At 64.6% G+C, this 56997-nt stretch carries 48 protein-coding genes, 2 tRNA genes and 1 riboswitch (1 of these 51 only partly in view); of the genes, 30 read left to right on the top strand and 20 right to left on the bottom strand.

Going from position 1 to position 56997, the window contains the following annotated elements; translation table 11 throughout:
- Positions 1 to 187 precede the first annotated feature (187 nt).
- On the top strand, positions 188 to 823 hold the full coding sequence (locus I6F36_RS21245; RefSeq protein WP_225172074.1) for a hypothetical protein: 636 nt from the start codon (positions 188 to 190) through the stop codon (positions 821 to 823).
- 13 nt (positions 824 to 836) lie between these two features.
- Here the strand turns inward: I6F36_RS21245 and I6F36_RS21240 are convergent, their stop codons facing one another.
- The 6 genes from I6F36_RS21240 to I6F36_RS21215 all read right to left on the bottom strand — a co-directional run bounded on the left by I6F36_RS21240 (position 837) and on the right by I6F36_RS21215 (position 8548).
- Positions 837 to 3188: a hypothetical protein gene (locus tag I6F36_RS21240; protein ID WP_225172073.1), complete on the bottom strand. Its 2352-nt coding sequence runs from the start codon at positions 3186 to 3188 to the stop codon at positions 837 to 839.
- A gap of 122 nt (positions 3189 to 3310) precedes the next feature.
- Positions 3311 to 3976 (bottom strand): hypothetical protein, encoded by a 666-nt coding sequence (locus I6F36_RS21235; protein ID WP_225172072.1) that lies wholly within the window; start codon positions 3974 to 3976, stop codon positions 3311 to 3313.
- Positions 3977 to 4506: 530 nt separating this feature from the next.
- Positions 4507 to 4582: transfer RNA gene (locus tag I6F36_RS21230), tRNA-Thr, on the bottom strand.
- Between the two features lie 99 nt (positions 4583 to 4681).
- A complete protein-coding gene (locus I6F36_RS21225; protein ID WP_225142330.1) occupies positions 4682 to 6481 on the bottom strand; it encodes a heme biosynthesis protein HemY in 1800 nt (599 codons plus the stop codon).
- Positions 6482 to 6516: 35 nt separating this feature from the next.
- Complete coding sequence (locus I6F36_RS21220) at positions 6517 to 7737, bottom strand: COG4223 family protein (protein WP_225142328.1); 1221 nt, start codon at positions 7735 to 7737, stop codon at positions 6517 to 6519.
- 64 nt (positions 7738 to 7801) lie between these two features.
- Positions 7802 to 8548, bottom strand: coding sequence for a uroporphyrinogen-III synthase (locus I6F36_RS21215; protein ID WP_225142327.1), 747 nt, complete (start codon positions 8546 to 8548; stop codon positions 7802 to 7804).
- Positions 8549 to 8705: 157 nt separating this feature from the next.
- On the opposite strand from I6F36_RS21215, the gene tsaD reads away from it, so the two are divergent.
- The 3 genes from tsaD to I6F36_RS21200 are packed head-to-tail and all read left to right on the top strand — an operon-like array spanning position 8706 to position 11172.
- Entirely contained in the window at positions 8706 to 9773 is a 1068-nt protein-coding gene (gene tsaD / locus I6F36_RS21210) for a tRNA (adenosine(37)-N6)-threonylcarbamoyltransferase complex transferase subunit TsaD (protein ID WP_225142360.1), read from the top strand.
- 2 nt (positions 9774 to 9775) lie between these two features.
- Positions 9776 to 10756: an NAD(P)H-dependent glycerol-3-phosphate dehydrogenase gene (locus I6F36_RS21205; RefSeq protein WP_109141995.1), complete on the top strand. Its 981-nt coding sequence runs from the start codon at positions 9776 to 9778 to the stop codon at positions 10754 to 10756.
- Between the two features lie 2 nt (positions 10757 to 10758).
- Complete coding sequence (locus I6F36_RS21200) at positions 10759 to 11172, top strand: EVE domain-containing protein (protein WP_036002930.1); 414 nt, start codon at positions 10759 to 10761, stop codon at positions 11170 to 11172.
- A gap of 92 nt (positions 11173 to 11264) precedes the next feature.
- On the opposite strand, the gene I6F36_RS21195 is transcribed toward I6F36_RS21200, so the two are convergent.
- A complete protein-coding gene (locus I6F36_RS21195) occupies positions 11265 to 12359 on the bottom strand; it encodes an adenylate/guanylate cyclase domain-containing protein (protein ID WP_192893382.1) in 1095 nt (364 codons plus the stop codon).
- A 102-nt stretch (positions 12360 to 12461) separates the two neighbouring features.
- On the opposite strand from I6F36_RS21195, the gene I6F36_RS21190 reads away from it, so the two are divergent.
- Positions 12462 to 12917 carry an SRPBCC domain-containing protein gene (locus I6F36_RS21190; RefSeq protein ID WP_036024228.1) on the top strand — a complete coding sequence of 152 codons (456 nt, stop codon included), beginning with the start codon at positions 12462 to 12464 and terminating at the stop codon, positions 12915 to 12917.
- 108 nt (positions 12918 to 13025) lie between these two features.
- Here I6F36_RS21190 and I6F36_RS21185 read toward each other — a convergent pair whose 3' ends face one another.
- The gene (locus tag I6F36_RS21185; protein WP_036024230.1) at positions 13026 to 14195 is read right to left on the bottom strand and encodes a DNA topoisomerase IB; all 1170 of its coding nucleotides are present in this window, start codon (positions 14193 to 14195) and stop codon (positions 13026 to 13028) included.
- Positions 14196 to 14587: 392 nt separating this feature from the next.
- Here I6F36_RS21185 and acs point away from each other — a divergent pair, with 392 nt between their 5' ends.
- The gene (gene acs / locus I6F36_RS21180) at positions 14588 to 16534 is read left to right on the top strand and encodes an acetate--CoA ligase (RefSeq protein ID WP_225172071.1); all 1947 of its coding nucleotides are present in this window, start codon (positions 14588 to 14590) and stop codon (positions 16532 to 16534) included.
- Positions 16535 to 16976: 442 nt separating this feature from the next.
- Positions 16977 to 17492 (top strand): L,D-transpeptidase, encoded by a 516-nt coding sequence (locus I6F36_RS21175; RefSeq protein WP_036024233.1) that lies wholly within the window; start codon positions 16977 to 16979, stop codon positions 17490 to 17492.
- A gap of 53 nt (positions 17493 to 17545) precedes the next feature.
- On the opposite strand, the gene I6F36_RS21170 is transcribed toward I6F36_RS21175, so the two are convergent.
- A complete protein-coding gene (locus I6F36_RS21170; RefSeq protein ID WP_225127930.1) occupies positions 17546 to 18130 on the bottom strand; it encodes a thermonuclease family protein in 585 nt (194 codons plus the stop codon).
- 202 nt (positions 18131 to 18332) lie between these two features.
- On the opposite strand from I6F36_RS21170, the gene I6F36_RS21165 reads away from it, so the two are divergent.
- From I6F36_RS21165 to cysN, 4 genes are all read left to right on the top strand, one after another.
- Positions 18333 to 20051, top strand: coding sequence for a methyl-accepting chemotaxis protein (locus I6F36_RS21165; RefSeq protein ID WP_225127931.1), 1719 nt, complete (start codon positions 18333 to 18335; stop codon positions 20049 to 20051).
- Between the two features lie 155 nt (positions 20052 to 20206).
- Positions 20207 to 21226 (top strand): sulfotransferase family protein, encoded by a 1020-nt coding sequence (locus tag I6F36_RS21160; protein ID WP_225127454.1) that lies wholly within the window; start codon positions 20207 to 20209, stop codon positions 21224 to 21226.
- 5 nt (positions 21227 to 21231) lie between these two features.
- Positions 21232 to 22194: a sulfate adenylyltransferase subunit CysD gene (gene cysD / locus I6F36_RS21155; RefSeq protein WP_036024260.1), complete on the top strand. Its 963-nt coding sequence runs from the start codon at positions 21232 to 21234 to the stop codon at positions 22192 to 22194.
- On the top strand, positions 22194 to 24089 hold the full coding sequence (gene cysN / locus I6F36_RS21150; protein WP_225127932.1) for a sulfate adenylyltransferase subunit CysN: 1896 nt from the start codon (positions 22194 to 22196) through the stop codon (positions 24087 to 24089). The genes cysD and cysN overlap by 1 nt, the downstream gene beginning before the upstream one ends.
- A 49-nt stretch (positions 24090 to 24138) precedes the next feature.
- On the opposite strand, the gene I6F36_RS21145 is transcribed toward cysN, so the two are convergent.
- The gene (locus I6F36_RS21145; protein WP_225172070.1) at positions 24139 to 24348 is read right to left on the bottom strand and encodes a DUF1674 domain-containing protein; all 210 of its coding nucleotides are present in this window, start codon (positions 24346 to 24348) and stop codon (positions 24139 to 24141) included.
- A gap of 188 nt (positions 24349 to 24536) precedes the next feature.
- Between I6F36_RS21145 and I6F36_RS21140 the strand changes: the two genes are divergently transcribed.
- The 3 genes from I6F36_RS21140 (at position 24537) to purH (ending at position 29517) form a co-directional block, all read left to right on the top strand.
- On the top strand, positions 24537 to 25883 hold the full coding sequence (locus tag I6F36_RS21140; RefSeq protein WP_225172069.1) for an RsmB/NOP family class I SAM-dependent RNA methyltransferase: 1347 nt from the start codon (positions 24537 to 24539) through the stop codon (positions 25881 to 25883).
- A 157-nt stretch (positions 25884 to 26040) separates the two neighbouring features.
- Positions 26041 to 27759 (top strand): heparinase II/III family protein, encoded by a 1719-nt coding sequence (locus tag I6F36_RS21135; RefSeq protein ID WP_036002964.1) that lies wholly within the window; start codon positions 26041 to 26043, stop codon positions 27757 to 27759.
- Positions 27760 to 27818: 59 nt separating this feature from the next.
- Positions 27819 to 27900: riboswitch (ZMP/ZTP riboswitch) on the top strand.
- Positions 27901 to 27924: 24 nt separating this feature from the next.
- Complete coding sequence (purH, locus tag I6F36_RS21130; protein ID WP_225172068.1) at positions 27925 to 29517, top strand: bifunctional phosphoribosylaminoimidazolecarboxamide formyltransferase/IMP cyclohydrolase; 1593 nt, start codon at positions 27925 to 27927, stop codon at positions 29515 to 29517.
- Between the two features lie 121 nt (positions 29518 to 29638).
- Here purH and I6F36_RS21125 read toward each other — a convergent pair whose 3' ends face one another.
- Positions 29639 to 31024, bottom strand: coding sequence for an MFS transporter (locus I6F36_RS21125; protein ID WP_225172067.1), 1386 nt, complete (start codon positions 31022 to 31024; stop codon positions 29639 to 29641).
- A gap of 100 nt (positions 31025 to 31124) precedes the next feature.
- Between I6F36_RS21125 and ggt the strand changes: the two genes are divergently transcribed.
- Positions 31125 to 32876, top strand: a complete 1752-nt coding sequence (gene ggt / locus I6F36_RS21120; RefSeq protein ID WP_225172066.1) for a gamma-glutamyltransferase — start codon at positions 31125 to 31127, stop codon at positions 32874 to 32876.
- Between the two features lie 30 nt (positions 32877 to 32906).
- On the opposite strand, the gene I6F36_RS21115 is transcribed toward ggt, so the two are convergent.
- Positions 32907 to 33572, bottom strand: coding sequence for a glutathione S-transferase family protein (locus I6F36_RS21115; RefSeq protein ID WP_036038860.1), 666 nt, complete (start codon positions 33570 to 33572; stop codon positions 32907 to 32909).
- A gap of 149 nt (positions 33573 to 33721) precedes the next feature.
- On the opposite strand from I6F36_RS21115, the gene I6F36_RS21110 reads away from it, so the two are divergent.
- From I6F36_RS21110 to panE, 4 genes are all read left to right on the top strand, one after another.
- Positions 33722 to 34315, top strand: coding sequence for a DUF2239 family protein (locus I6F36_RS21110; protein ID WP_225157715.1), 594 nt, complete (start codon positions 33722 to 33724; stop codon positions 34313 to 34315).
- An 88-nt stretch (positions 34316 to 34403) separates the two neighbouring features.
- On the top strand, positions 34404 to 35753 hold the full coding sequence (locus I6F36_RS21105) for an MATE family efflux transporter (protein WP_225172065.1): 1350 nt from the start codon (positions 34404 to 34406) through the stop codon (positions 35751 to 35753).
- Between the two features lie 101 nt (positions 35754 to 35854).
- The gene (locus tag I6F36_RS21100; RefSeq protein WP_193374950.1) at positions 35855 to 36463 is read left to right on the top strand and encodes a 2-hydroxychromene-2-carboxylate isomerase; all 609 of its coding nucleotides are present in this window, start codon (positions 35855 to 35857) and stop codon (positions 36461 to 36463) included.
- A gap of 99 nt (positions 36464 to 36562) precedes the next feature.
- Positions 36563 to 37486, top strand: a complete 924-nt coding sequence (gene panE, locus I6F36_RS21095; protein WP_225172064.1) for a 2-dehydropantoate 2-reductase — start codon at positions 36563 to 36565, stop codon at positions 37484 to 37486.
- Positions 37487 to 37576: 90 nt separating this feature from the next.
- On the opposite strand, the gene I6F36_RS21090 is transcribed toward panE, so the two are convergent.
- The 3 genes from I6F36_RS21090 to I6F36_RS21080 all read right to left on the bottom strand — a co-directional run bounded on the left by I6F36_RS21090 (position 37577) and on the right by I6F36_RS21080 (position 41009).
- Positions 37577 to 38170: a cytochrome c gene (locus I6F36_RS21090; RefSeq protein ID WP_036003005.1), complete on the bottom strand. Its 594-nt coding sequence runs from the start codon at positions 38168 to 38170 to the stop codon at positions 37577 to 37579.
- Between the two features lie 196 nt (positions 38171 to 38366).
- On the bottom strand, positions 38367 to 39641 hold the full coding sequence (locus I6F36_RS21085; RefSeq protein WP_225144184.1) for a sorbosone dehydrogenase family protein: 1275 nt from the start codon (positions 39639 to 39641) through the stop codon (positions 38367 to 38369).
- A 381-nt stretch (positions 39642 to 40022) separates the two neighbouring features.
- Complete coding sequence (locus I6F36_RS21080) at positions 40023 to 41009, bottom strand: NAD(P)-dependent oxidoreductase (RefSeq protein WP_225172063.1); 987 nt, start codon at positions 41007 to 41009, stop codon at positions 40023 to 40025.
- Positions 41010 to 41197: 188 nt separating this feature from the next.
- Here I6F36_RS21080 and I6F36_RS21075 point away from each other — a divergent pair, with 188 nt between their 5' ends.
- Positions 41198 to 41770 (top strand): hypothetical protein, encoded by a 573-nt coding sequence (locus tag I6F36_RS21075; RefSeq protein WP_225172062.1) that lies wholly within the window; start codon positions 41198 to 41200, stop codon positions 41768 to 41770.
- 472 nt (positions 41771 to 42242) lie between these two features.
- Here the strand turns inward: I6F36_RS21075 and I6F36_RS21070 are convergent.
- Positions 42243 to 42317, bottom strand: a tRNA-Gly gene (locus I6F36_RS21070).
- Positions 42318 to 42588: 271 nt separating this feature from the next.
- On the opposite strand from I6F36_RS21070, the gene trxA reads away from it, so the two are divergent.
- Positions 42589 to 43512 carry a thioredoxin gene (gene trxA / locus I6F36_RS21065; protein WP_225172061.1) on the top strand — a complete coding sequence of 308 codons (924 nt, stop codon included), beginning with the start codon at positions 42589 to 42591 and terminating at the stop codon, positions 43510 to 43512.
- Between the two features lie 105 nt (positions 43513 to 43617).
- The gene (locus I6F36_RS21060; RefSeq protein ID WP_036003016.1) at positions 43618 to 44295 is read left to right on the top strand and encodes an LON peptidase substrate-binding domain-containing protein; all 678 of its coding nucleotides are present in this window, start codon (positions 43618 to 43620) and stop codon (positions 44293 to 44295) included.
- Between the two features lie 136 nt (positions 44296 to 44431).
- Here the strand turns inward: I6F36_RS21060 and I6F36_RS21055 are convergent, their stop codons facing one another.
- Positions 44432 to 46933 carry an EAL domain-containing protein gene (locus I6F36_RS21055; RefSeq protein ID WP_225172060.1) on the bottom strand — a complete coding sequence of 834 codons (2502 nt, stop codon included), beginning with the start codon at positions 46931 to 46933 and terminating at the stop codon, positions 44432 to 44434.
- Between the two features lie 353 nt (positions 46934 to 47286).
- Positions 47287 to 47637, bottom strand: a complete 351-nt coding sequence (locus tag I6F36_RS21050) for a hypothetical protein (RefSeq protein WP_225172059.1) — start codon at positions 47635 to 47637, stop codon at positions 47287 to 47289.
- Positions 47638 to 47727: 90 nt separating this feature from the next.
- Between I6F36_RS21050 and I6F36_RS21045 the strand changes: the two genes are divergently transcribed.
- Complete coding sequence (locus I6F36_RS21045; RefSeq protein ID WP_225127953.1) at positions 47728 to 48258, top strand: TetR/AcrR family transcriptional regulator; 531 nt, start codon at positions 47728 to 47730, stop codon at positions 48256 to 48258.
- Between the two features lie 57 nt (positions 48259 to 48315).
- Positions 48316 to 48513 carry a Trm112 family protein gene (locus tag I6F36_RS21040; RefSeq protein WP_036003042.1) on the top strand — a complete coding sequence of 66 codons (198 nt, stop codon included), beginning with the start codon at positions 48316 to 48318 and terminating at the stop codon, positions 48511 to 48513.
- Positions 48514 to 48580: 67 nt separating this feature from the next.
- Here I6F36_RS21040 and I6F36_RS21035 read toward each other — a convergent pair whose 3' ends face one another.
- A complete protein-coding gene (locus I6F36_RS21035) occupies positions 48581 to 49801 on the bottom strand; it encodes a ubiquinone biosynthesis hydroxylase (RefSeq protein WP_036024268.1) in 1221 nt (406 codons plus the stop codon).
- 205 nt (positions 49802 to 50006) lie between these two features.
- On the opposite strand from I6F36_RS21035, the gene tesB reads away from it, so the two are divergent.
- Complete coding sequence (gene tesB, locus I6F36_RS21030) at positions 50007 to 50870, top strand: acyl-CoA thioesterase II (RefSeq protein WP_036003028.1); 864 nt, start codon at positions 50007 to 50009, stop codon at positions 50868 to 50870.
- Between the two features lie 30 nt (positions 50871 to 50900).
- Here the strand turns inward: tesB and I6F36_RS21025 are convergent, their stop codons facing one another.
- Positions 50901 to 51779, bottom strand: coding sequence for a DUF4339 domain-containing protein (locus tag I6F36_RS21025; protein ID WP_036038878.1), 879 nt, complete (start codon positions 51777 to 51779; stop codon positions 50901 to 50903).
- 260 nt (positions 51780 to 52039) lie between these two features.
- Here I6F36_RS21025 and I6F36_RS21020 point away from each other — a divergent pair, with 260 nt between their 5' ends.
- The 5 genes from I6F36_RS21020 to I6F36_RS21000 all read left to right on the top strand — a co-directional run.
- Positions 52040 to 52378 (top strand): P-II family nitrogen regulator, encoded by a 339-nt coding sequence (locus I6F36_RS21020; protein WP_008142802.1) that lies wholly within the window; start codon positions 52040 to 52042, stop codon positions 52376 to 52378.
- 135 nt (positions 52379 to 52513) lie between these two features.
- Positions 52514 to 53815, top strand: a complete 1302-nt coding sequence (locus I6F36_RS21015; RefSeq protein ID WP_225172058.1) for an ammonium transporter — start codon at positions 52514 to 52516, stop codon at positions 53813 to 53815.
- Positions 53816 to 54124: 309 nt separating this feature from the next.
- Positions 54125 to 54463: a P-II family nitrogen regulator gene (locus tag I6F36_RS21010; protein WP_008142813.1), complete on the top strand. Its 339-nt coding sequence runs from the start codon at positions 54125 to 54127 to the stop codon at positions 54461 to 54463.
- 37 nt (positions 54464 to 54500) lie between these two features.
- Positions 54501 to 55949: an ammonium transporter gene (locus tag I6F36_RS21005; RefSeq protein ID WP_036003055.1), complete on the top strand. Its 1449-nt coding sequence runs from the start codon at positions 54501 to 54503 to the stop codon at positions 55947 to 55949.
- Between the two features lie 324 nt (positions 55950 to 56273).
- Positions 56274 to 56997, top strand: partial view of an aminotransferase class I/II-fold pyridoxal phosphate-dependent enzyme gene (locus I6F36_RS21000; RefSeq protein WP_036038885.1) — the 5' portion only. It continues 491 nt past the right edge of the window; the window shows 724 of its 1215 coding nt (coding positions 1-724); the start codon lies at positions 56274 to 56276; the stop codon falls past the right edge of the window.

Raw genomic sequence — 56997 nt, 5'->3', positions numbered from 1 at the left:
TGGAGGATTGCCCGCGCCGACTTAGGCTCGCGCGATTCATGGACAGGTTGGAAGGTGGCCATGTTTTCTATCAAAGGCCGCACCGCCCAACGTGGCTCAGCCCGCCGCGCGCGGGACGTTAATAAAGGACCTTGGCGTCGAACGAGCCCGTGAGAGAATGTTGCACGATTCGAGAACGGAGAATTTGATGAGTGATCCTTGGGCATTCGGCTGGACTCAGCTATTGGCTATTGTCGGACTCGGCATGTCCGGCATCATTTCGTTTCTAGGCTTGCGCACCTTTGATAAGTGGCAGCGGGAGAAAGTGCATGAGCGAAAGCTTGAAGTCGCGTTCGAAGCTCTTACTCTCGCTTACGAGTCGACTATGGTCTTCGACGACATACGGCGGCGGCTTGTTCGTGAATACGAATGGGCGGATATGCCGACAGACGGGATGAGCAAAGAGCAAATCGACCGCTCTCGAACATCGTATGCCTTGATAAATCGGTTCGGTCGCCACAATGATTTCTTCGACCGCGTCTTAAAGTTACAGCCGAAGATCATGGCAGTCTTTGGACCCGAAACAGAGGCGACGATGAACAAGCTACATCGAGCGCGTCACCTTATCCAGTTGGCCTGCGAAATGCTGATCGATATCCCTGACCCAAAGGCGGGTACCGAGGAGTGGGATTTAGTCCTGCAAGCACGGTCCGACATTTGGGACCATAAAAGTTCGGGGGTTAAAGAACCCGAACGTGTCACAACGCTGCTCCGTGCGTTCCGTTCAGAGATCGAAGCGAAATGCGGACCGTTCGTGAATCAAGACTTCCAAACTCACGGCTAGCGCCAGCGCCAGCCTATTTGCTCGCCGTCGTGAGCGTGGCCGATTGTGTAGCTTTACGCTTGTCGGCTAGCCGCTTAATCCGAGCATCCCAATATTTCTGTCTGGTCTCATGAAAACCGGGCATACCAAGGTAGATGCGCTGGGTCGCGTCCGCCAAATCGAACAAGGTGCGCATGTTCTGATAGTCGGCGAACTTTGCATGTTCCCCGCCAAGAGCTTTCCACGTTGAGGATAACCAATGATCCACCGTCAATTCGTGAGAAGTTAGCAGGAGCACTGGATTTGTTGGTTCGCCAAAGGGATTCACACGCCGCCCCCACGTGACAAATTTTTCTAGTAGCGCCTGCTCAGTATGCGTGAAATGGTCGCGCAACACCGCTATGACAATAACTGCCTCGGGCAATTTCGCTGCGATCTCCTTAAGTTTGTTTAGTTCTGCGGATGTAATTAGGTCACCCTTGCCGGTGGATTTGGCTTCTCCGATGATAAATTGTGGCGGGCGACGTAAATCGTTTGCTCGCTCATCCGTGTACCATGCGACGAAGTCGGCCTCTCGTTTCACGCCGTCAAACTCAAGATCCATGGCAGTCGCGAACGTCAGGCGATCCGAGCTTGGTCTGATGGTGCTGAGCACGCGCAGGGCGAGCAGAGCACTGTAAGACCCTCGCCCGAAGTCGGGCACAGAGAAGGGACCGACCACACGATAGGCCCAGTTTCGATTGTGCGCTTTGATGTTTGCCTGCGGAAAATCATATGGCTTCAGGCAGCGCTCACACACGATCCGATAATCAACTCCCGTTAGACCGCTCCAGTTCTTCGCTTTGCAATGGAAGCACTCGGTCTCAAGCCCTAGTCGAATCACGTTGTGCTTTGTAAAAGTCTCCAAGTCTGCCGCGTAGGGATGCTTCATTCTCCGCCGCGATATCAGGTCCGTCCAGTCTTTGATTGGCGCATTGCGTCGGTGACCACCCGCCATTCTATTGAGCAGCGCCAACGTCTCGACATCGGCCAGAATGCCAACTCCCCAAAGGCCCCCCAAGTGTTCAAGCATTTGTTTCGCAATATGGCCGGGTTCGGAAAGCTTGGCTTCAATTCCATTCTGCTTGAACCATCCGACAATCGCCTCATCGGGTCGCAGAAGCGAAACTGATTGACTCAGATTTTTGAACTGCTGCGTAAATGCCCAACCCTCGCCGCCAATGGAGACGTGGTCGGTCCCCATGCCAAGGCGAGGCCATGAGCGATCAAACGTATTAAAAGGCAGAGCCCAAGCGATGTTCGCATTCCCGTAGCTTGAAAGGCGCAGTACATTCACCCATCGATGATGGTGTCCGCCATAGCGCTCAGCAAATTCCGGCTCTAGCGGTTCGAATGTTGTTCGAAGTTGGTCTCGGTCCTCCTTTACCACCAAGTCGGCACGCCGCTCCTTCGCGACAACCTTCAATCGGCTATCGCGATAGATTCGGTCATCGCGGTGCTCGACCCACACCGGATTGCGCCAGTATTTCACGGAGACGGCTCCGGGAGGGAGCCCCGGCTTAAGCTTCTTTAGTGTAGCCTCAGCATCTGGCTTCTCGATGGAGCGCCCAAATTCGATGGTGGCGCGATGCATGACACCATTGGGATTCCCTACGACAGGTCGGTGCTCTAACTTCAGCAGGTCATAAACATCATCTGTCAGCCTATCGAACCAATCGAGGGGTATCGGAACAACAGGATGAGGCTCCAATCTCATGTTCCACAAATCGATACAGTCCGTTGCGCGAGCAGGATTGAAGATGAACACCACCACATCGTGATGCCAATAGCGGGTGGTCTGAAGACTATGGCGGGTTGCCCACAGGGGAGTCTGTGCACCCTTTCGGTATACGCGACGCCATGTATCAGGCGAGGCGTCAACGCTTTCCGGTTGGTACACATCCATGAAAGCTCGTCGGATATAATCAAGGTCGGGACTGGCGGGGTAGACACCGAACATGGATTCGGACAGCGCATTCCCACGCTGTGGTTTCACTAAGAAACTCTCTTGTTGTTCGCGAAGGAGAAATTTCTGCTCAGTTCGGTATATGTGGAACAGTACTTCGCGAATGTTCAAGCCAACAAGCAGCTCTGACCAATCCCGTCCGTCTCTCTTTTCCTGCAGTTCATCAAGGGTGATTACTAGAGGCGAAAATGTTGCGTGTTCTTGCCGCAGTGTGGCAAGATTTGCCTTTTCAATAAGGCCCGGTTCAGCTTCAACATAGACATCTGGTTCGAAGAAACGGGCATAGCCTTTCGCTATCGCGGGACCTTTCGAGCGATCATGAATTTCGCGCTTCCATTCCTTCGGCGGCCGATCGAACACAGGGATGATGGGATTGTACATGCCACCCCATAGACATGCTGAGATTCGCATTATCTTTCTAACCGACGCTAAGTCGGTTGGCCGCACGAGGAAGCCAATGCGCGTGGGTCGAAGTTGTATCTCCGCTGATATTTCCGCCATGGCTAGCGCTCGACTCCGCGGTGCAAGATTGATGGCTTAGAACAAACGATGAAGTCGCAATTGCTGGTATTCAGACTGACGGTAAGTTCGTCGGCTATCCCCCGGTCGCCATAGGCCCGAATCTTCGCGGTGTAGATGCCATAAGGTAGCTTGAGTTCTCGACCATCGGCGTTGATTACGCCCAACGTCTCATCATCACTCGACTGGTTTATATCGAAGAGCGGAATTTCTTTCTCCGCCCCTTGATCAAGGTTGAAGCGCCCTTGGACCGCTTTTCCCGCCTGATTCTTGGTGCGCAGTCCGATGTGCGTCTCGACCAGTTCGCCTTCGTGATCCCTCAACTCGACTATCTCGCACCGGCAGTTGAGGAGCTTTTCTGTCGGACTCGTGTTTCTGACCACGAGGCAGGCCTGATAGAAGCCATCCTCGCCAGCCGGCCGGTGCAATTTGCGATCGAAGACAAGATAAGCGGCTTCGAATTCTTTTTTGATGTACCAGTACAAGACCACGATGATAGCAGCGGCAACGCCAAAGGCGGGCGCCAGCTCAATGAACCCGCTCATTACTGTAGCGGCTTCGGTGCCGTACCCCCACTGCGTGAGACGGCTCAGTATCCAGGCCTTCACGGCGTCTTCGTAGACGGATTTGCCCAAGCCGGCGAGGCTCATGAGTCCGCCAAAGAGAACTAAGGGAAAGATATCGCTGTGCCGGCGCATGCGGCCCCCACTGCCTGAATCACCGAGCAGCCTTCGTACAACTTCTGATGTTTGCGGGCGAGCGCTTAGCAGACTGCGGAGATGACACGGGGATCGAATCAGGCTCTACTGATCCGGCTCACAAACTGATGGGGGCTCCACGCACAAAATGTTGGAATCCCATGATACTCAACAGACGATCCGTCAGGATCGTCATTCGTGTGAACGTGGCGGCATGTTTGTTTGGCATCGCTGCGATTATTAAAGCGCTTTCCTAGAGCGCTGAGGGGCCGCCCAGCGATGGGCGGCCCCTTCGCTTTTGAGTCGAAGCCGCATGCGAAGAATCCGTACCGCACCCTGCTCTGCGGCGAAGCGAATGCAGATTGAAGGCTTACCCGCATTCTCACGGGACAACATTCGACCTGCCAAACCAAATGGAGATCGCTGCTTACCCCGAACTTACCCGAGGCAGTTAACGAAGGCAGAAAAAAGCTGCTAAGTGCTGGTGCCGCAAGAGGGATTCGAACCCCCGACCCCGTCATTACGAATGACGTGCTCTACCGACTGAGCTATTGCGGCGAACCTGCCGGGACCAAAGCAATGCCGGCCCCGATACGCGCGCCCCTGATATCGGGCATGGCCCGAATTGGCAAGGACAAGCGGGAGGCGAAATACCGCTCACGCGCCCCAGCGGGACCAGAATCCGCGCCAGCCGCCCGCTTGGGCTTTGGGCGTGCCGATTTGTTCCGTAAATTCGTCGCTTGGGCCGTCGTCGTCGATCCCGGGATCGTCCGGTGCGCGGACGATCGGGATGACGGTCTGAGTCGGCGCCGAGGCGGGCTTGCTGAGGTCGGCGCGGGTCCGGAAGACCGGCGTCGGCGCCGGCGGCGATGATTCGGCGGGCGCCGGAGCCGGATTCGCCGGCTCGGCGGGCGTGACGACCGGCTCGTCGACCTTCGCAGTTTGCTCCCCAGTCTCCTTGGCCACTTCCTTGGTAGCCTCCTTCGCGGCGTCCTTGGCCTGAGGGGGTGAATTGTCCTGCGCGGCCGGTGCCGGCAGCGGGGCCACCTCCGGCGGTTCCACCGCGGCTTCGCTGGGAGCGGCGGTCACCCGCTTCGGCGGCGGAGCGGCCAGCATGGCTTCCTCGAAGGCCGAGGATTCGAGCGTGGGGCCCTTGTCCGAGGGCAGGCTCGCGACCGGCGCCTGCCACTGGAACGCATCGAGGCGGCCGGTGACCGGGGAGACCGGACGCCAGCGGTCGCTGACATAGCCGTCCGCGGTCCAGGCGGGATCGAGCCGGGCGCGCACCGCGCGCAAGGTCCAGGCGCGGGCGCGGCCGCCGTCACCATGCTCTGTGCGCTCGATCTCGGCCATCAGCAGCGCGACGCGCTGGGTCGGATCCTTGAGATAAGGCGCGAGCACCTCGCGCGCGCGGGCGAACTCGGAGGCCTCGATCGCAGCACGCGCGATCGCGAGCTGCCCTTCGACATAACCGGGCTTGTCGGCGGGGGTCTTCGCGGCGAGAGTTTCTACCCGCTGCAAGCGGTGCCATGCGGAATCGCCGAGCTTCACATGCGCATAGGCGTCCGCGAGATCGGGATGCGGATTGGAGAGCCAGGCGGCTTCCACCAGCTTCATGGCGCGGCGCACCTGATGCGCCTCGCTCTCGAATTTTGCCGCGAGCACGGCCGCCGGCACCAGGGTCGGCGCGAGCTTGACCGCCTCCAGCACGCTCTCGCGCGCGACGTCGCGGTCCATCGTTTCCAGCTCCAGCGCACGCGCGGCGAGCAGCACACCGCGCTGCCGGCGATAGGTCTGCTTGTCGATCAGGCCCGCGGACAGATTCGAATCGAGGATCGCGAGCGCGCCGCTCCAGTCGCCGCGCGCGCAGCGGAAGCCGAGCACCGCGTGCGAGGCCCAGGTCGCGGACGGCGACAGCTTGATCGCTTCCTCCGCAATCATCACGGCGCCGACCGCATCATCGGCGCGCTGCGCCTCGATGAAGAGACCGCGCAGGCCGAGCAGCCGCGTGTCCTCGCGTTCGGCCATGGCGCGGAAGACGCGTTGCGCCTCGTCGCGATTGCCTTCGAGCTGCGCCGACTGCGCGTGCAAAAGCAGTGCGAGCGGATCGTTCGGTGCATGCCGCCGCGCCGTCTCGGCGTGCCGGCGCGCGAGCGCGGAATCGCCGTGGCCGATCGCGAGCAGGCCATGGGTGATGGCATGACGGCCGCGGGCATGGCGCTTGTCATGACGGCGTCGGCGCAAGCGCCCCGGCATGCGCCAGATCGTCGTCAGGATACTCCAGACCAGCACGACGGAAGCGGCGAAAAGGCCGAGCAAGAACACGAACCTCGGCAGCGTCGTCGAGATGCGGAAGCTGCCCGCGGTCAGGACGAGGTCGCCGGACTGGTCGGCGACCCAGGCCGCGCCGGCCGCCGCCAGTGCGATCAAGACGAGAAAGAGGACGATGCGAAGCATGGCGATCCCTATACGCGCCGATTGTTGCGCGAATCTTATTGAGTAGATTTGGCGAGATCCGCCATGGCATCGTCGGCGAATTTGCGGGACGCGGCGAGCGCGGCGTCGCGGGCGTCGGCTTTGTCGAGCCAGGCCTGCGCCGGAGCACGATCAGCCTCGGGCAGCGTCTTCAGCTCGCGCCGCGCTTCGGCGAAATCGCTACGGAGCGCCGCCGCCGTGACGCGCGTCACGATGGCGCCGCGATCGTTGCCGACGCCATCGGTGCGCTCGATCCGCACGAGCTTTGACGCGCCGGCCTGGAGCCGCTCGACAATGCCGGCCTCGCTCGACGGAGCTTCAGCCGGCGGCGACAGCTTCGGCACGATATTGAGGAGCTCGCGGCTCAGCGCCGCCGATGTCGGGATGCCGGACGATGCAAACGCCTCGAGCGGCTTGAGCATATCGGGCTTGGTCGCCAGCGACCGCGCCGCCGCCAATTGCGATTGATAGGGATCGCCGTGGCGAACGGCAACGTCGAGCAGGGACGCCGCCACCACATAGCGGAGCGGCTTGTCGTCCATCGTCTTGGCCTCGGCGATCTTCTCGCCCTGCTGCGCAAGCTCGGCCCGCTCGGTCTTGCTGGCGCGCTCGAGCTGAGCGATGCGGTCGATGAGCGCGGCAAGATCGGGCGCGGCACTCGGCGACGCGGATTTCGCGTCGTTCAGCGCGCTCGCCGTCTTATCGAACTGTGCGCGCAAATTGGCGATGTCGCCGCGCAGTGCGCTCGCCGCTTTCTCCAACGCGTCGATCCGCGCGACTTGGGCCGGATCGGCCGCCGGCCTCGCGGCCCTGGCTTCGACCGCGGCAACGCGTCCGCTCAGCGCATCGACGGTCGCACTGGTGACCTGCGGCGCGGCCGGCGGGGCCTGCACCGCGGGCCAGCCCAGCATCCAGCCGACTGCGATCACGACCGCAGCCGCGGCAACGCCGGAGAACGGCGCGACGACCCAGGGCGAAATCGGCGCCGATACAGGCGCCGCCGCGGACGTCTGCTGCTCTGCCGATTCGGACTGAGGCTCGGCCTTGACCTGTTCCGAGCCGGGCTCTTCCACCCTGACCTGCTCCTGCGCGACATGCTCGGATGCCTCGGGCTCGCCCGCGACCTGCTGCGGCTGGGTCGAGACTTCCGTCGCCTCGAGGTCGATGGTGGGCGGGGTGCGCTTGGCACGACCCGGATCGGGCGCCAATCCAGCGTCTTCAGGCTTGTCGTCGGCCATCGTGACGGTTCCTCACACTTCCATACCAGGGATGGATTAGATTGCGTCGGATTCGGCCCGACCTTTACGCCAAACGGGTCCGCAACGCACGCTCCAAGGTGTCGAATAAGGCAGTTTCGTCCGGCGTTGCGGCCACCAGAACCTGTGACGCGCCGGCATCGCGCAGCACGCCCGCAACGGTCTCGGACAGGCAGCAATGCGGGATCGCCAGCGCCGAAATTTCGACACCTTCGTCCCGCGCCGCATCGAGGAACGCACGTGCGCTGCGCCGGGAGTAGTGCAGCACCGCCTCGATCCCGTGGGCGGCAAAGCCCTCGCACACCTCGCGCGGCAGATGCTTCACCGGCGCCATGCGGTAGGTCGTCTGCGTCACCACGCGGAAACCTCCCGCGCCGAGCTCGCCGCCAAGATCGCGCGACAGATCCGCGCCCGCCAGATACAGCAGCGTGCTGTTTTTCTTCAACACCTTGTCGCACGCGCTCTGCATCACCTTGTCGCGCAAGGACGCGGCGTCGCCCCCGGCGACGATCACCTCGGCAAAACCAGCCTCTCGCGCCGCTGCAGCCGTATGTTCGCCGACCGCGAACAATGGCAGCACCAGCAGACCGAGGTCCGGCAATTGCGGCGCTATGGCGCGAATCGCGTTGGCCGAGGTGACGAGAACGGCATCATAAGAAACTTCGCTCTCGCCTTGGAAGGCGACCGGCTCGAGCTTGAGCGCCGGCGCAAGCAGTACCGTATGCCCGCGCGTACGCAGATTGTCCGCCGTCGCCGCATTGTCGGGATGCGGCCGTGTGACAAGAATGGACATCGCTGCTGTTCCCGGACCATGTGGCGGTGACGCATTGACCAGAACCGCTGCGCGTGACGATTGCGCAAGCCGACCCCGGGATGCTACCGGACGTACCAGAACTCTGCTTTATGGATGAGCGCAAGGGCGCAAATTGGATAACAATTCGCCAATGCTGGTGCTGGGCATCGAAACCACCTGCGACGAGACCGCCGCGGCCGTGATCGAACACGCGGCCGACGGCAAGGGCAAGATCCTGTCCAACATCGTGCGGTCGCAGATCGAGGAGCATGCCCGCTTCGGCGGCGTGGTGCCGGAGATCGCCGCGCGCGCGCATGTCGACGTGCTCGATGGGATCATCGACCGCGCCATGAACGAGGCCGGCATCGATTATGCTCAGCTCGACGGCGTCGCGGCGGCCGCGGGGCCCGGGCTGATCGGCGGCGTCATCGTTGGGCTCACCACCGCGAAGGCGATCGCGATGGTGCACGACACGCCGCTGGTCGCGGTGAACCATCTCGAAGCGCATGCGTTGACGCCGCGTCTCACCGACGGCATCGAATTTCCCTATTGCCTCTTCCTCGCCTCCGGCGGCCATACCCAGATCGTCGCGGTCACCGGTGTCGGCCAATATGTGCGGCTTGGCACCACGGTTGACGACGCCATCGGCGAGGCCTTCGACAAGGTCGCGAAGATGCTGGCCCTGCCCTATCCCGGCGGCCCGCAGGTCGAGCGCGCGGCGGCAGGTGGCGATGCCACGCGCTTTGCGTTTCCCCGGCCGATGCAGGGGCGCCCCGATGCCAATTTCTCGCTGTCGGGACTGAAGACGGCGGTGCGCACCGAAGCGAGCCGGCTGGCCGAGCTCACGCCGCAGGACATCAGCGATCTCTGCGCGAGCTTCCAGGCCGCCGTGCTCGATTCAACGGCCGACCGGCTGAGCGTCGGCCTGAAGCTTTTCCGCGAGCAGTTCGGCGCACCGCGCGCGCTGGTCGCCGCCGGCGGCGTTGCCGCCAATCAGGCGATCCGCGGCGCGCTTGACGATGTCGCGAAGCAGGCCGGGACGCAGCTGATCATGCCACCGCCCGCGCTGTGCACCGACAACGGCGCCATGATCGCCTGGGCCGGCGCCGAGCGCCTGGCGCTTGGCCTGACCGACACGATGGACGCGCAGCCGCGCGCACGCTGGCTGCTCGATGCCAACGCGACCGCGCCCGCGGGCTACGGCAAGACTCGGGCGGGATTCTAGGGATGACCGCTCTCCAATCCGTCGCAGTGATCGGCGCGGGCGCCTGGGGTACGGCGCTGGCGACGGTGGCGGCGCGAGCAGGGCGAAACGTGACGCTGTGGGCACGCAATGCCGAGCACGCCGCGCGGATCGCATCGACGCGCGACAATCCGCGGCTGCCCGGGATTCGGATCGTGCCTGAGCTCGTCGTGACGAGCGATCTGGCGCTCGCCGCGCGTGCGGACATGCTGCTGATCGCAACGCCGGCGCAACATTTGCGCGGCGCGGTCAACATGCTGGCCTCGCACATCAAGAAGGCGGTGCCGATCGTCGCCTGCGCCAAGGGTATCGAGCACGGCACCCATAAGTTCATGACCGACGTGATCGCCGAGGCCGCGCCGCACGCGCAGCCGGCGATCCTGTCGGGGCCGAGCTTTGCCGACGATGTCGCACGCGGCCTGCCGACGGCAGTGACCCTGGCGGCAGGCGATGAGGCGCTCGCCAGCAGCCTGGTACAGGCGCTGGGCTCGCCGACATTCCGCCCCTATCACTCCACCGACATTCGCGGCGTCGAGATCGGTGGCGCCGCCAAGAATGTGCTGGCGATCGCGGTCGGCATTGCGGTCGGGCGCGAGCTTGGCGCCTCCGCGCAGGCGGCGCTCACGACCCGCGGCTTTGCCGAGCTGACGCGCCTCGGCCGTGCGCTCGGCGCACGCAGCGAGACGCTCACCGGCCTGTCGGGCCTCGGTGATCTCATTCTGACCTGCTCGAGCCCGCAATCGCGCAACTTCGCGCTCGGCCTCGCGCTCGGCCGCGGCGAGCAGCCTCCCGCCGGCAAGCTCGCCGAGGGCGAGTTCACCGCCCCCGTGCTGATCGAGCTCGCCGCTTCGCAAAACATCGAGTTGCCGGTATCTGAGGCGGTCGCATCGATCCTGAGCGGCAAAAGCACGATCGATGCCGCGATCTCGGCGCTGATGACGCGCCCCTTCAAGGCAGAGGAATAAGCATGGCGTACTGGCTCGTGAAATCCGAACCGTCGGTGTGGTCCTGGGACCAGCAGGTTGCGAAGGGCGCCAAGGGCGAGGCCTGGACCGGCGTGCGCAATTTCACCGCCCGTCAGAACCTCGTGAGCATGAAGAAGGGCGACAAGGCGTTCTTCTATCATTCCAACGAGGGCAAGGAGATCGTCGGCATCGCCGAGATCATCAAGGAGGCCTATCCCGATCCAACCGACAAGACCGGCAAATTCGTCTGCGTCGACATCAAGGCCGACAAGCCCCTGAAGACGCCGGTGACGATGGCCGCGATCAAGGCGGAGAAGAAGCTCGCGGATATGGCGCTGGTGAAATATTCGCGCCTCTCCGTGCAGCCGGTGACGGCAGAGGAGTGGAAGCTCGTCTGCAAGATGGGCGGGATGTAGTTACGTCGTTTCGTAGCCCGGATGGAGCGCAGCGCAATCCGGGAAAGTCTCGATTGAAGCCCGATCCCGGATTACGCTTCGCTCCATCCGGGCTACGATATCCGGGCTTGCGACTCCGCCAGCGCAAACACCTCGCACGGCGCGGCAATGCCGCGCAGCGAGTGCGACCCGAGCGCGACCAGCGGCATCTCCGTCTCGGCGGCGAGCGCGCCCGACACCAGCACCGTTCGGCCCAGCGGCTTGCACAATCCCTCCAGACGGCTGGCGAGGTTGACGGCGGGACCGATCGCGGTGAAGTCGAGCCGGTTCGCGGCGCCGATATTGCCCCAGAGCATCTCGCCGAGATGGAGCGCGGCGCCAAACGACAAAGGCGGCAGCCCTTGCGCGCGGCGCTCCTTGTTGAGGTACGCCATCCCGGCTTCGGCTGCGCTTGCCGCGCGCAAAGCAGCGTCACAGGCGCGGCGCGGGGACGCCTCGAGCACCGGAAAGATCGCGAGCACGCCGTCGCCAATGAATTTCAGCACCTCGCCGCCGAAGGCGTGAACCGCGCCGGCGATGCGATCGAACCAGGCATCGAGCGCCGCAATGACATCGGCCGGCGGTGTCGTCTCCGATAGGGTCGTGAAATTGCGCAAATCCGCATAGAGCAGTGCGGCCTGGATGGTCTCGCCGAGATCGCGGCGCAGAGGCGCCGCCAGTACCCGCTCCGCGCTGCGCGTGCCAAGGTATGCATCGAGCGTTGCCCGCAAGGTGGCGCGCGCGGCGAGCACGGCCAGCGGCGTTGCGGCGAAACGCGCGGCCTGACGCAATTGCTCGATCTCATCCGCCGTGAACGGACGCGGCCCGATCCAGCCGAGCAGCGGGCCATCGGGCCGTCCGGCGACATCTTCATGCACATCGCCGCCGGCGATATCGCGCAGCCAACGGCGGCCGGCGTCGTCGGGTGGATCGGGCGCGAGGCCGCCCGGCGCGAAGCCGAGCGCTTCGATCACCTGGCCGCTGTCGGCACGCCACAGCCAGGTCCGCTTCGCGATCAGCGGATGCGGCACCTCCAGCGTCAGGGCGCCTGCCGCGAGCGGCACGCCATCGGCGGCCAGATGCGCGCCGAGCTCCGCGAGCAGGTGGTCGGCCCCGCGACAATCCGAGGCCGCGTCGAGGAGCCAGGCGAGGGTCGGGGAGAGCTGCATGAGGCGATCATGGCGAAACAGGGCCGTCTTTGCCACGGGCAATCCTTGACGGAGCGGCAGGGCCGCCGCCATGTCCCATCGTCAGACCAGGGATGATTGCCGATGCCCGAACCCTTCATAGTGCGACGCGAGACCCAGATCGCGGCCCCGCGCGCCACTGTCTTCGCCTACCTCACCGACCCCGAAAAGATCCTGAGCTGGATGGGCTCCGACGCAACCACGGAGCCTTATCCCGGCGGGCTCTACCTGCTCAAGGGCGTCAGCCCGGACGGCGCCGCCGCCCGCGGCGCGTTCCGCGAGGTCGTGCCGGTGCATCGTCTGGCCTATACGTTCGGCTGGGAGGGTGGTCAGGAAGTGCCGCCCGGCTCGAGCCTGATCGAGATCGACCTGATCGAGCAGGACGGCGGCACGCTGCTGCGCATGACCCATAGCGGCCTGCCGAACGAAGCGCAGGCGGCCGCTCATGCAACGGGTTGGGCGCACTACCTTAAGCGGCTCACGATCGCAGCCGCAGGCGGCGATCCCGGTCCTGACATAGGTGTGTCAGATAATAAGTAGCTCTCGTAGGTTGGGCAAAGGCGCTCTTCGCGCCGTGCCCACCACCCGTCACCATGGGCAAATGGTGGGCACGCTTCGCTTTGCCCACCTTACGAGAGCGGCGCTTCATTACACTGCTGCCGTCGCCACCACCTGCGCCAGCAACTGCTCGCGCCTGGCCTGCGAGCGCTGACCCGTCATGGTCGCGGCGAAGCGCTCGAGGATGCCCTCCTCGAAGGCGGTGACGATGGTGTCGTGGACGTAGCTCTTGCGGCAGATCGCCGGCGTGTTGGAGAGCTGGTCGGCGGCGGCGCGGATCGCATCCAGCACCTGCTTCTTGCGGCCGCGCTGGCTGCTCGCCGGCGTGATCCGCGACAGCGATTCCACCACGACGGCGGACGCCATCAGCGTGCGGAAATCCTTCAGGGAAATCTTGATGCCGGCGATCTCGCGCAGAAACGCGTTCACCTGGGTGGTGCTGACCGCGCGCACGATGCCGGAGGCATCGCGATACTGGAACATGCGCTTGCCGGGAACGCTCTGCAAAATGCCGATGGCGCGCACCAGCTTGGCGGCGTCGCACTCCTTGCGCACCGCCTTACCGCCCTTGGCCTTGAAGGTCAGCACGAAACAATCGTCTTCCAGCGTGACGTTGGACTTCAGCAGCGTGGTCGCGCCGCGGGTGCCGTTGAGGCGGGCGTAGGATTCATTGCCGGGGCGGATCGCGGTGCGCGCGATCAGCTCGATCACGGCCGAGAGCGCGAACTCGCGCGTCGGCTCGTCCCCTGACAGGAACGCCGAGACCTTGCGCCGGATTTTCGGCAGCGCGCCGACGAGCTTTGCCAGGCGATGCGCCTTGCGCTGCTCGCGGACCTTCTCCCAGTCGGCGTGATAGCGGTATTGCAGCCGGCCCGCGGCATCGCGGCCGACGGCCTGCAGATGCGAGTTCGGGTCGGCGGAGTAGCGCACCTCGCGATAGGCCGGCGGCACCGCCATGGAATGCAGCCGCCGGATGGTGCGGGCGTCGCGGATATGCGCACCGTTGGGGCGGACGAAGGAATAGCCCTTGCCGCGCCTGATACGACGGATGGTCAGCTCGTTCTGGTCGCCGAGCCGCAAGCCGAGCTCCTTGGCGAGGGCCTCGACCGTCGCCGCAGGCGCCGCGTCGTAGGTCTTCTTGGGGCTCGGGCGCCTGAAACCGGTCGGTTTCGGCCATTGTCCGAGGGCCTTGGCTAGGGCAATGGCTGCAGGATCGGCTGAAGCGGGCCGTATCGTCCCGAGATTCTGCTGATCCATCATGGTCTTACGCCTTAGCCCTGTCCTGTTGTCGATCAATGCCGCTGTTGTGATTTTTGTTCCAAGGGGTCTCTTTGGACCCGGGTTGGCCATTTAGGGTGTTCCGAACACGATTGCGAGTCCCGAATCAGTGAGAAGAGGTTACTAAATACCTCTCCTCGCCGCATGGGGGCTCTGCGGTCTCTGTTCTGGCGGTTTGGGTGAAGAGCCGGAAAGTGCTCGTCGGCCCTGTTTCAGATTTGCGACAGCGGGCCTTCCGGAGCTTGATTCTCCGCATGGCCGGCTGCCCGTCGAAGGTCCAGCTTGTGCTCCTTGTCGGGTCCGGTTAGCCCGACGCATAATCCATCAAATGATGATGTCGGCATTGCCTGAGCTTGCCGCATGTGGAGGGAAGCATGTCCGAGAAGATCTACGATATCCCCGCGGAGTGGGCGAAGCGCGCCTGGGTCGACCAAGCCAAGTACAAGGAGATGTACGCCCGTTCGATCTCGGACCCGAACGGTTTCTGGGCGGAGCAGGCCAAGCGCATCGACTGGATGAAGGCGCCGACGAAAATCGAGAACGTCTCGTTCGCGCCGGGCAACATCTCGATCAAATGGTTCGAGGACGGCATCCTGAACGTCGCCTACAATTGCATCGACCGGCATCTCGCCAAACGCGCCAACCAGACCGCGATCATCTGGGAGGGCGACGATCCCTCGCAGTCCAAGCACATCACCTACAAGGAGCTGCATGACGAGGTCTGCCGGATGGCCAACATCCTGCGCACCCGCAACGTCGGGAAGGGCGACCGCGTCACCATCTACCTGCCGATGATTCCCGAGGCCGCCTTTGCAATGCTGGCCTGCGCGCGAATCGGCGCGATCCACTCCGTGGTGTTCGCGGGCTTCTCACCTGACAGCCTCGCCCAACGCATCAACGACTGCCAATCCAAGGTGATCATCACCGCGGACGAAGGCCTACGCGGCGGCAAGAAGGTGCCGCTGAAGGCCAATGTCGATGCGGCGCTTAGCAAGGCCGACGGCGTCGACTGGGTCGTCGTGGTCAAGCGCACCGGCGCCAAGGTCGACATGAACCCCACGCGCGACCTCTGGTACCACGAGGCCGCGGCGATGGTGACCACGGAATGCCCGGTCGAGCACATGCACGCCGAGGATCCGCTGTTCATCCTTTACACGTCGGGCTCGACCGGCCAGCCCAAGGGCGTGCTGCACACCTCCGGCGGCTATCTCGTGTTCGCCTCGATGACGCATCAATACGTCTTCGACTATCACGACGGCGACATCTACTGGTGCACCGCCGACGTCGGCTGGGTCACCGGCCACAGCTACATCCTCTATGGGCCGCTCGCCAACGGCGCGACCACGCTGATGTTCGAGGGCGTGCCCAATTATCCGGATAATTCGCGGTTCTGGAACGTCATCGACAAGCACAAAGTCAACATCTTCTACACCGCGCCGACCGCAATCCGCGCGCTGATGCAGTCCGGCGACGAACCGGTGAAGAAGACCTCGCGCGCCTCGCTCCGCCTGCTCGGCTCGGTTGGCGAGCCCATCAATCCCGAAGCCTGGGAGTGGTATCACCGCGTCGTCGGCGACGACCGCTGCCCGATCGTCGACACCTGGTGGCAGACCGAGACCGGCGGCATCCTGATCACGCCGCTGCCGGGCGCGACCAAGCTGAAGCCCGGCTCGGCGACGCAACCGTTCTTCGGCGTGGTGCCTGAGATCGTCGATGCCGACGGCAAGGTGCTGGAAGGCGAGACATCAGGCAATCTCTGCCTGACGCGGTCCTGGCCCGGCCAGATGCGCACGGTCTACGGCGACCACGCCCGCTTCGAACAAACTTACTTCTCGACCTACAAGGGCAAATACTTCACCGGCGACGGCTGCCGCCGCGACGCCGACGGCTATTACTGGATCACCGGCCGCGTCGACGACGTCATCAACGTCTCCGGCCACCGCATGGGCACCGCCGAAGTCGAGAGCGCGCTGGTCGCGCATGAGAAGGTGTCGGAAGCCGCCGTCGTCGGCTTCCCGCACGACATCAAGGGTCAGGGCATCTACGCCTATGTCACCCTGATGGCCGGCGTGCAGCCGAGCGACGAGCTGCGCAAGGAGCTCGTCACGTGGGTGCGCAAGGAGATCGGCCCGATCGCCTCGCCCGACCAGATCCAGTTCGCCCCGGGCCTGCCCAAGACCCGCTCCGGCAAGATCATGCGCCGCATCCTGCGCAAGATCGCCGAGGACGAGCCGGGCAGCCTCGGCGACACCTCGACGCTCGCCGATCCCGCCGTTGTCGATGATCTCGTCAAGAACCGGCAGAACAAGAAGTCGGCGTAAGGCGAGTTCGTGCCCCGAACGCAGCGCAGCGCTCCTTCAGCGGTGCGCTGCTGAGCCGGGGCCCATCTAAACGTCAGAACGTGTAGCTTCCTGGATCCCGGCTCTGCGCAGCAGCGTTTCCTGCTGCAGCGCATCCGGGACACGCGATTAGTTTTCGCGTCAGCGCGCCCTCTCAACCAACGGCCATTCACACCCTCACGCTGTTGTCAGCGGGCGCGGCAGCGCGCCTGCATCTTTCCCGCCGAGTGTTGTTTTCAGGTCATTTACTTTATTTCGAACATTTTCTTTGTTCCCCCTGCTGGCCGGCCCTCGGCAGCCGCGGCTGGAAACCATTGGGTTAACGGGCGCGGTTAAGAATGAGCATCGACGAGGGCTTGGTGCGGCGACGATTGCCGGTTCTGCGTCATTTTGGACGATCCGTTTTGGGCAAGGGGAAGCATCGATGTCGATGAGGATTGCGGTGGCGCTGGCCGCCACCATCGCGGCTGGGGCCTTGACGTCGACGGCGGCGCAGGCGCGGCCGGAAATGGTGGGGGCACACCTGGCTGACTATTCGCCGGGCACCATCGTGGTCAAAACCAGCGAGCGGCGGCTTTATCTCATCCTCGGGAACGGCCAGGCCGTGCGCTATCCGGTCGGCGTCGGCAAAGCCGGCAAGCAGTGGGCCGGCACCACGAAGATCGACGGCAAATATCTCAATCCGGCCTGGGCGCCGCCCGCCGAGGTGAAGCGCGACAAGCCTGGTATCCCCGACGTCATTCCGGGCGGCTCGCCGCGCAACCCGATGGGCGTTGCGGCGATGACGCTCGCCGGCGGCGAATATGCGATCCACGGCACCAACGTGCCGGGCTCGATCGGCGGCTTCGTCTCCTATGGCTGCATCCGCATGCTCAACGACGACATCACTGATCTCTACGGCCGCGTCTCCGTCGGCACGACGGTGGTCGTGACGCGCTGATCGCCTGAATCAGCCGAGATGAAATGAAAGGCCGCGTCCTCGACGCGGCCTTTTTATTGCCAGAACCGCCAGCCGCGCGCGCACCAGCCGTCGCGATGGCCGCCATTGTAGCTGCGCACGAAGCCGCCGGCGAGCAGTGCCGCCGAGACGTTCACAGTCCGCCGGGTCGCGACGTCGGCGAGGACTCGGCCGTATTTGTCGGGAGCGAGATTGGTGATGGTCACGCCGCCCTGGCCGAGCAGATCGCGCAAGGCACGGGCCGCAGCTTCGGCCTTGTCCAGCTCCTCCTGGCAGGATGCTTTCAGTTCGGGTGCATCGATGCCGCGCAGCCGAATGCGGACCACGGGATCGCGTCCCTCGTGCAGGCGAACACGCGCGAGAAAAGTGTCGCCATCGATGGCGCGAATGAATTCGACGGGACGCACATCCGCGTGGCCGGTCTGCTGAAGAACGATCTCGGCATCTCCAGTGCGATCGGTATCGGGAACAAGCCAGTGCGTTCCATGGCGGAATGTGAGCACGACGGCCAGCGCGATGCCCACCACGAACATCCAGGGCAATAGCCCGGAGAAGCGGCGGCCGAACGGCGAGCCGCTGAACTGCGGCCGGTAGGAATTGGGGCGATCCTGGAAACGCATCAACTCACGCTATGTCTGAGTCGGGGGAACTCACAAGCACGAGCGCGTCCATAAACGACGCCGAATGCGCCGGAGGCCATGCACGAAAGTTCCGTTTGTCAAAGAGGTTAGCCGTAGTTCTACTGGGGATCCGCGAATATTTTCCAAATCTCAATCATTGGTTGCGAATAGCTGTTATACGACAAACCGAGGGGAGATTGCCGTGAGGTCATTCAGGTTTCGCATTGGAACAAAGCTCGGCATCGTGACGGGCGTGAGCGTCGTGCTGGTCGGCGGCATGCTGACCAATCAGATGCTTGGCAACCGCTCCATTGCCGAATCCAATCGCCTCGTCACGATCAACTATCTCAACAAGGGCAATGCGCAGGCGGCTCAGACGGCGATGGCACGCGCGCAGCTCGCCGCTCTCGAACTCGGCTCGGCACCGTCAGCCGGAGAGGTCGACAGGCTCCTCGAGCTTCTCCGTACCCGGGCCGGCGAAGCCGGCACCGAAATCGATGCCGCGAGAGAGCGGGCGACCCGCAAGGTCACACAGGACGCTTACCGCGAGGCCAAGAAGTTCGTCGATGCGTATCTGGCCAGCGGCGTCGAGCTCGCCGCGGCGCAAAAGGCGGTCATCGCCGCCCCCGCGGGTGGCGCCAAGCTTGCAGCAGAGTCGGCCAAGGCAAGTATTCTCGCAGAGCATATGCGTCCGGCAGCGCAGGAAGTCAGCAAGCGCATCGACGATCTCGTCGGCGTCGCCAACGAATTCGCCGCGCGCCGCAAGGGCGAGATGCTGGCCGAGTTGGACCGCGTCGCCAATTTCGCTTTGATCGTCGGCCTATTCGTCGTCCTGACGTTGGTCGGCTCCGCAGTCTTTTCCGTCTTGAACGTCGCCCGTCCGATCCGTCGCATCGGCGATGTGCTCCTGCAGCTCGCCGGAGGCAACAAGGCGATCGAAATTCCCTACACCCGCCGTGGCGACGAGGTCGGCGACAACGCCCGCGCGGCACAGACCTTCAAGGACAATCTGATCCGCATCGAGCAGATGGAAGCCGAGCAGAAGAACCATCAAGCCGCTGCGGCCGCTCAGCGCAAGCAGGAGATGACGCGGCTTGCCAACGCGTTCGAAACTGCGGTCGGCGGCATCATCAACTCGGTGTCAACCGCATCCCAGGAGCTCGAATCCGCGGCCGGCACGTTGTCGGGTACGGCCGAACAAACCCAGCAGCTCTCCGGAATGGTCGCCGCCGCCTCGGAGGAAGCCTCGACCAATGTCGGGGCCGTGGCGTCCGCGGCCGAGGAAATGAGCACGTCGGTCGTCGAGATCGGCCGTCAGGTGCACGATTCCAGCCGTATCGCCGGCGATGCGGTCAAGCAGGCCGAGCGCACCGATGCCCGGATCAACGAGCTGCTCAAGGCGGCGGGCCGCATCGGCGACGTCGTCAAATTGATCACGGCGATCGCCGAACAGACCAACCTCCTGGCGCTAAACGCAACGATCGAGGCGGCGCGCGCCGGCGAGTCAGGCCGCGGCTTTGCGGTCGTGGCGAGCGAGGTCAAGGCGCTCGCGGCGCAAACCGCGCGAGCGACCGAGGAAATCAGCGCGCAGATCGCCGGCATGCAATCGGCAACGCAGGACTCCGTCGGAGCGATCAAGGAAATCGGAACGACCATCGGCCGCATCTCCGATATTTCCACGACCATTGCCGCGACGATCGAACAGCAGGGCGCAGCGACGGCCGAGATTGCGCGAAACGTCAGCGAAGCCGCCAAGGGAACGGTCGAAGTCGCAGACAAGATCGCCCAGGTCAGCCATGGCGCGAGCGCGACCGGCGCGGCGTCGGGACAGGTGTTGGCGTCGGCGCGTTCGCTGTCGAGCGAAAGCAGCCTCCTGAAGACCGAGGTCGAGAAGTTCCTCAGCACCGTGCGCGCCGCGTAATGCGCAACGGAGCGGCGAGCACGATTGCCGTGCTCGCCGGACATTCATGAAGCCCCCGGGATTTCCCGGGTTTGACCGGGGTCGTAATCAACACTAGGTTGAACATTGAGCCGTAAGCAACTCGCTTGCGGAACCTGTTCAGCGAGTCCCCCGCCATGAATATCGATGCGTCGTCCCCCGATTCGCTCGAGCGAATCGCCGAACTCGTTCGTCAGCAAGATAGTTCTCTCGACACCACGCTGCTTCCGCCGGTGGAGGGGTTCCAAACCAGGACCGTCGCGCTCGAAACACTGATGCGCGAGGTGACGGAGTGCCTGGCGGACGGCTTCCGGCATCGCTCGCCGCAAGACTTTCCCATGCTCTATTTTGCATGCGGCAAGGCGCGCGTCGGATCGACGGCCCTGAGCAATCTGTTCGGCATGACCGGGATGCCTTCCTACTATCAGCCTTTGAAGGCCATGCTGCGCGATGCGCTCGTCGGCAAGAGGCCGGCGCCGTGGGCCGTGCCGTCGGCAGACGACGAGCCGCACATCTTCAGCAAGGAAACGATCGGGCCCTACGTGCTCGCCGAGAGCCTGTTCAATCCGCTCAAGCTGCTGATTGAGGCGGGCTATCCGCGGCACCGGCTGCATCTCATCATGCTCGACCGTGAGCCGGCGAGTTCACTGGCATCGTGGCTCGACAAGCTGATCTCGCGCGCGCCTGAAGATGTATTGCTGCGGCACTATGTCGTCGCCGCGCTCAGCGCGGCTCAAGTCGCAAGCTACGCCCAGCGACAGGGCGTTGCCGTCACTCACTACGTCTACGAGGTGAGCAAGGAGGCCGTGTCCTCGGTTCGTGTCCTGTTCGAACGGATCGGCCTTTCGGGCAGCTTCAACGAGAATGCCGTGACGTCCTGGCGTGAGCCGGGAGACTCGCACGCGAACAATGCGCGCGTCATCTTCCCGAGCGAAGCGACGATCTACAAGGTGCCCAATTTGCACACCTCCGACAGTGCCTATCGCTACCAGCGCCGTGCGACGGCCTCTCTGAGCGAAGCGCAACGCGAGGCTCTGGAGCGCTGCGGGGTCAATGATGCCTATCGCGTCGCGGTCGCCGCCTGTGTTCGCGATCTCGGCCTGAATGCGGCACTGTCGCAACGTCTGTTCGGCGACTGGTTTGCTGCGGCTGCGTGATGGTCATGCTGGACGTTCCCACCGGAGCCGATTCCGCACTCCGTGAAGGTGCTGGCGGCAAGCAGCGTCACGTCGCCAGCCACCTCCGCCGTCTGGAGGCGGAAAGCATCCACATCCTGCGAGAGACGGCGGCCGAGTTCCGCAAGCCGGTCATGCTGTATTCCATCGGGAAGGATTCCTCGGTGCTGCTGCATCTGGCGATGAAGGCCTTCGATCCCGGCAAGCCGCCGTTTCCGCTGCTGCATGTCGATACGACCTGGAAGTTTCGCGAGATGATCGCGTTTCGGGACCGACGCGCGCGCGAGCTCGGCCTCGACCTGATCGTCCATACCAACAATGACGGATTGAGCCAGGGCATCGACCCTTTCACCCACGGCTCGGCCCGCTACACCGACGTGATGAAGACGCAAGCGCTGCGACAGGCGCTGGACTTCCACGGCTTCGACGCCGCGATCGGAGGCGCGCGGCGCGACGAGGAGAAGTCGCGCGCCAAGGAGCGCGTGTTCTCACACCGCAGCGCTGCGCATCGCTGGGATCCGAAGAACCAGCGGCCGGAGCTGTGGGGCTTGTACAACACGAGGCTCGCGCCCGGCGAGAGCATGCGGGTGTTTCCGCTGTCGAACTGGACCGAGATCGACGTGTGGGACTACATCCTGCTCGAGGACATCCCGATCGTTCCGCTCTATCTCGCAGCGTCGCGCCCCGTGGTCGAGCGCGACGGAGCATTGATCATGGTGGACGACGACCGGATGCCGCTGCAGCCCGGCGAGGAGCCGCAATCGCGCTCCGTCAGGTTTCGCACCCTCGGCTGCTATCCCCTCACCGGTGCAACGAGCTCGACGGCGGCAACCCTGCCCGAGATCGTGCAGGAGATGATGGCGTCGCGCACCTCCGAACGACAGGGACGCATGATCGACCGGGACAGTCCCGCATCGATGGAGCGCAAGAAGGCGGAAGGTTATTTCTGATGTCCTATCACGAGGCACCGGCGATCGCCGCCGCCGATGCGCCGCAGCTCGAGCAAGACGATCGCCCGACGTTGCGTTTCGTCACCTGCGGCAGCGTCGACGACGGCAAGAGCACGCTGGTCGGTCGGCTGCTCTACGATTCGAAGACGCTGCTCGACGACCAGCTCGACGCGCTCGCCTCGGAGAGCAGGACCGCCGGCACCACCGGCGGCGACCTCGACTTCGCGCTGCTGGTCGACGGGTTGCAGGCCGAGCGCGAGCAGGGCATCACCATCGACGTGGCCTACCGCTTCTTCGCCACGAAGCTGCGCCGCTTCATCGTCGCCGACACGCCGGGACATGCGCAATATACGCGCAACATGGCGACCGGTGCCTCCAATGCTGAGCTCGCCGTGGTGCTGGTCGACGCCCGCAAGGGCGTGATCACGCAGACGCGGCGTCACAGCCACATCCTGTCGCTGCTCGGCATCCGCCACGTCGTGCTCGCCGTGAACAAGATGGACCTGATCGGATTCGACGGCGATCGCTTCGCTGCCATCACCGCCGAATACCTGACTCTGGCCGGTCAGCTCGGGATCTCTCAGGTCCAGTGCATCCCGGTCGTGGCGCCCGACGGCGACAACATCGTCGCCGCGAGCACGCGCATGCCCTGGTACGAGGGACCGACCGTTACGGCCTATCTGGAATCCGTGGACGTGGCCGGGGACGCCTCGCAGCAGCCGTTCCGGCTGCCGGTGCAATGGGTGAGTCGGCCGCATGCGGATTTTCGCGGCTTCTGCGGACGGATCGCGAGTGGAACGATCGCAGTGGGCGATGCCGTTCGCGCGCAGCCGTCGGGACACCAGACCCGCATCGCGCGCATTCTCACGCCCGCCGGCGAGCGCAATCACGCAAGGTCGGGCGAGTCCATCACCCTCACGCTCGCCGACGAGATCGACGTCAGCCGCGGCGACGTGCTGACCGCCGGATCTGCAGCGCCGGTGGCGGATCAGCTCGCGGCCCATCTCGTCTGGTTCGATGGCGAGGCCATGGTCGCCGGCCGGCGCTATTTGCTCCGGTGCGGTACCGCCTCGACCGGCGCGGTGATCACGGAACTCAAGCACCGGATCGCCATCGACACCATGGCGCGGGAAAGCGCCGCCACGCTCGACGTCAATGAGATCGGCTATGTCCATCTCGATCTCGACCGCCCGCTGGTGTTCGAGGCCTATCGCGACAACCGCGAGATGGGCAGTTTCATCCTGATCGACCCGATCAGTCATCGCACTGCGGCGGCGGGAATGATCGACATGTCGCTCCGCCGCGCCACCAACGTTCATTGGCAGCGGCTTGCGGTCGACAAATCCGTGCGAGCCCGGCTGAAGCAGCAACGCCCCTGCGTGCTCTGGTTCACGGGGCTGAGCGGCGCCGGCAAATCGACCATCGCCAATCTCGTCGACAGCCGGCTCGCCGAGCTCGGGCGCCATGCCGCGTTGCTCGACGGCGACAATCTTCGTCACGGCATCAACCGCGACCTCGGCTTTTCCAACGCGGAGAGAACGGAGAACGTCCGGCGCGTCGCGGAGATCGCGGGGCTGTTCGTCGATGCCGGCTTGATCGCGCTGGTGGCGCTGATCTCGCCGTTCCGCAGCGAGCGCCAGCTGGCGCGCCAGCGGCTCGAGGCGGGCGAGTTCATCGAGATCCATGTCGCGACGCCGCTTGCCGAATGCGAGCGCCGCGATCCCAAGGGGCTCTATCGCAAGGCTAGGTCGGGCCAGCTACCGGCATTCACCGGCATCGATGCCCCCTACGAAGCGCCGCTGGCGCCCGACATCACCATCGACACCTCGGAGCTGTCGAGCGAGGCGGCCTGCGAACGCATCATCCGCTACTTGCGAGCGCACAACTACCTGTGACGACCGGGACGAGATCTGCCGGCGTTATCCAGCCGCTCCGACTGCAAGCTCAGAAGTCGGAAGCGATGCCCTTGCGCTCCCAATCGCCGTAGCGGGTGGGCTCGGGCCCCTTCGGCCCCTGCAGCTCCTTCGCCTTGGTCTCGTTCTTGGCCTCATCCTTGGCCTTGGCGGCCGCAGCCTGCCGGCGCGCCTCGGCCTCGGCCAGCGCGCGCTGGGCGGCCGGCGACAGCGGCTTGCGATCGGGAACGGGGTCACTCATCGCCGCGCTTTCTAGCGCAGGACCGGGCACAACGCGATGCCCAATAACGCATTCCTGAAATCGGCTCGGAGCGCTGAAAAACCCGCAAGCGATTCTTACATTTGGCATATTCGCGTGTCAGAGATCGCCTTCTCAAGGCATGCGCCCATCGCGGCGGAACTGCCGCTCGTTCAGAACCTTGCTGCCGCATGCCATCTCAACGTTTCGTCCCTCCGTCCGAAGTGCCCGGCCTTGCGGCGCGACGGATTGCCGCCGACATCGTCGACGGCGTGCTGCACAAGCACCGCACGCTCGACGACCAGCTCGACGGCGGCGGTGCCCATCCCGGACTGAAGACGCTGGCCGACCGCGACCGCGCGCTGATGCGGCGCCTGGTCGCCACCGTGCTGCGCCGGCTCGGCACGCTCGGCCATGTGCTGTCCCGCCTGCTCGACAAGGGCGTTCCCTCCGACGCGCCACGCGCGCAGAGCGCCCTTTTGATCGGCGCCGCGCAGATCCTTTGGATGGACGTGCCGGATCACGCCGCGGTCGATCTCTCCGTCCGCCTCGTGCAATCCGACCGCCGCGCCGCGCGCTATGCCGGCCTCGTCAACGCCGTGCTGCGCCGCTGTGCGCGCGAGGGCAAGGCGCTGGTCGAGGAGGTCGCGACGCAATCGCTGGATCTGCCGCCATGGCTGCTCGCGCGCTGGAGCGCTCATTATGGCGAGGCGACCGCACGAGACATGGCATCGGCGCTCGGCCACGAGCCCTCGCTCGATCTCACGGTGAAATCGGATCCCGCCCATTGGGCAAGCCGCCTGCATGGTGAGATGCTGCCGACGGGAACGGTGCGGATGCTGCTGCATGGTGCGGTAACCATGCTGCCCGGCTTCGCCGAAGGACAATGGTGGGTACAGGACGCCGCCGCCGCGTTGCCCGCCCGGCTGTTCGGCGATGTCAAAGGCAAGTCCATTGCCGATCTCTGCGCCGCCCCTGGCGGCAAGACCGCGCAGCTGGTGCTCTCGGGCGCGCAGGTCACGGCGATCGACCGCTCGCCGGCGCGGGTGGCACGTTTGCGCGAAAACCTGGCGCGGCTGTCGCTGCAAGCCGAGACCGTCGTCGCTGACGCCGTGGAATGGGCCGGCCCGGCGGAGGCGTTCGACGGTATTCTGATTGATGCTCCCTGCACCTCCACCGGCACGATCCGCCGGCATCCCGACGTCGCATGGCTGCGGCAGGACTCCGACATCGCGACCCTGGCCGCGCTCCAGCAGCGGCTGCTGCGCAAGTCGGTGTCGCTGCTCAAGCCGGGCGGGACGCTGGTCTATTGCACCTGTTCGCTGGAACCCGAGGAGGGCGAGCAGGCGGTGGCCGCACTGCTCGCCGCCGAGCCCGCGCTTCGCCGCGCTCCGATCGTGGCATCGGAGGTTGCGGGCCTCGACGAAATCCTCAACCGGGACGGCGACCTGCGCACCCTGCCCTGCCATCTGCCGAACGCCGATCCCAGGCTCGGCGGGCTCGACGGATTTTTCGCGGCCCGGCTCGTTAAATCCTGATTTTGCACTGGATTTTGCGACCACGACCCTGATTCGCGCCGTTCAAGGTGGTGTCAGGCGTCAGATTTTGGGATTAATAAGGATTCGTCACTGATCCTCTCCCCCATCAAGGCAAGGCGTGTCGGTCGCTCAACGCAGACGTATCTCGACGCTGGTCATGAACCGCTTCGCGCGGAACATGCTCGCGCGCGCGAGCGGCGGTTCCGTTGTGCTGTCGCGGGTCTGGCCCGGCCGCACCGACCGGCTGATCATCGCGCCGCATGACCTGCGGACCGCGGATGCGACTCGCGCTGCCGAGATCTATGCCGGTCGCTTCGTCTTCGCCGGCAAGATCGTCAATTGCCATGGCCGCTCTATCTTCGACCTCGAGCCGCCGTCGGAGGATTGGGAGGTTGCGCTGCTCGGCTTCGGCTGGCTGCGGCACTTGCGCGCCGCCGATACGGCGCTGACGCGGGCGAATGCGCGCGCGCTGATCGAGGACTGGATCTCGAATCCCGCCAACAAGCGCCGCCCCGTCGCGCGCCGCGCCGACGTACTGGCGAGGCGCGTGATTTCGCTGCTCTCGCAGGCGCCGCTGGTGCTGAGCGAGACCGACAACAAGTTCTACCGCCGTTACTTGCGGGCGCTGGCGCGCGAGATCCGCTTCCTGCGCTACACCATGGTCGACATTCCGGACGGGGTGCCGAAGCTGCAGGTGCTGATCGCGCTGTGCTATGCGTCCCTGTGCCTCGCCAACCAGACGCGTCACATCCGCAGCGCCTCCAAGAAGCTGTCCGACGAATTGCAGCGGCAGATCCTGCCCGATGGCGGCCACATCTCGCGCAATCCGGGCGCGCTGATCGAGCTCCTGATCGACCTCTTGCCGCTGCGGCAGACTTTTGCCGCGCGCAATATCGCGCCGCCGCCGGCCCTGCTCAATGCGATCGACCGCATGATGCCGATGCTGCGCTTCTTCCGGCACGGCGACGGCAATTTCGCCCTGTTCAACGGCATGAGCGCGACCTCGTCCGACCTGCTCGCCACGCTGCTCGCCTATGACGACACCCACGGCGCGCCGATGGCGAACATGCCGCATACCGGCTTTCAGCGCCTCGATGCCGGCCAGACCACTGTGATCATCGACACCGGCCCGCCGCCGCCGGCCGGCGTCAGTCACGACGCCCATGCCGGCTGCCTCTCGTTCGAATTGTCGTCCGGCATCAGCCGCATCGTCACCAATTGCGGCATGCCGACCACCGGCCGCGACAATTGGCGGCCGTTCGCGCGCAGCACGGCGGCGCATTCGACGCTGACCTATCATGAGTCGTCGTCATGCCAGTTCGTCGAGATGTCGGCGATGAAGCGGCTCCTGCACGGCGCGCCCGTCACCAGCGGCCCGGTCGAGGTCGAGAGCTATCGCGAGGTCGTGCAGAACGGCACGCTGCTCACGACCTCGCATGACGGCTATCTCGCCAAGTTCGGCGCGATCCACCGCCGCGTGCTGATGATCGCCAATGACGGCGCGCGCATCGACGGCGAGGACGCGCTGTCGCCGCCGCAGGGCGGACGCTTCAAGGGCGCCGATGCCGATTTCGCGCTGCGCTTCCATCTGCATCCCGCAGTGAAGGCAAGCCGGCTGTCGGATGCGCGCGGCGTCATGCTGGTGCTGCCGAACCGCGACGTCTGGACCTTCGAGGCATTGGACGACAAGGTCGATCTCGAGGACAGCGTATTCCTGGCCGGCAATGACGGCCCGCGCCGCACCGCCCAGATCGTGATCCGTCAGAACGCCCGCCAGGCCCCCTCGATCCGCTGGAGCTTTGTCCGCTCCACCGCCTCGCCCGCAGTGACCAATGCCCGCCGCAACGCCCGGCGCGAGCCGGAACTTCCGTTGTAAACAGGCGCGATCCGGCCCTATCTACCCGTTGAGAGCGACGCCAAAAGCTGCTATCGAGCGCTCGCTCGCGCGACTGGCGACCTTGGATGGAGCACCATCGGGAAGCGCGGGACATATAAGCCGCGCGCCTGGGCATAGACACTCCCTGAACAGAGGATCTTGCTCATGACTGACCATCCCCGCCGCGTCACCCGCGCCCTTCTGTCCGTCTCCGACAAGACCGGCCTGATCGAGTTCGCCAAGGCGCTCGCCGCGCACGATGTCGAGCTGGTCTCGACCGGCGGCACCGCGAGAGCGATCGCGGCGGCCGGCCTTAAGGTGAAGGACGTTTCCGACCTCACCGGCTTCCCCGAGATGATGGACGGCCGCGTCAAGACGCTGCATCCGAAGGTGCATGGCGGCTTGCTCGCGATCCGCGACAACTGGGACCATGCCGAGGCGATGAAAGCGCACGGCATCGCGCCGATCGACCTGCTCGTCGTCAATCTCTATCCGTTCGAAGCCACCGTCGACAAAGACGCGGGCTTCGAGGATTGCATCGAGAACATCGACATCGGCGGTCCCGCGATGATCCGCGCCGCCGCCAAGAATCACGACGACGTCGCCGTCGTGGTCGAGGCGCAGGACTATCAGGCCGTGCTCGACGAGCTCGCCGCCAACAAGGGCGCGACCACGCTAAAGCTGCGCCGGCGGCTCGCCGCGAAGGCCTATGCCCGCACTGCGGCCTATGACGCCGCGATCTCGAACTGGTTCAACCGTCAGCTCGAGATCGACGCGCCCGACTTCCGCGCTTTCGGCGGCAGGCTGATCCAGTCGCTGCGCTATGGCGAGAACCCGCACCAGACCGCCGCCTTCTACGCGACGCCGGACAAGCGCCCCGGCGTCTCCACCGCGCGGCAGCTCCAGGGCAAGGAGCTCTCCTACAACAACATCAACGACACCGATGCCGCCTATGAATGCATCGGCGAGTTCGACGCCAAGCGCACCGCGGCCTGCGTCATCGTCAAGCATGCCAATCCCTGTGGCGTCTCCGAAGGTCCGAACCTCGTCGAGGCCTATCGCAGGGCGCTGGCCTGCGATTCCACCTCGGCCTTCGGCGGCATCATCGCGATGAACCGCGCCCTCGATGCCGATACCGCGCGCGAGATTACCAAGATCTTCACTGAGGTCATCATCGCGCCCGACGCCAGCGAAGAGGCGATCGCCATCATCGGCGGCAAGAAGAACCTGCGCCTGCTGCTCGCCGGCAGCCTGCCCGATCCGCGTGCGCCGGGCCTGACCGCCAAGACGGTGGCCGGCGGCCTGCTGGTGCAAAGCCGCGACAACGCCGTTGTCGACGACATGACGTTCAAGGTCGTCACCAAGCGCGCGCCGACGGATGCGGAGATGCGTGATCTGAAGTTTGCGTTCCGGGTGGCAAAACACGTCAAGTCCAACACCATCATCTACGCCAAGGATCTCGCCACCGTCGGTATCGGCGCGGGTCAGATGAGCCGGGTGGATTCAGCGCGGATCGCCGCACGCAAGGCGCAGGATGCGGCGGCCGAGCTGAAGCTCGCCGAACCGCTCACCAAGGGTTCGGTGGTGGCCTCGGATGCGTTCTTCCCGTTCGCCGACGGCATGCTTGCCTGCATCGAAGCCGGCGCCACCGCCGTGGTGCAGCCCGGCGGCTCCATGCGCGACGACGAGGTGATCAAGGCCGCCGACGAGCACGGCATCGCCATGGTGTTCACGGGAACGCGGCACTTCAGGCATTGAGTCCATCGACTCGTCATTGCGAGCGAAGCGAAGCAATCCAGTCTCTCTCCGCAAGGAAGGTCTAGATTGCTTCGTCGCAAGTGCTCCTCGCAATGACGAGGATAGAGTTGCATGATGCGGGCTAATCCCGCACCCGCACCAACAGCCCCAGTCCCGCGACGAAGAACACCACCAGCACGGCCATGCCGGCCTTCTGGCTGGCGGTCAGCGCGGTGACCAGGCCGATCAGGAGCGGGCCGATGAAGGACGTCACCTTTCCCGTCAGCGCAAACAGGCCGAAATATTGCGCGATGCGATCCTTCGGCGCGAGATGGATCAGCAGCGTGCGGGAAGCGGCCTGGAGCGGGCCGCCGGCTGCACCGATCAGGCAGCCCAGCACGAGATAGGCGCGCTCGGCCGTACTCGAGAACAGGGCAGCGCCCGCTTGCGGCGGCGCGGTCTTGACGAACAGGACGCTGTCCTTGTCGACGAGGAGAATCGCGGCCACCGACAGCAGCAGGACCAGCAGGCTGCCGGCGATGACGCGCTTCGGCCCGAGACGATCATCCAGCTTGCCGCCGAACCAGGCGCCGAGCGCGCCGGCGATCGCGAGCATGATGCCGAACGTCCCGATCTGGATGGTGTGCCAGCCGAAGGTGCCCGCGGCATAGATGCCGCCGAAGGCGAACAGCGACACCAGACCATCGGTGTAGATCATGTTGGCGAGCAGGAATGCCGCGAGCGATTTCTGCCTCGGCAGACTCTTGATCGACTGCTTCAGCTCCGACAGGCCTTCGCGCAACGCCTCGCCCAGCGGGCGCTTCGCCGGATAATCCGGCGTGAACAGGAACATCGGGGTCACGAAGATGATGAACCACAGCGCGGTCAGCGGCCCCGCGGCACGATCGCCCTGACGTGTGAGGGGATCGAGGCCGAAGAGCGGCGTGACGCCGAGCAGCGTGCGGCCGGTCTCGGGATTGGCGGCGAGCAGGCCGAGCACGATGATCAGGCTGACGATGCCGCCAATGTAGCCCGTGGCCCAGCCGGTGCCGGAGAGACGGCCGATCCGCGCCGGCGGCACCAGCGTCGGCATCATCGCGTTGTTGAAGAGCGTGGCAAATTCCGCACCAACGCTGGCGAGCGCAACTGCGGTGAGCACCAGCGGAATGACGGCATGATCGCCGGGCTTGCCGATCCAGAGCGTGCAGGACGCCAGCACCAGCACCGTACCGAAACCTGCGATCCACGGTTTCCTGCGGCCCGAAGCGTCGGCGATGGCGCCGAGCACCGGCGACAACAGCGCGATCGCAAGGCCCGCGGCCGCCATCGCAAAGCCCCACAAGGATTGACCGGCGGCGGGATTTGGCGCAATGGCCGTCGCGAAATAGGGCGCGAACACGAAGGTCGTGATCAGCGTGAAATATGGCTGCGCGGCCCAATCGAAGAAGATCCAACTCACGACGGCGGCGCGCGGCGGATAGGTCCGCGCCACGCCGGCCATGCGCGCATCCGGAGCGATTGTCGTCATCACGCAGCACCCATCACGAACAGTTTTGCCTCTCTTAGAGCAAACGGTATAGCATTACAGTGACGGGTGTGAACCGGTGCAACGCCACGACGGGAATTTGATGATGTCGTCATATTCGACACGGCGGAGATTTTTAGCCGCCATTGCCGTCCTGGTGCTCGGTCTCGCCCCTGCGACCGCTCAGGATGCACGGCAGGGCTATGTTCCGCCCGCACGCGAGGCAGTGCGCGCCGTCGCCGCCGAGCACGGCATGGTGGTGGCGCAGGAGAAGATCTCCGCGCAGATCGGCGCCGACATCCTGCGGCGCGGCGGCAATGCCATCGACGCTGCGGTCGCGACCGGCTTCGCGATGGCCGTGACCTATCCGCGTGCCGGCAATATCGGCGGCGGCGGCTTCATGGTGATCCATTCCGCCGATCGCAATGAAGACATCACGATCGACTATCGCGAAACCGCGCCGGCCGCGACCACGCCGCAGATCTTCCTCGGCGCCGACGGCAAGCCCGACGCGACGAAGTCACGGGATTCCGCGCTCGGCATCGGCGTGCCCGGCACCGTCGCCGGCCTTGCGCTCGCGCTCGAGAAATACGGCTCGGGTCAGTTCACGCTGGCGCAACTGCTGGCGCCTGCGATCGCGCTCGCACGCGATGGCTTCATCGTCAGCGACGACATGGCCGATACGTTGCCGGGCTGGCACCGGCGGCTGGCACGCTGGCCTTCTTCGGCCAGGATATTCTCGCGTCCGGATGGCACGCCGCTGGGCGAAGGCGATCGGCTGGTGCAGGGCGATCTCGCCGAAACGCTGGCGGCCGTCGCTGCACAGGGGCCGCGGGGATTCTACGAGGGGCCGGTCGCCGAGAAGCTCGCCAAGGCCGTGACCGATGCCGGCGGCATCATGACGCCGGCCGACCTCAAGGCCTATCAGCCGGTCATCCGCACGCCGGTGCGTGGCAGCTACCGCGGCTATGACATCGTGTCGATGCCGCTACCCTCATCCGGCGGCGTCGTGCTGATGGAGACGCTCAACATCCTCGAAGGCTTCCCTCTGGCCGATCTGAAGCAGGGATCGGCGGCGTCGCTGCATCTCTTGATCGAAGCCATGAAGCGCGCTTATGCCGACCGCGCCCGCTATCTCGGTGATCCCGCCTTCGTCAACGCGCCGATCGAGACCCTCATTGCGAAGGACTATGCCGCGAAGCTGCGCGCGAACATTTCCCTCGAACGCGCCACGCCGTCAAAAGAGCTCGTGACCTCTCCTGCCGCGCCACGTGAGGGCAGCAACACCACGCATTTTTCCGTCGTCGACACCCGCGGCAATGCCGTCAGCAACACCTACACGCTGAACTTCAGCTACGGCGTCGGACTCGTCGCCGACGGCACCGGCGTGCTGCTCAATAACGAGCTCGACGATTTCACCGCGGCAATCGGCGCCTCCAACGCCTATGGCCTGGTCGGCTTCGAAGCGAATCTTCCCGGTCCCGGTAAGCGGCCGCTGTCGTCGATGTCGCCGACCATCGTGCTGAGGGATGGCAAGCCGGTGCTGGTGACGGGCTCGCCTGGTGGCAGCCGCATCATCTCGACCGTTCTTCAGGTGATCGTGAACGTGCTCGACTACAAGATGGATGTTGCGGCCGCCGTCGCAACGCCGCGGCTGCACCACCAATGGCTGCCGGATGAAGTGCGCGTCGAGCGCGGCTTTCCCGAGGGCGTGCTGCTCGAGCTGAAGGCGAGGGGGCACCTCGTCCTCGAGCCGATGGGGCAGACATCTGCCAACTCGATTCTGGTGACGCCGAACGGAACGCTGGGCGCAGCCGATCCGCGCACGCGCGGCGCGGAGGCGGCGGGGCAGTAACCTGCTCCCGGAATGACGGAGCAAGGGAGCTTACCGCCCGACCTGATACGGCCCGCCCTTCTCCAGCGCGCGCGCATATGCAGGCCGGGCGTGGATGCGCTCCAGGAACGCCATCGCCTTGGGATGGCCCTGCTCGAGGCCGCCGCGAGCTTGGGCGGCTTCGAGCGGAAAGCTCATCTGGATGTCGGCCGCGGTGAACTCGCTGCCGGCGAACCATTCGCTCTTGCCGAGCTCGCCTTCCCAATAGTCCATGTGCTGCTTCAGCTGCGGATTGACCAGCGCGGTCAGCGCCTGGTTGCAGACCTTGCGCACCAGCGGGCGCAGCAAGGCCGGCGCACGTTTCGGCATCAGCGTGAACAGCAGCTTGAGCAGCAGCGGCTGCATCGCGGATCCTTCCGCATAGTGCAGCCAATAGGTGTAGCGCAGCCGCTCCGGCGTGTTCGGCGGCGGGATCAGCCGCCCGTTGCCGTAGGTGGCGATTAGATATTCGATGATCGCGCCTGATTCGGCGATGGTGTTGCCGTTGTCGGTGATGACGGGCGATTTGCCGAGCGGATGGATGGCGCGCAGCTCCTTCGGCGCGCGCATGTCCGGCTGACGCTGATAGCGCACGATCTCGTAGGGAACGCCCAGCTCCTCGAGCAGCCACAGCACGCGCTGCGAGCGGGAATTGTTGAGGTGGTGAACGGTCAGCATCGCGGGTCCTCAAGGCTTGGTCGTGGTCATCGGCCGCGCAGTTGGTGCCAGCCCGGGAACACATTGTCGAGCCGTCGCTGCAGATATTTTCACCCGGGTATATTGACGCGACGAATTTACCCGGGTATTAAACCGGCAACGCGATCAGTATGGCAATGATTCCAATGCAAGGGACCTACACAGCCTTCACCGGCCAGCGCCGGCTGGCCTCCGGCACTGCGGGCGACGTCGCGCTTGCCGTCAAGCGTGCCACGCAGCCGCTGGACCAGCCAATTATCATCTTCGACGACGGCACCGGGCGGTCGATCGATTTCGACCTGCGCGGCGACGACCGCGAGGTGCTGGCCCGGCTAGCAACGCTCATGCCGCAAGCCGAGACGGCCGAAGCACCCGCAGAACCGCGCGGTCGCGGCCGGCCGAAGCTCGGCGTGGTCGCGCGCGAGGTGACCTTGCTGCCGCGGCACTGGGAGTGGCTCAACGCACAGGCCGGCGGCGCTTCGGTCGCGCTGCGCAAGCTCGTCGACGAAGCCAGGCGCGCCAGCGGCGACAAGGACCGCGAGCGGCAGGCGCGCGATGCGGCCTACCACTTCATGTCGACCATGGCCGGCGATCTGCCGCAGTTCGAGGAAGCCTCGCGCGCCCTGTTCGCGGATGACCGGCGACGCTTCACCGGCCTGATCGCCGACTGGCCGACCGACATCCGCGACCACATCGTCAAGCTCGCCTACAGCGACCGCGCTTAAACCGCGCGCCGCTTCTCACGCCCCATCGACGGCCGAGCCGCGCATTGCGCGGCAACGGCTTCGCACGCCCTGATGAAAGGCCAATGCCATGTCTGCCGCAAAGCCGCTCTGGACCACATTCCTCCGCTTTCTCGCACCCCTGATGCTGAGCAACGCGCTGCAATCGCTGTTCGGCACCGTCAGCAACGTCTATCTCGGCCAGATGGTCGGCGTCGGCGCGCTCGCCGCGGTCTCGGCGTTCTTCCCGGTGATGTTCTTCCTGTTCGCCTTCGTCATGGGCCTCAGCACCGGCGCCACCGTGCTGATCGGCCAGGCCTTCGGCGCCGGCGAGCATGGCCGGATCAAGATCATCGTCGGCACGACACTCGCCGTCGGCCTGCTGCTCTCGATAGCGATTGCACTCGTTGGCGGGATCTTCAGCCGGCCCCTGATGGTGATGCTCGCCACGCCCGCGGACATTCTCGATGAAGCCAGCGCCTATGCGCGCATCATGCTGTTGACGATGCCGCTCGGCTTCATCTTCCTGCTGATGACGGCGATGATCCGCGGCGTCGGCGATGGAGTGACACCGCTGCTGGCGCTGGCCTTGTCGACGGCGATCGGCCTGATCCTGACGCCGATGCTGATCCGCGGCACGTTCGGATTGCCGGTGGCCGGCATCACCAGTCCTGCCTGGGCGGCTGCGATCGCGAACACGCTGACGCTGATCGTGCTGGCTGCCTATCTGCTGCGGAGAAAGCACGCGCTCGCGCCGGATGCGACGCTGCTGCGTCACCTCCGACTAAACGGAGCCGTGCTCGGCAAAGTCCTCGGGATCGGCCTGCCGAGCGCGATCGGCATGGTGGTGATGGCGATCGCTGAGCTTGTGCTGCTCGGCCTCGTCAACGGCTTCGGCTCGAATGCCACCGCGGCCTATGGCGCCGTCAACCAGGTGATGGGCTACACCCAGTTCACGGCGATGTCGATTTCGATCGCGGTCTCGATCCTCGGCGCCCAGGCCGCCGGCGGCGGCGACCGGGCCCAGCTTGACGGCATCGTGCGGATGGGCCTTGCGTTCAATATCGTCCTGACCGGCGGGTTGGTGGCGCTGATCTACCTCGCGCCACGCGCGGTGCTCGGTATCTTCATCACCGAGGGCGCCGTGCTGGATCTGGCGAAGGGATTGCTCAACATCGCCTTGTGGAGCTCGGTGCCGTTCGGGCTCGCCACGGTGTTCTCGGGCGCAATGCGCGGCGCCGGCGTCGCGTTGACGCCGATGCTGCTGTCGATCTTCGCGATCGCCGCAATCGAGCTGCCGGCTGCAATCATCCTCAGCCACACGGTCGGCCTGACCGGCGTGTGGGCCGCCTATCCCATCGTGTTCTGCGCCATGTTGATTCTGCAGATGGGCTATTACCATCTGGTGTGGCGCAAGCGGGCGATGCAGCGCCTGATCTGACGGTCAAAGTATTATGACCGTCATTAAACGATAGACCTGTGGCGCGGCCTGCGCCACAATGAGAAAAAGCCGCTCAGAAAGCTAGGCCAGGGAGAATGATTTTGACCCGCACCGCCCCGCAATTCCTGTTCGATTTCGGTAGCCCCAACGCCTATCTCAGCCATCTGGCGATTCCCGCCATCGAACAGCGGATCGGCGTCAAGTTCGAATATGTGCCGATCCTGCTCGGCGGCATCTTCAAGTCGACCAACAACAAGTCGCCGGCCGAGACGCTCGCCGGCATCAAGAACAAGCGGGAGTTCCAGCAGGTCGAGACCGAGCGCTTCATCAAACGCTTCCATGTCCAGCCCTATGTCTGGAATCCGCACTTTCCCGTCAACACGCTGAACCTGATGCGCGCAGCGATCGCAGCGCAGCTCGAGGGCGTGTTCGAGACATATGTCGAGGCCACCTTCCACCACATGTGGCGCGAGCCGAAGAAGATGGACGATCCCGAGATCGCGGCGAAGGCGCTGGCGTCGTCTGGTCTCGATGCGCAAAAGCTGTTCGCCCGCGCCGGGGAACCCGAGGTGAAGGCCAAGCTGATCAAGAACACCGAGGAGGCGGTCGCCCGCGGCGCCTTCGGCTCGCCGACCTTCTTCGTCGGCAATGAAATGTTCTTCGGCAAGGAGCAGTTGCGCGAGGTCGAGGAGATGGTGTCGGGAAAGTGAAGCGCGCGAATGGCGAGTAGCGAATAGCGAGTGGAAATCGCGCCCACTATTCGCTACTCCCTATTCGCCATTCGCCAATAGTAAAAGCGGAGTTCTCCCATGCGCATCCTCGTGGTCGGCGCCGGCGCCATCGGCGGCTATTTCGGTGGCAGGCTGTTGCAGGCCGGCGGCGACGTGACCTTCCTGGTTAGGCCTCGCCGCGCCGACGAGCTCGCGAGCGCCGGCCTCGTCATCAAGAGCCCGAACGGCGATGTGACCTTGAAGAACCCGCCGACGGTTCAGGCCGACGCAATCAAGGACACGTTCGACGTCGTGCTGCTCAGCTGCAAGGCATTCGACCTCGACGATGCCATCAAGTCGTTCGTCCCCGCGGTGGGGCCGAACACCGCAATCATCCCGATGCTCAACGGCATGAAGCATCTCGACACGCTGGACACGAAGTTCGGCAAGGAGCGCGTGCTCGGCGGCCTCTGCGCCATTGCGGCCACGCTGAACGAGAAGCGCGAGGTGGTGCAGCTCCAGCCGATGCAGTCGCTCAGCTACGGCGAGCGCGACGGCGGGATGTCGGACCGGGTGAAGGCGATCGACGAGGCCTTCAAGAGCGGCATCCATGGCGCCAGCGCCAGCCAGAACATCATGCAGGACATGTGGGAGAAGTGGGTGTTCCTGTCCTCGCTCGCTGCAAGCACCAGCCTGATGCGGACTTCCGTCGGCAATATCCTCGCCGCGCCCGGCGGCCGGGAGTTCCTGCTCGGCATGCTGGATGAGACCAGCGCGGTTGCCACGGCGTCCGGCTATCCGCCGGGCGGCCCGTTCTTCGATCGCGTCAAAGGCAATCTCACTACCGAGGGCTCGCCGCTGACCGCATCGATGTTCCGCGACATCAAGGCCGGCCTGCCTGTCGAGGCCGATCACGTCATTGGCGATCTCATCGCGCGCGCCGACTCCGCCAAGGTGCCGGTGCCGAAGCTGCGCATCGCCTATACGCATCTGAAGGCGTATGAGAGGCAGCGGGCGGGGTAGGGCGTAACCACACATTCGGTGTCGTCCCGGGGCTCGCGACTGTGTCGCGCCCCGGGGATGACGAGCTGCGATTGACGAAACAGCTCAGCGCTATTTCAAGTGCGCGAGATAGTGCGAGACGGCGGTGATCTCCTCATCGCTCATGTGATAGGCGACGTCGGCCATCGCGGCGACGCCGCCGCCGACACGCTGGCCGGCCTTGTAATCGTGCAGCGCCTTGACGAGATATTCCTCACGTTGCCCCGCGAGCCGCGCCACCGCCTTGGTGCCGGCATAGCTGTCGGTATGGCATGAGGCGCAGCGGCGGCCGGCGGCCACCTGCGCCCCCTTCTTCGACAGGTCGGGATCCCCGTCTTCGGGTCCCTTCGGCGGCGCCAGCGAGGCGAAGTAAGCGCCGAAATTGCGGATATCCTCGTTGGTGATCCCTTCCACGATCGGCTGCATCTGATCGTTCTTGCGCGCGCCGGCGCGGAAGAACACGAGCTGCCATTGCAGGAATTGATCGGGCTGGCCGGCGAGCGAGGGGATGTTCTCGGTCTGCGAAATGCCGTTCTCGCCGTGGCAGCCGGAGCAGGCGGCGGCCTTCTCCTTGATCGCGGCATTGTCGGCGGCATCGGCTGGAATGAAGGCGATCACTGCTAGCGATAGCGCGCCGATTACGGACCAAGAGAACTGACGGCGCATGATTGGAAATCCGTTCTGTACTGCGTCATTCCGAAGCGCGCCACTTAGCGCGAGCCCGGAGTCCATAATCCCCGTTCGTGGTTATGAGTTCCGGACTTGCGCGCAAGTGGCGCGCAATCCGGGACGACGGCGTGGGGCTTCAAAATGGGAGAAGCCGCGGCCGTCACCCGGTCGCAGCTTTCTCCGTCAGGTCGCGCTACTTCTTGCTGTAGCTGATGCGATAGATCGCGCCGGCCCAATCGTCGGCCACAAGGATTGATCCGTCCTTGGCGATGATGATGTCGTTGGGACGGCCGAGATAGCCCTGGTCACCCTCGAGCCAGCCGGAGGCGAAGACCTCCCGCTTCGGGTTCTTGCCGTCAGGCCCGACGATCACCCGCACGATGCGCGCGCCCTGGTACTTGTGGCGATTCCAGGAGCCGTGCTCCGCGATCAGGATGTTGTTCTTGTAGTCGGCGGGGAACTGGTCGCCGGTGTAGAACTTCATGCCGAGCGGTGCGACATGGGCACCGAGGTTCAGTACGGGCGGCGTGAACTCGGAGCATTTGTGGCCCATCGCGAACTTGTCGTCAGGCAGATTGCCCTGATGGCAATAGGGATAGCCGAAATGCTCGCCGATCCGGTTGATCATGTTCAGCTTGTCCGAGGGCAGATCATCGCTGATCCAGTCGCGGGCATTCTCCGTGAACCAGAGCTTGCCGGTGCGCGGATCGACGTCGCCGCCGACCGAGTTGCGGACGCCGAGCGCCCAGATTTCGGCGTTGCCGGTCTTGGGATCGACGCGCCGGATCTGCGACACGCTGGTCGGCGGAATGCCGATGTTGAAGGGCGGGCCGAACGGCAGGAAGAACCAGCCTTCCTTGTCGACCGAGATGTATTTCCAGCCATGCGCGGCATAGGACGGCATGTCGTCATAGACGACCTTGCCCTGGCCGAGATTGTCGAGATTGGCTTCGGCGTTGTCGTAGCGGATCAGCTTGTCGACGGCGATGACGTAGAGCGCGCCGTCCTTGAAGGCGAGACCGGTGGGCATGTTGAGGCCCTTGAGGACGGTCTTGACCTCCTTCTTTCCGTTGTTGTCCTTGATGGCATAGACGTTGCCGAGGCCGAACGAGCCGACGAACAACGTGCCCTTGTCGCCCCAGGCCATCTGCCGCGCGGCCAGCACGCCCGAGGCGTAGACCTCGATCTTGAAGCCCGGCGGCAGCTTGATCTTCTTGACGATGTTGGCGAGCTCGGCGTCGGAGGCGCCGGTCGGCGGGCCCGACGGCGGCGCGAGGCCCTTCTGCGCCTCGGTCTCGTCACCGAGGAACCAGTCATCCGGCGGATGGGTCCAGAACTCCTTGGTGCTGGAGTCGTATTTCTTCAGCGGCTTGCTCTTGTCCTGCTGCTGCGCGTTGCCGGCGCCGGTCCCCGCGAGAAGGGCCACGGCCGCAAGCGCCAACACGGATCGATGGAACATCGATGTCATCGCATCACTCCCCTAAGGCAGCCGTCAGGGCTGCGCATTTTTTTCTTTTGCTAGTCGAGAGGCGAAGTCTTGAGCCCGTCGGGACGACAGGCGCAAAAAGGTTAGCACATCTGCCCATCGTGAGAAGCGCGTCGGATGCAGCGCGGCTGCGCGCAGCAAAAATTGAGACGGAATGTCAATGAACGGATGAACGCTGCGACGACCGCGCCTCGCGCTGCAACGCGGAATCAACAGCGCGCGCGCAACGTCGTCAGGCGCTCCGCCGGGGTGGGCATACAAAAGTGCGAAAACAACCCCATGCACAGTAGAACTGCGCAAGTTGATCCGCGCGCGGTGACGCCGGACAATCATTTGAAGCGTCGAGCAAAATAATCGCGGCGCTCACGAGGCGACGGGGTAGGGTCCGTCGTCGAACAGCGTGTCGTGATAGCCTTTCGATCCGACCTCACGCGCCAGCGTGCTGCGGAAGTCGCGGCCATCGCGCAGGCTGCGCAGCACATGCGCGAAGTCGAATTCGGGTCGCCAGCCGAGCTCCCGCCGCGCCCGCGCGTTGACATAGACCCGGTCGATCGCGGGGAAGAGCCGCCAGCCGCGCGCTGCATAGAGCTGCGCGCACTCCGGATAGAGCTCGCGCACGACAGTGGCGGCATCGCGCGCCAGCGCTCCGAGATGACGTTGCTCGAACGGGCTCGTCGCCGAGACGATGTAGCGGGCGAAGCCGATGCCGGGCGCACGCTCGACGGCGAGCAGATGCGCGCTCACTGCGTCCGCGATATCCAGCCGGCGGTAGAGCAGCTCGTTGGCCTGCGCGTTCTCCAGCGTGTAGGTCGACCGCATCAAAGGATCATCATCGTCCTCCGGAAAGAAGCGCGAGGTCCGCAGAACCACGATCGGTAGCGCGCGCTCGCGAAAGAACAGCTCGCAGAGGTTCTCGGCCATCAGCTTGGTCGTGCCGTAGATGTTCTTCGGCACCGATGGCAGCTCCTCGCTGACCCACACCGCCGCCTGTCCCGCCTCGGGCCGCAGCTGCGAGCCGAATGCGCTGGTGGTGCTGGTGAAGACAAAGCTCTTCACGCCGGCCGAAGCGGCCGCCTCGAGCAGATTGAGCGTGCCTGAGACGTTGGTGTCGACAAAGTCCTGCTTGGAATGGGTCGCCACATGCGGCTTGTGCAGCGTCGCGGTGTGGATCACGGCGGTGACGCCGTCCATCTGGCGCCGCACGAAATCGGGATCGACGATCGAGCCGACGACGTCGGTGAAGGGGGAGGGCTTGAGATCGAGGCCGCGAGCGGGAAGACCGCGCACCCGGAGCGTCCGCAAGATGGCCTCCCCGAGGTGTCCCGCGCTGCCGGTGACCAGAAGTGTCATTGCAAACCCCACACAGCCACCACCGACGCGGAAAATCGCGGCATTAGATAGCAAACTCACCAAGCCAAGAATGTCAGCATTATTGCCATGACTGGCAGTGCTTTGATTCGCCATGAGTGAATGAGACTCGCAAGAGAGACTCATGACTTATCCACCGAATGATTCGTGGGTGAAAAACGGAACATGACATGATAAAACTCATGGCGGCCTTGACGGAGTCAAGTTCCGCGGCTTATAAAACCATCCTCATGAGCACCGACCCTTACGCAATGCTTTTGCACCGCCGGAAGGAGATCCAGTCCGAACTGGACGATCTCCGTAAGCGGCTGACTGCCTTGGAGACAGAGGATCAAGAATTGGCCTCTGCAGAGAAGGTGCTGTCTCGGTTCGGTGCCGCTCAGCCGGATTTCGTCGCTCTCACAGCGGAGGGGATCACGGTTGGTGAGATCAAGTCATCCGGCAAGCCGGAAGGGACGCCGACAACGCCCAATATGATCTTGGCGCTGCTCAGGGAGGCCCAAGCGCAGGGCAAGCCAGGGCTGGAACCAAAGGAAATGCAGATCGCCATCGCTAGGCGGTGGTGGCCGACCGTCAAATCTGAGGACGTCGGCCCCACGGCTTGGCGGATGTGGAAGGTGGGCCGCCTCGTGAAGGATGGCTCTCTCTACATGCTGCGGAAAAGCGACTTGGAGGAGAGAATCACGCGGGAGCGCCGCGAGGAGGACGAGGCCAAGGCTCTGCTTCCTTGGCTTAAAAAATAAAACCGGAGCCGTAAGGCTCCGGTCTTTAGATCGGGGGTGCATGGTGTGGCCGCGGCCTTCCATCCAACAGCCAGAGGGTTCGATTCCCTCCACCTCCACCGTTAGGCCCCTTCCATAAGGGCCTCCGTCCTACCCCCTCCACAAGGGCCGGGGCGACTTCCAGACTACCCGCGTGACCGGTTTGGGTCCAAACCTCGGCCACGCGGCCCGTAACGCTATAGAATCACACCGCGCGCGGCGCGACAATCCCTAGCTGCTTATCGTCGTCAACGAATGCAATACCACCGGCTCCAGTGCAGCTTTCATTGCCGCTAGATTGTTTCTTGTCGGCTCCCGGCGTCCCGCCTCAAAATTGCGAACGGTCGAAACGCCCACGCTCGGCGGCACCGCCAGCCATGGCTTGGTGAGTTTGCTAACCTAATGCCGGAAAATCACGGTCCGGTCCGGCTTGGCTGGATGCTCTGGGAAAATTTGGAGCGGGCGAAGGGGCTCGAACCCTCGACCCCGACCTTGGCAAGGTCGTGCTCTACCACTGAGCTACACCCGCATCCTGTGTCGGTCGCGTGACGCGCCGGCAACGGCTGTCGTATGCCAAAAGCGGGAGGGGAATGCAACAGCTACGGGCGGCCTCAATTCGCAATTCGGGGCCCATATGGAGCCCGAAGCTGGCCAAATCGGGCGGAAACGTCTCGGAACCGGCGAATCGGGGGGCCTGGATTGAAATTCGGCCCATTCGGCCCAATTTAGGAGCCGACCACAAGCATATGACGCGGCGGCGTGCTAAAGAGCCGCCATTCCAGACATGACGAGGGAATCCCGTGACGATCATCGACCAGGGTAACGGAGCGGCGGGCCCGGCTGCGGCCGACCTGATCAAGGACACCACCACCCAGACCTTCGTGAAGGACGTCATCGAGGAATCGAAGCGCCAGCCCGTGCTGATCGATTTCTGGGCGGAATGGTGCGGCCCGTGCAAGCAGCTCACCCCCGTCCTGGAGAAGGCGGTGAAGGCGGCCAAGGGCAAGGTCAAGCTGGTCAAGATGAACATCGACCATCATCCGGCGATCCCGGGCCAGATGGGCATCCAGTCGATCCCGGCCGTGATCGCCTTCGTCAACGGCCAGCCGGCCGACGGCTTCATGGGCGCGGTGCCGGAGAGCCAGGTCAACGCCTTCATCGAGCGGCTGACCAAGGGCGTCACCGCGCCGGGCGAGGTCAACGTCGCCGAGATCGTGCAGGAGGCCGACGCGGTGCTCGCCGAGGGCGACGCGGCGGCGGCGGCGCAGATCTATGCCGAGGCGCTGCAGCATGATTCCACCAACATCGCGGCGCTTGCGGGCCTTGCGAAGTGCTACGCCGTTTCCGGCGCGATGGAGCAGGCCAAGCAGACGCTGGCCATGGTGCCGGAATCCAAGCGCAACGACCCGGTCGTGAAGGCGGTGCAGACCGCGATCGATCTCGCCGAGCAGGCGAAATCGCTCGGACCGGTTGCCGAGCTGGAACAGAAAGTCGCCGCAAACCCGCTCGATCATCAGGCCCGATTCGACCTCGCCACCGCGCTCAACGCCCAAGGCAACCGCGCGGCGGCGACCGAGCAGCTGCTCGAGATCATCAAGCGCGACCGCAAATGGAACGACGACGGCGCCCGCAAGCAGCTGGTGCAGTTCTTCGAGGCCTGGGGCGGCACTGATGATGCAACCGTCGAAGGCCGCAAACGTTTGTCGACGATCCTGTTTTCGTAACGGCCTTTTTTGAGCATGATCTGTTCGGAAAACCGCTCCACACTTTGCGCTAACGCGGTCCTTCGGATCCGGATCATGCGCTAGCAACGCCAGGGGACCGGGCAGATGCCGATCAACATCGAATATCGCGGGCCCGCCGACCTCCCGGAGATCATTCCGGTCTTCCCGCTGCCGGGCGCGCTGCTGCTGCCCCGCGGCCAGATGCCGCTCAACATCTTCGAGCCGCGCTACCTTTCGATGGTCGACGATTCCTTCCGCGACGGCCATCGCCTGATCGGCATGATCCAGCCCGACATCGCGCACTCGCGGAAGGATTCCGACAAGCCGGCGCTGTTCCGCGTCGGCTGCGTCGGCCGCATCACCCAGCTCGCCGAGTCCGGCGACGGCCGCTACATCCTCGAGCTCACCGGCGTGTCGCGCTTCAAGGTGGTCGAGGAGCTCGAGGTGCTCACCCCCTATCGGCAGTGCAAGGTGGACTTCTTCGCCTACGTCGACGATTTCACCGCGCGCCGCGGCGAGGAGGAGGTCGACCGCGAGGCGCTGCTGGCGGTGCTGGCGGACTTCCTGAAGGCCAACAACCTCAAGGTAGACTGGGAGGGCGTCGAGAGCGCGCCCAATGAAGCCCTCGTCAATGCGCTCGCGATGATGTCGCCCTACGGCCCCGCGGAAAAGCAGGCCATGCTGGAGGCGCCCGACCTGAAGACCCGCGCCGAGATCCTGATCGCCGTCACCGAGATGGACCTCGCCAAGAAGCGCACTAGCGGCGACCCGCCGCTGCAGTGATCGTCAAGCGACCCAAAGCGCGATGCGATTAGGATGAATCCTCATCGCGCTTTGGGTTTTTTGGTTTGAGCATGATCTTTTCGGAAAACCGCTACACACTTTGCGCTGACGCGGCCCTTCGGGTCCGGATCATGCTCTATGCGGCAAACTCGCCGGCCTCGGCCTTTCGATCCGCAAGCCGTGCGATCGTCGAGGCCCGTATCGGCGGGCTGAGGTGGAAGCCCTGGGCCTCGACGCAGCCCTCCTGGCGCAGGATGTCCAGCTGCTCGGCGGTTTCGACGCCTTCGGCGGTGGACGTCTTACCGAGACTCGTGGCGAACTGGACCACGGCCCGCGCGATCCGATGGGGCTCCTCCATCGGACTGGACAGCTCGCTGACGAAGCTGCGATCGATCTTGATCTTGTCGAAGGGAAACTTCTGCAGAAAGCTGAGCGACGAATAGCCGGTGCCGAAATCGTCGAGGGCAATCCGCACCCCGAGCTCGCGCAGCTGGCTGAGTGCTGCGAATACGGTCCCGCTGTCATGCATGATGACGGTTTCGGTGACCTCGAGCTCGAGCCGGTCTGAAGCAATCCCCGACGCCGCCAGTGCGCTCACGATCGTCGACACGAGCTCCTTGCTCCTGAATTGCGCTGGAGACAGGTTGATCGCGATCTTCAGGTCGGAACGCCATTTTGCCGCTTCGGCACAGGCGGTTCTCAACACCCATTCCCCCAGCGGCAGGATCAAGCCAGTTTCCTCCGCGACGGGAATGAATTCGCCGGGCGAGACCAGACCCCGCTCGGGGTGATGCCAACGCAGCAACGCCTCGAAGCCACAGGTCTCGCCGCTCTTCAAATTGACGAACGGCTGGTAGTGGAGCTCGAATTCGCTCCTCGCAAGCGCCTTCCGCAGATCCCGCTCCAGGTTGCGGCGCGCATGCAGGAGCCGGTCCAGCTCCGGCTCGAAGAAGCGGAATGCACCACGTCCGCCGCTCTTGGCCGAGTAGAGGGCAAGATCTGCGCTCCTGAGGATGGTGTCGGAATCGGCGCCGTCTCGGGGCGCAAGGGCGATCCCGATGCTGGTGCCGACAATGACCTGATGATCGCCGAGATCGAACGGCTCGCTGAGCGCGCCATGGATCGCCTCGGCGAGAGAGGCCGCGTCCGCAGCCGGATTGGTCACGTAGTCGACGATTGCGAATTCGTCGCCGCCCAGTCGGGCGACGAACGTCGTCTCCCTGATGCAATCCAGCAAGCGCGCCGCGACTGAGCGCAGCAGCAGGTCGCCCGCCGGATGTCCGAGCGTGTCGTTGACCTCCTTGAAGCGGTCGAGGTCGAGCAGGAGAACCGCCAGATGGAGATTTCCGCCACGCGTATCGGCGAGTGCAGGCTCCAGACGCGCCTTGAGCAGCACGCGGTTCGGCAACTCGGTGAGCGCATCGTGTTCCGCCATGTAGGTGATCTTCGCTTCGGACCGGCGTTGCTCGGTGACATCCAGATGCGTAGCCACCCAGCCGCCGCCGGCCATCGGCTGCCGCGTCACGCAGATCAGCCGCCCATCGGCGAACGCATCGATGCGGCTCGAGACGGCATGGATCGGCAGTGCTTCGAGCCTGGCGATCTGCCGTTCGGCGGCGAAATCGCTGGCCTCGCCTTCGAGTATGCCGCTGGTGACGCGATGACGGATGATGTCGCGGTGCGGAGTTCCCGCACGCAGCAATTCCGGCGGCAGCCGGTACAAACGGGCGTAACGCTCGTTGCAGATGACGAGCCGCTTCCCGGCGTCGAACATGCAAAGGCCCTCGACCATATGGTTGATGGCCGTGTCCAGCCTCAGCTTCTGTTCCTTGAGCTCGTTCTGCGACCCTTCGAGCTGCTGCCGGGCGATGGAGAGCTGGCTGATGATCTCCTCGAACCTGGCGGTTCTGGTCGCCAGACGACGATCGGCCAGCACTCCGATCAGGCTCATGCCCAGCACGGACAATGCGACGCCGGCGATGGCGAGCGCGAGGAAGGCCGGAGACAGCGAAAGCGTATCGGTCGCGAGCGCCGGATCCGGTGTGATCTGCACGGCGCCCATGGCCGTGAAGTGATGCGACACGATGGCGAGCGTCAGCAGGGTGGCGGCTGCCAGCGTGCCGCTATAACCCTGACGGGTGAGCGCTGCCGCCAGCGCAGCGTAGCCAAAACACATGCCCAGAACGATGGAGAGGAGCACGAGGTCCACGGACCAGGAGACTCGGCCCGGCACTTCGAGCGCCCACATTCCGAGATAGTGCATGCTGGCAATGCCGCCACCGATGATGACGCCGCCAGCCGCCGCGCGCCAGCGGCCGGACGTGACGACCGCGACGCCGAAGCCGACCGAGGTCAGCAGCATTGCCGCCGCGAGAGAGGACGCCGTCAACACGATGCCGTAGCCCGTGGAGACCCCGGGCTCGTAGGCGAGCATCGCGACGAAATGCGTAGCCCAGATGCCGTATCCGATGGCCGCGCCGGCAATGGCGATCCAGATCCACCGGGTTCTCCCGCGCGTTGCGATCGCGCGGTGGAAGATGCTGACCGCGACGATGCTGGCAACGAAGCAGACCAGAGCAGCGAGCACGACGAGCCGCCAATCGTGCTCGGCCGTAAGGCAGGAGAAAACGCGGAACATTCAGTCTCGCCCCATCGTCGATATTGTTGATGTTTGTCGATGCTGGACCGGCTAATCGCCCTTCGCGTTAATTTTGTGCCGCGCCTGATCGCATGCTTAGCGGCTTGCCAACACCGTCCGTAAAATTTGATCTGTGGGGCTAACACGTTCCGCGCGCCGGTCGCGCCGGAAGCCCGCTGCGCGCGTTTGCGGATGACTGGAGATGGACGCGGATGCGCTTGCGTCCGGTGATCATCGCGCTGCAGGAGTCCTATCAGCGCCACACCAGCAACGTGGAGCACGACCAGGACGATGACGGCATCCGAAGAATGCCTGGTCGATCGGTAACGGATCTGGTCCGCTTTAGATGAGTTCTAGTACCCGGCAACCGACATCACGACGACCGCACTGAGCGCCATCCAGCCGAAATGCCGGCCCCGCGTCGCCCATGCGTTGGCGAGGGCGGAGCAGCCGAACACGCAGGCCATGGTCGCGACGATCCAGTGACGAGCCGGCTCCGATTGCATCCACGGCGCCGCGATCAGCAGCACGCCACCGCCGATCCAGGCCACGGTCGAGGCCTGCCACACCAGCCGGATCAAGGCGCGGAGGCGCTCCGGCTCGATGCGCGCGCGGGCGAAGACCTTGGCTTCGCCGAGGTAGCCGTGAACGAGCGCAACGGCGATGGTCACGACGCCCGCACACTGGAGCAGCAGATCCCGCATCGACGCCTCCATACACTCATGTATGTTTCGATAGCGTCTGGCCAAGCGCTTGTCAATACACTAGTGTATGGTGCGCTTCCGGGAAACGACATGAACCAACAGCTCTCCGCTGACGATTGGACTGGCCAGGGCCTCAAGGCCCTGGCCAAGAGCGGCTTCACGGCCTTGAAGGCCGAGCCGCTCGCCAAGGCCATGGGCGTATCGCGCGGCAGCTTCTATTGGCATTTCGCCGATCTCGCCGCGTTTCACGCCGCGGTGCTGAGGCGCTGGCGCGAGATCGCGGCTGAGCGGATCATCGCCGACGTCGAAGCCGCCGGCGACGAGCCGGTCAAGATGCTGCTGCGGAGATCCTTCGGCGCGCGGCTCGACCTCGAACGCGCGGTGCGCAATTGGGCGGCGTTCGATGCGAGCGCGCAAGGGGCGGTGCGTGCCATCGATCGCCGCAGGCTCGATTATATCGAGGAGCTGCTGCAGAAGCGGGGACTCGCCCCGGCAACGGCGCAGGCCCGCGCGCAGATCCTGTACTGGACATTTCTCGGTTTCGCCCTGTCAGGCCCGTCAATCCCGGCCGCGCGGCTGCGGACCATGCTCGACGAGCTCCTGGCGATGGTCTCCGCCTAAAGCGCGATGGCGGGCGCGAATTTCTATGCTAAAGGCAAGCAAGTGCCGGAGACTTCCATGAACGCGCCCACCGAACGTCCCGAAGCCAGCGTCGATCCAAAATTGCTGGAGATCCTGGTCTGCCCGCTGACAAAGGGCCCGCTGGAATTCGATGCTGAGCGGCAGGAGCTGATCTCGCGCAGCGCCAAGCTCGCTTATCCCATTCGCGACGGCATCCCGATCATGCTGCCGGAAGAGGCGCGCAAGATCGATTGATAACAGCGAGTGGGGAGTGGCGAATGGCGAATGGGTCCACTCGCCACTCGATACTCACCATTCGCCCTTACAACGCCTCGCCCTTCAACAGCCGCGGCACCTCGCCGGTGAGGCCTGCGGCCTGGCGGATGAAGAGGTTCTTCAGCGGCGGGGCGCGGTCGACGAGGCCGAGGCCGATGTCGCGCACCGTGCGCAACAGCGTCGACTGGTTGGAGAACAGGAAGTTCAGCGAGTTGGTGGCGACGCCCATCGCCATGGTGTCGAACCGGCGCCAGCGCTGGTAGCGTTCGAGCACGTCCGCCCCGCCGATATCCAGGCCGAGCCGCGCGGCATCGACCACCACTTCCGCCAGCGCAGCGACGTCCTTCAGGCCCATGTTGAGGCCCTGGCCCGCGATGGGGTGGATGACATGGGCAGCGTCGCCGACCAGCGCGAGGCGCTCGGCGATGAAGGACCGCGCGACGAAATAAGACAGCGGAAACGCCCGCGGCTTGTCGAGCACCTTGACCTCGCCGAGATGCAGGCCGAAGCGCTGCTCGAGCTCGGCGTGGAATTCCTCGTCGCTGAGGGCGATGATGCGCGCGGCCTCAGTGCGGCGCTCGGTCCACACCAGCGAGGAGCGTTTGCCGGTGAGCGGCAGGATCGCGAACGGGCCGGCCGGCAGGAAGTGTTCCTCGGCGCGGCCCTCGTGATCGCGCTCGTGGCCGACGGTGACGACGATGCCGGACTGATCGTACTCCCAGCCATGAGTGACGATGCCGGCGCGCTCGCGCAGCTTCGACCGCGCGCCATCGGCGGCGACCAAGAGGCCCGCCGCGATCACGCTGCCGTCGCCGAGCGTCACCTCGATGCCGTCGGTGCGCGCATCGTAGGAGGCGACCGGGGTGGCGCGAAGATCGATGCCGTCGGCCTCGGCGCGCACCACCAGCGCGTCGATCAGGCGGCGGTTCTCGATCATATGCGCGAAGGGCTCGCCCGGCGCGACGTCGCCGGCGAAGTTCAGGAACACCGGGCGGGTGGCGTCCTCGAGCTTGGAATCGGTGACGACCATGTCGAGGATCGGCTGGGCCTCGCCCCGGACGTCGTCCCAGGCGCCGATCGTCTCGAACAGGCGGCGGCAGGCGGCGACGATCGCGGTGGCGCGGGGGTCGCGGCTCGGCCGCGTGCCGAGCGCGGGATCGGCGACGATGATTGGGATCTCGGGCCCGAGCCCCTGGCGTAGTGCCAAGGCCAGCGCAAGGCCGGCAAACGCGCCGCCACCGATGACAATGCTACCCTGTACCGACATACCAAAGCTTCCCGGACAATTCTCGGTCTTGCTAGCAGACTTGAGCTGGGCGAAACAGTGCGGTGAAACGAGGACCGCTAGCCCTTCGTTCCGTCATTCCGGGGCGCGCAACGCGCGTACCCGGAATCCGGAGGTTTATCAGCTCGAGATTTTCGGGTTCGCACCGCGTGCGCCCCGGAATGAGGCATCACTGGAAAGCACCATCATGTCCAAAGGACTGATCGACCTCATCGGGATCCTCGACCTCGAGCAGCTCGAGGTGAACCTGTTCCGCGGCAACAGCCCGAAGACGAGCTGGCAGCGGGTGTTCGGCGGCCAGGTGATCGGGCAGGCGATGGTCGCGGCCTGCCGCACCGTGGAGGGCCGGCTGCCGCATTCGCTGCATTGCTATTTCATCCTGCCGGGCGATCCGCAGATCCCGATCATCTATCAGGTCGAGCGCCTGCGCGACGGCAAAAGCTACTCGACCCGCCGCGTCACCGCGATCCAGCACGGCAATGCGATCTTCTCGATCATGGTCTCGTTCCACGCCGAGGAGGAGACTGCGTTCGACCACCAGGACAAGATGCCGGACGTGCCGCCGCCGGAAAAGCTCACGGCGGAGGAGGTGGCGAAGCAGCCGATGTTCAAGGAGATGCCGGACTTCATCCGCCGGTATTACGAATCCGATCGGCCGATCGAGCTGCGCCCGGTCGAGCTCGGCCGTTATTTCGGCCAAAAGATCGACGACGGCCGCATCCACGTCTGGATCAAGACCGCGGCCAAGCTGCCCGACGATCCGGCGCTGCACATGTGCGCGCTCGCTTACGCCTCGGACTTCTCACTGCTCGACGCGATCATGGCGCGCTATGGCCGCACGCTGTTCGACAAACGCATGATGCCGGCGAGTCTCGACCACGCGATGTGGTTCCATCGCCCGTTCCGCGCCGACGAATGGCTGCTCTACGCGCAGGATTCGCCGAGCGCGCAATCGGGACGGGGGCTGACCCGCGGCTCGATCTTCAAGCCGGACGGCACGCTGGTCGCCTCCGTCGCGCAGGAAGGCTCGGTGCGCGAACGGAAGGCCTGATCGCTTCAAGCAGCGCCTGAAGCGTTCGGATCATGCCCCGAGCGAGCCGCGCGGCGCGAGCTCGGTCTGCGAGGCGAACCAATTCATGATCCAGCGGTACACCCACGGGATCGGGATGATGAAGCACATCAGGATGGCGGCCACGATGCCGCGCCAGAGGATATCGAGGCCGCTGCCCTTGAAGACGATCTCGCGCCGGGTGCCCTCGACGTTGCGGCAGAACCAGCGCATCTGGGCCGCGGCCACCCAGGCCCAGCCGATGATGGTGATGATGGAAATCGCAAACAACAGATTCCAGCCGATATAGGCCCAGACCGAACCGGTGAAGCTGAGGCCCAGCGGCTGCTCGTTGGAGGCGAGGTTCGCGACCATCCATTTGATCAGGAGCCAGTAGAGCACGATCTGCACGATGAACAGCAGATTGCTCAATATCTCGCTGCCGACGAAGCCGAGCGCGATGGCGAGAACGATGAAGCCGAAATACCACGGCACCAACGTCATCGCATTGCCGGTGAAGCTGAGGTTCGGCCGCCCAGGGACCTTCACGCAGGAGACGATCCATCTGGTGTACCAGACGAAGGCCCAGGGCGCCGGGATGACGAAGATCATTCCGATCAGCAGGACGATGCTGCGCCAGGTGAATTCAAGGATGCTGAAATCGACCGAGAGCGATCCACCGCTTGCATAGCCGGCAGCGCCGCCATAGCCACTTCCGCCCGTCGGGACCATCGGCGGCGCACCGCCGCCGATCAGGCCGGGAATTTCGGCGGCCTTCTGCCAGCCGGCCATGCCCTCGGTCCAGACCAAGGTGTCCGGACGCACGACGCCCTGGGCAACGAGGTCGCGGAATTGCCCTTCCGGAAAGGGCCCCTGCTGCTTACCCTCGGATGCGTAGAACCAACTCGCCATGGAACGTCCCCCTCGAACTTAGGTATGTACCGGCCGGGACGCTTCGGTTCACGCCTGGGTTCACCGCATCCATGCCAAAAATGCATTGTGAATGATGAACAGCTGCCCTGTACAGAGGCGGCCGTTCACATGATCGCCCTTGGCCAAACGTTTTTCCGCTTCAATCTGCAACTTTTTTGTGCCATTTGCCCGGAAAGATGCCAGATTGACGCAGCGCCGGGGACATACGGCGCGGCGCATCCCGGGGAATAGGCCTGACCATGAAACTCGTCGTCGCGATCATCAAACCCTTCAAGCTCGATGAGGTCCGCCAGGCCCTGACGGCGATCGGCGTGCACGGCATGACCGTGACCGAGGTGAAAGGCTATGGCCGGCAGAAGGGCCACACCGAGATCTATCGCGGCGCCGAATATGTCGTGAACTTCCTGCCGAAGCTGCGCATCGAGATCGCGGTCGCTTCCGACGTCGCCGACAAGGCGGTCGCCGTGATCACCGCGACGGCGCGCACCGGCCAGATCGGCGACGGCAAGATCTTCGTCACGCCGATCGACCACGCGCTGCGCATCCGCACCGGCGAGACCGACAGCGACGCGCTCTGACTTTTGTTTTGACGCGTTTTCTTGTCACGCGAACCGGTATCCACTTCGCTCGAAAACGCTTTGACACGACTGCTTCGATCGCACCGGGCAAATACGCCATGATGTGCGACGCCAATTGATGCCGGGGGGAACGATATGGCGGGATTGTCGCGCCGCGCAGCTGCCAAGGCTGCGCCAATCGGATTTGTGTCCGTCCTAGCTGCGCCGGCGCACGCGGCGGCAAACGAGATCAGCACCGCCGACACCGCCTGGATGATCGTCGCGACAGCGCTGGTGCTGATGATGACGATCCCGGGGCTTGCGCTGTTCTATTCCGGCATGGTGCGCAAGAAGAACGTGCTCGCCACCATGGCGCAGAGCCTGGCCGCGGTGATGCTGATCTCAATCCTCTGGGTGGCGTTCGGCTACTCGCTGTGCTTCGTCGGCGACGGCCCCTGGATCGGCACGCTCGATCGCTGGTTTCTCGCGGGCATGACCATGGACAGCGTCAACCCCGCGGCGAAGACGATCCCGGAATCGCTGTTCATGCTGTACCAGATGACGTTTGCCATCATCACGGTGGCGCTGGTCGCCGGCTCGGTCGCCGACCGCATGCGGTTCTCCGCCTATCTCCTGTTCTCGGTCGCCTGGTTCATCTTCGTCTACATTCCGCTGGCGCATTGGGTGTGGGGTGGCGGCTTCCTCGCCAGCATGGGCGTGCTCGATTTCGCCGGCGGTCTCGTCGTGCATCTGTCGGCCGGCACCGGCGGCCTCGTTGCAGCCAAGGTGATGGGACGCCGTCACGGCTACGGCACCGAGAATCTCTCGCCGTTCGATCTGTCGCTCGCAGTGATGGGCACCGGCCTGTTGTGGGTCGGCTGGTTCGGCTTCAACGGCGGCTCGGCACTCGGAGCGAACTCACGCGCGGTGATGGCGATCATCGCGACCCATCTGGCCGCCTGCGCGGGCGCGCTGACCTGGGGCGCGATCGAATGGGCGACGCGGCGCAAGCCCTCGGTGCTCGGCATGATCTCCGGCGCGATCGCAGGTCTCGGCACCATCACGCCGGCCTCGGGCTTCGTCGCGCCATGGCACGGCATCGTCATCGGCATCATTGCCGGTGCGCTCTGCTACTGGGCCTGTACCTGGCTGAAGCACCGCTTCGACTACGACGATTCGCTCGACGTCTTCGGCGTCCACGGCATCGGCGGCCTGACCGGCACCCTGCTCGGCGGCGTGTTCGCCACCAGCGCCATCGGCGGCACCGCCGGCCTGCTGGAGGGCAATCCGCAGCAGCTCCTGATCCAGTTCTATGGGGTCGCCGTGACCTTCGTCTGGTCGGCGGGCGTCAGCTTCATCCTGCTCAAGCTGGTCGGCCTGTTCGTGCCCTTGCGCGTATCCCGTGAGCACGAGCTGGAGGGTCTGGATATTTCGCAGCACGGTGAAGCCCTGCAGTAGGCGCCGACGCTACGTAAATACCGCCTCGCTGCCCGACACGTGAGCAACATTGTGTCGGGAGCCTGTCTTGCCCTTATTTTCAGCAGGCGTGACCACGTTTTGAGCGCGACGTAATAGCGCACTGCATCGCAGCACCCGCCAAAGGCGAAAACCCCCGTCTTCATAGTCCGTTAGGCAATCCGCCTGATCTGGCACGGCATTTGATTCTAGGGGTCCGGCTGTGCCCGCGTAGTGAAACTTCTCCCTCGTGGCGAACCAGTCGAGAACGCCCGGCCACGTCCGGACCGGGCCCAAGCGGGGATAGGACCCATGAAAATTGTTATGGCGATCATCAAGCCATTCAAGCTTGAAGAAGTCCGTGACGCCTTGACCGCCATCGGCGTTCACGGTCTCACGGTGACGGAAGTCAAGGGGTATGGCCGCCAGAAGGGCCATACGGAAATCTATCGCGGCGCCGAATATGCCGTGAGCTTCCTGCCCAAGATCAAGATCGAGGTCGCTGTCGCCTCCGACCAGGTCGACAAGACCATCGATGCCATCACGTCCGCGGCGAAAACCGGACAGATCGGCGACGGCAAGATCTTCGTCATCAACCTCGACCACGCGGTGCGTATCCGCACCGGCGAGGCCGATGCCGCGGCCCTCTGATTTCGCGCTCAACCTTATCCAAGCAGGAGTAAACAATATGACGTTCAAGCGTCCCTATGGCGCGGGACTGGCGGCTCTCGCAGTCGGCCTGTTCGCTGCGACCGCAGCCTACGCCGAGCCAACGGTCAACAAGGGAGACAACGCCTGGATGCTGACATCGACAGTGCTGGTGCTGTTGATGACGATCCCCGGCCTCGCGCTGTTCTACGGCGGTCTGGTTCGTTCCAAGAACATGCTCTCGGTCCTGATGCAGGTGTTCTACACCGTCTGCGTCGTCTGCGTGATCTGGGCCGTATACGGCTACAGCCTCACCTTCACCGGCGGCTCCGACTTCATCGGCGGCTTCTCCAAGGCCTTCATGATGGGCGTCACCACCGACACGAAGGCCGCGACCTTCTCGGTCGACGCCAACATCTCGGAGCTGATTTACGTCTGCTTCCAGATGACCTTCGCGGCGATCACGCCCGCTCTCATCGTCGGCGCCTTCGCCGAGCGCATGAAGTTCGCGGCGATCGCGCTGTTCGTTCCGCTCTGGGTGACGCTGGTCTATTTCCCGATCGCGCACATGGTCTGGTACTGGCAGGGTCCGGACCTGATCCAGGATGCGGCCAAAGCGTTGGCTGCCGCTACTGACGCGGCGGCGAAGACCGCGGCCCAGGCCAAGCTAGACGAGCTCAACGCAGATGCCGGCTGGATCTTCAAGATGGGCGCGATCGACTTCGCGGGCGGCACCGTGGTGCACATCAACGCCGGTATCGCGGGCCTCGTCGGCGCTCTCCTGATCGGCAAGCGCGTCGGCTACGGCAAGGAGCTGATGGCCCCGCACTCGCTGACCATGTCGATGATCGGCGCCTCGCTGCTCTGGGTCGGCTGGTTCGGCTTCAATGCCGGTTCCAACCTCGAGGCCAGCGGCGGCGCTGCGCTCGCCATGACCAACTCCTTCGTCGCCACCGCAGCCGCCGCGCTGTCGTGGATGTTCGCGGAGTGGATCATCAAGGGTCATCCCTCCGTGCTCGGCGTGATCTCAGGCGCCGTCGCGGGCCTCGTGGCCGTCACGCCCGCCGCCGGCTTCTCCGGCGTCATGGGAGCGATCGTCCTCGGCCTCGTGGTCGGCGTGGTCTGCCTGTTCTTCTGCACCGTGGTGAAGAACGCGCTCGGCTACGATGACTCCCTCGACGTGTTCGGCGTGCACTGCATCGGCGGCATCGTCGGCGCCATCGGCACCGGCATTCTGGTCAACCCCGCGCTCGGCGGCGCCGGCATCATCGACTATTCGGCGATCCCGCCGAAGGTCGCCGATTACGACTTCGCCACGCAGATGCTCGCCCAGATCAAGGCCGTCTGCACCACGCTGGTGTGGTCGGGCGTCGGCTCGGCGATCCTCTTCAAGGTCGTCGATGTGATCGTCGGCCTCCGCGCCAATGTCGAGAGCGAGCGTGAAGGCCTCGACATCACCGAGCACACCGAGCGCGCCTACAACATGTGACCCTCTCCTCCCGGGCGCGGTCTCTTCGGGGACCGCGTCCACAACTACGGTTCGGGCACATACCCGGCAATGCCCTGACCGTTGAGGGGCTCCAGCGCAAGCTGGAGCCCCTTTCTTTTGATGGCTCCGCCTGCAGGCACCTCCAGGGGAGGGTGGACCGTCCATGTACGCCGCTATCTCCGGCCCCATTATTCCCGCTCTGGACGCGGGCGGCGGCCGATGGTTAATCGCGTCTTAACCTCGCCCTATCTATGGTGAACTAACCGCTTCCCGCCGGCGCCTATGGTAGCGACCGGCCGTTCCAAGAGTACTGGCGCCCAACGAATGGCTCTGACCGCTTCATCCCGTGCGCCGCAGGGCGGTAATGGCTCCGATTCCGAACGCTCGCCCTTCGTCCGGCTGAACGAGCTGCTGGCCCCGCATCAGCCGGGCAAGCCCTTGATTTCGCTTGCGGTCGGCGAGCCCCAGCATCCCGTGCCCGACTTCGTCGGCCCGGTGCTGGCCAAGCACATCGCCGATTTCGGCCGTTATCCCGCGAACAAGGGTACCGATCCGTTCCGCAACGCCGCCGGGGCCTGGCTGTCGACGCGCTTCAAGCTGCCGCGGCCGCTCGACCCCGAGAGCGAGATTCTCGTCCTCAATGGCAGCCGCGAGGGGCTGTTCCTCGCCGCGATCGCGGCCGCGCGCTATGTCGGCCCGCGTCCGGGCAAGCCCGCGATCCTGATGCCAAACCCGTTCTATCCGGTCTACGGCGCGGGCGCGCTTGCGGCCGCTTGCGAACCGGTCCATCTGCCGACCACGGTCGAGAACGGCTTCCTGCCCGACCTCGACGCCATCGACGAAGCGACCCTGGCGCGCACGGTGGCGTTCTACCTGGCTTCGCCCGCCAATCCGCAGGGCTCGGTGGCGAGGCCCGGCTACTTCAAGCGCTTGAAGCAGCTCGCCGACCGCTACGGCTTCGTGATCCTCAGCGACGAATGTTATTCCGAGATCTACACCCGCGAGGCACCCGGCAGCGCGCTGGAATGCGCCGGCCCCGACTTCACGC

It is taken from the genome of Bradyrhizobium sp. BRP19 (assembly GCF_020194195.1).
GTDB lineage: Bacteria > Pseudomonadota > Alphaproteobacteria > Rhizobiales > Xanthobacteraceae > Bradyrhizobium > Bradyrhizobium yuanmingense.
The sequence above is the reverse complement of the archived record's forward strand: the minus strand, read 5'-3'. Positions and strand labels throughout refer to the sequence as shown.

Coding starts and splice junctions, on each gene's coding strand:
- cysD (WP_036024260.1), top strand. CDS start 21,232: ATGCTGGACGTTCCCACCGGAGCCGATTCCGCACTCCGTGAAGGTGCT.
- cysN (WP_225127932.1), top strand. CDS start 22,194: ATGTCCTATCACGAGGCACCGGCGATCGCCGCCGCCGATGCGCCGCAG.
- acs (WP_225172071.1), top strand. CDS start 14,588: ATGTCCGAGAAGATCTACGATATCCCCGCGGAGTGGGCGAAGCGCGCC.
- tesB (WP_036003028.1), top strand. CDS start 50,007: ATGTCCAAAGGACTGATCGACCTCATCGGGATCCTCGACCTCGAGCAG.
- I6F36_RS21190 (WP_036024228.1), top strand. CDS start 12,462: ATGCCCGAACCCTTCATAGTGCGACGCGAGACCCAGATCGCGGCCCCG.
- I6F36_RS21040 (WP_036003042.1), top strand. CDS start 48,316: ATGAACGCGCCCACCGAACGTCCCGAAGCCAGCGTCGATCCAAAATTG.
- I6F36_RS21025 (WP_036038878.1), bottom strand. CDS start 51,779: ATGGCGAGTTGGTTCTACGCATCCGAGGGTAAGCAGCAGGGGCCCTTT.
- I6F36_RS21235 (WP_225172072.1), bottom strand. CDS start 3,976: ATGAGCCTCGCCGGCTTGGGCAAATCCGTCTACGAAGACGCCGTGAAG.
- I6F36_RS21140 (WP_225172069.1), top strand. CDS start 24,537: ATGCCATCTCAACGTTTCGTCCCTCCGTCCGAAGTGCCCGGCCTTGCG.
- I6F36_RS21080 (WP_225172063.1), bottom strand. CDS start 41,009: ATGACACTTCTGGTCACCGGCAGCGCGGGACACCTCGGGGAGGCCATC.
- I6F36_RS21010 (WP_008142813.1), top strand. CDS start 54,125: ATGAAAATTGTTATGGCGATCATCAAGCCATTCAAGCTTGAAGAAGTC.
- I6F36_RS21245 (WP_225172074.1), top strand. CDS start 188: ATGAGTGATCCTTGGGCATTCGGCTGGACTCAGCTATTGGCTATTGTC.
- I6F36_RS21240 (WP_225172073.1), bottom strand. CDS start 3,188: ATGTACAATCCCATCATCCCTGTGTTCGATCGGCCGCCGAAGGAATGG.
- purH (WP_225172068.1), top strand. CDS start 27,925: ATGACTGACCATCCCCGCCGCGTCACCCGCGCCCTTCTGTCCGTCTCC.
- panE (WP_225172064.1), top strand. CDS start 36,563: ATGCGCATCCTCGTGGTCGGCGCCGGCGCCATCGGCGGCTATTTCGGT.
- I6F36_RS21175 (WP_036024233.1), top strand. CDS start 16,977: ATGTCGATGAGGATTGCGGTGGCGCTGGCCGCCACCATCGCGGCTGGG.
- I6F36_RS21225 (WP_225142330.1), bottom strand. CDS start 6,481: ATGCTTCGCATCGTCCTCTTTCTCGTCTTGATCGCACTGGCGGCGGCC.
- I6F36_RS21185 (WP_036024230.1), bottom strand. CDS start 14,195: ATGATGGATCAGCAGAATCTCGGGACGATACGGCCCGCTTCAGCCGAT.
- I6F36_RS21115 (WP_036038860.1), bottom strand. CDS start 33,572: ATGCTGACCGTTCACCACCTCAACAATTCCCGCTCGCAGCGCGTGCTG.
- I6F36_RS21035 (WP_036024268.1), bottom strand. CDS start 49,801: ATGTCGGTACAGGGTAGCATTGTCATCGGTGGCGGCGCGTTTGCCGGC.
- I6F36_RS21200 (WP_036002930.1), top strand. CDS start 10,759: ATGGCGTACTGGCTCGTGAAATCCGAACCGTCGGTGTGGTCCTGGGAC.
- I6F36_RS21160 (WP_225127454.1), top strand. CDS start 20,207: ATGAATATCGATGCGTCGTCCCCCGATTCGCTCGAGCGAATCGCCGAA.
- I6F36_RS21105 (WP_225172065.1), top strand. CDS start 34,404: ATGTCTGCCGCAAAGCCGCTCTGGACCACATTCCTCCGCTTTCTCGCA.
- I6F36_RS21060 (WP_036003016.1), top strand. CDS start 43,618: ATGCCGATCAACATCGAATATCGCGGGCCCGCCGACCTCCCGGAGATC.
- I6F36_RS21220 (WP_225142328.1), bottom strand. CDS start 7,737: ATGGCCGACGACAAGCCTGAAGACGCTGGATTGGCGCCCGATCCGGGT.
- I6F36_RS21110 (WP_225157715.1), top strand. CDS start 33,722: ATGGCAATGATTCCAATGCAAGGGACCTACACAGCCTTCACCGGCCAG.
- I6F36_RS21020 (WP_008142802.1), top strand. CDS start 52,040: ATGAAACTCGTCGTCGCGATCATCAAACCCTTCAAGCTCGATGAGGTC.
- I6F36_RS21090 (WP_036003005.1), bottom strand. CDS start 38,170: ATGCGCCGTCAGTTCTCTTGGTCCGTAATCGGCGCGCTATCGCTAGCA.
- I6F36_RS21125 (WP_225172067.1), bottom strand. CDS start 31,024: ATGACGACAATCGCTCCGGATGCGCGCATGGCCGGCGTGGCGCGGACC.
- I6F36_RS21005 (WP_036003055.1), top strand. CDS start 54,501: ATGACGTTCAAGCGTCCCTATGGCGCGGGACTGGCGGCTCTCGCAGTC.
- I6F36_RS21055 (WP_225172060.1), bottom strand. CDS start 46,933: ATGTTCCGCGTTTTCTCCTGCCTTACGGCCGAGCACGATTGGCGGCTC.
- I6F36_RS21135 (WP_036002964.1), top strand. CDS start 26,041: ATGAACCGCTTCGCGCGGAACATGCTCGCGCGCGCGAGCGGCGGTTCC.
- I6F36_RS21045 (WP_225127953.1), top strand. CDS start 47,728: ATGAACCAACAGCTCTCCGCTGACGATTGGACTGGCCAGGGCCTCAAG.
- I6F36_RS21195 (WP_192893382.1), bottom strand. CDS start 12,359: ATGCAGCTCTCCCCGACCCTCGCCTGGCTCCTCGACGCGGCCTCGGAT.
- I6F36_RS21085 (WP_225144184.1), bottom strand. CDS start 39,641: ATGACATCGATGTTCCATCGATCCGTGTTGGCGCTTGCGGCCGTGGCC.
- I6F36_RS21215 (WP_225142327.1), bottom strand. CDS start 8,548: ATGTCCATTCTTGTCACACGGCCGCATCCCGACAATGCGGCGACGGCG.
- I6F36_RS21205 (WP_109141995.1), top strand. CDS start 9,776: ATGACCGCTCTCCAATCCGTCGCAGTGATCGGCGCGGGCGCCTGGGGT.
- I6F36_RS21015 (WP_225172058.1), top strand. CDS start 52,514: ATGGCGGGATTGTCGCGCCGCGCAGCTGCCAAGGCTGCGCCAATCGGA.
- ggt (WP_225172066.1), top strand. CDS start 31,125: ATGATGTCGTCATATTCGACACGGCGGAGATTTTTAGCCGCCATTGCC.
- I6F36_RS21050 (WP_225172059.1), bottom strand. CDS start 47,637: ATGCGGGATCTGCTGCTCCAGTGTGCGGGCGTCGTGACCATCGCCGTT.
- I6F36_RS21145 (WP_225172070.1), bottom strand. CDS start 24,348: ATGAGTGACCCCGTTCCCGATCGCAAGCCGCTGTCGCCGGCCGCCCAG.
- I6F36_RS21075 (WP_225172062.1), top strand. CDS start 41,198: ATGATAAAACTCATGGCGGCCTTGACGGAGTCAAGTTCCGCGGCTTAT.
- I6F36_RS21170 (WP_225127930.1), bottom strand. CDS start 18,130: ATGCGTTTCCAGGATCGCCCCAATTCCTACCGGCCGCAGTTCAGCGGC.